The 56930-nt window shown below is 68.8% G+C and carries 58 protein-coding genes, 2 pseudogenes and 1 riboswitch (2 of these 61 cut by a window edge); of the genes and pseudogenes, 46 read left to right on the forward strand and 14 right to left on the reverse strand.

Annotated features, from left to right (window positions below):
• The 3 genes and pseudogenes from DMB80_RS11725 to ramB all read right to left on the reverse strand — a co-directional run.
• Positions 1–708: pseudogene (locus DMB80_RS11725) on the reverse strand (PEP/pyruvate-binding domain-containing protein); its annotated part reaches 357 nt to the left of the window's first position; the annotation flags it as partial.
• An 89-nt stretch (positions 709–797) separates the two neighbouring features.
• Positions 798–1340: a carboxymuconolactone decarboxylase family protein gene (locus DMB80_RS11730; protein WP_111510005.1), complete on the reverse strand. Its 543-nt coding sequence runs from the start codon at positions 1338–1340 to the stop codon at positions 798–800.
• Positions 1337–2779, reverse strand: a complete 1443-nt coding sequence (gene ramB / locus DMB80_RS11735) for an acetate metabolism transcriptional regulator RamB (RefSeq protein WP_046365108.1) — start codon at positions 2777–2779, stop codon at positions 1337–1339. Before ramB ends, DMB80_RS11730 begins: the two co-directional genes overlap by 4 nt.
• Before the next feature lie 78 nt (positions 2780–2857).
• Here ramB and DMB80_RS11740 point away from each other — a divergent pair, with 78 nt between their 5' ends.
• The 4 genes from DMB80_RS11740 (at position 2858) to DMB80_RS11760 (ending at position 7068) form a co-directional block, all read left to right on the forward strand.
• Entirely contained in the window at positions 2858–3652 is a 795-nt protein-coding gene (locus DMB80_RS11740) for an acyl-[acyl-carrier-protein] thioesterase (RefSeq protein WP_240431136.1), read from the forward strand.
• Between the two features lie 238 nt (positions 3653–3890).
• On the forward strand, positions 3891–5183 hold the full coding sequence (gene aceA, locus DMB80_RS11750) for an isocitrate lyase (RefSeq protein ID WP_046365109.1): 1293 nt from the start codon (positions 3891–3893) through the stop codon (positions 5181–5183).
• Between the two features lie 74 nt (positions 5184–5257).
• Positions 5258–6112 (forward strand): 3-hydroxybutyryl-CoA dehydrogenase, encoded by an 855-nt coding sequence (locus DMB80_RS11755; RefSeq protein ID WP_111510007.1) that lies wholly within the window; start codon positions 5258–5260, stop codon positions 6110–6112.
• Positions 6113–6213: 101 nt separating this feature from the next.
• Entirely contained in the window at positions 6214–7068 is an 855-nt protein-coding gene (locus tag DMB80_RS11760; RefSeq protein WP_111510008.1) for an endonuclease domain-containing protein, read from the forward strand.
• A gap of 49 nt (positions 7069–7117) precedes the next feature.
• Here the strand turns inward: DMB80_RS11760 and DMB80_RS11765 are convergent, their stop codons facing one another.
• Complete coding sequence (locus DMB80_RS11765; RefSeq protein WP_420812176.1) at positions 7118–7927, reverse strand: polyphosphate kinase 2 family protein; 810 nt, start codon at positions 7925–7927, stop codon at positions 7118–7120.
• 61 nt (positions 7928–7988) lie between these two features.
• Positions 7989–8693, reverse strand: a complete 705-nt coding sequence (locus tag DMB80_RS11770) for a TetR/AcrR family transcriptional regulator (protein ID WP_111510010.1) — start codon at positions 8691–8693, stop codon at positions 7989–7991.
• Positions 8694–8776: 83 nt separating this feature from the next.
• Here DMB80_RS11770 and DMB80_RS11775 point away from each other — a divergent pair, with 83 nt between their 5' ends.
• From DMB80_RS11775 to deoC, 6 genes are all read left to right on the forward strand, one after another.
• The gene (locus tag DMB80_RS11775) at positions 8777–10102 is read left to right on the forward strand and encodes a DUF445 domain-containing protein (protein WP_111510011.1); all 1326 of its coding nucleotides are present in this window, start codon (positions 8777–8779) and stop codon (positions 10100–10102) included.
• Positions 10103–10197: 95 nt separating this feature from the next.
• Entirely contained in the window at positions 10198–10677 is a 480-nt protein-coding gene (locus tag DMB80_RS11780) for a helix-turn-helix domain-containing protein (protein WP_111510012.1), read from the forward strand.
• Between the two features lie 11 nt (positions 10678–10688).
• The gene (locus DMB80_RS11785) at positions 10689–11321 is read left to right on the forward strand and encodes a heparin-binding hemagglutinin (protein WP_111510013.1); all 633 of its coding nucleotides are present in this window, start codon (positions 10689–10691) and stop codon (positions 11319–11321) included.
• A gap of 69 nt (positions 11322–11390) precedes the next feature.
• Positions 11391–11672 (forward strand): DUF2516 family protein, encoded by a 282-nt coding sequence (locus tag DMB80_RS11790; protein ID WP_046365116.1) that lies wholly within the window; start codon positions 11391–11393, stop codon positions 11670–11672.
• A gap of 44 nt (positions 11673–11716) precedes the next feature.
• Entirely contained in the window at positions 11717–12094 is a 378-nt protein-coding gene (locus DMB80_RS11795) for a DUF2599 domain-containing protein (RefSeq protein ID WP_073685011.1), read from the forward strand.
• Positions 12094–12765, forward strand: coding sequence for a deoxyribose-phosphate aldolase (deoC, locus tag DMB80_RS11800; RefSeq protein ID WP_111510014.1), 672 nt, complete (start codon positions 12094–12096; stop codon positions 12763–12765). The genes DMB80_RS11795 and deoC overlap by 1 nt, the downstream gene beginning before the upstream one ends.
• 12 nt (positions 12766–12777) lie before the next feature.
• On the opposite strand, the gene DMB80_RS11805 is transcribed toward deoC, so the two are convergent.
• The 4 genes from DMB80_RS11805 to DMB80_RS11820 all read right to left on the reverse strand — a co-directional run bounded on the left by DMB80_RS11805 (position 12778) and on the right by DMB80_RS11820 (position 16238).
• Positions 12778–13599: an LmeA family phospholipid-binding protein gene (locus tag DMB80_RS11805; protein ID WP_111510015.1), complete on the reverse strand. Its 822-nt coding sequence runs from the start codon at positions 13597–13599 to the stop codon at positions 12778–12780.
• A gap of 50 nt (positions 13600–13649) precedes the next feature.
• The gene (locus DMB80_RS11810) at positions 13650–14804 is read right to left on the reverse strand and encodes an agmatinase family protein (protein WP_111510016.1); all 1155 of its coding nucleotides are present in this window, start codon (positions 14802–14804) and stop codon (positions 13650–13652) included.
• 10 nt (positions 14805–14814) lie between these two features.
• Positions 14815–14881, reverse strand: a riboswitch (guanidine-III (ykkC-III) riboswitch).
• Between the two features lie 54 nt (positions 14882–14935).
• Positions 14936–15724 carry a class I SAM-dependent methyltransferase gene (locus DMB80_RS11815; RefSeq protein WP_111510017.1) on the reverse strand — a complete coding sequence of 263 codons (789 nt, stop codon included), beginning with the start codon at positions 15722–15724 and terminating at the stop codon, positions 14936–14938.
• Positions 15725–15731: 7 nt separating this feature from the next.
• The gene (locus DMB80_RS11820) at positions 15732–16238 is read right to left on the reverse strand and encodes a DUF2505 domain-containing protein (protein ID WP_046365121.1); all 507 of its coding nucleotides are present in this window, start codon (positions 16236–16238) and stop codon (positions 15732–15734) included.
• Between DMB80_RS11820 and DMB80_RS11825 the strand changes: the two genes are divergently transcribed.
• Both DMB80_RS11825 and DMB80_RS11830 read left to right on the forward strand, forming a co-directional pair.
• On the forward strand, positions 16226–17314 hold the full coding sequence (locus tag DMB80_RS11825; protein ID WP_420812174.1) for a UDP-N-acetylmuramate dehydrogenase: 1089 nt from the start codon (positions 16226–16228) through the stop codon (positions 17312–17314). The two genes, DMB80_RS11820 and DMB80_RS11825, sit on opposite strands and share 13 nt — an antisense overlap.
• Before the next feature lie 15 nt (positions 17315–17329).
• Positions 17330–18622, forward strand: coding sequence for a L,D-transpeptidase (locus tag DMB80_RS11830; RefSeq protein ID WP_111510018.1), 1293 nt, complete (start codon positions 17330–17332; stop codon positions 18620–18622).
• A 3-nt stretch (positions 18623–18625) separates the two neighbouring features.
• On the opposite strand, the gene DMB80_RS11835 is transcribed toward DMB80_RS11830, so the two are convergent.
• Positions 18626–19381, reverse strand: coding sequence for an SDR family oxidoreductase (locus DMB80_RS11835; protein ID WP_111510019.1), 756 nt, complete (start codon positions 19379–19381; stop codon positions 18626–18628).
• A 190-nt stretch (positions 19382–19571) separates the two neighbouring features.
• Here DMB80_RS11835 and DMB80_RS11840 point away from each other — a divergent pair, with 190 nt between their 5' ends.
• The 16 genes from DMB80_RS11840 (at position 19572) to DMB80_RS11915 (ending at position 38109) form a co-directional block, all read left to right on the forward strand.
• On the forward strand, positions 19572–20876 hold the full coding sequence (locus DMB80_RS11840) for an ROK family transcriptional regulator (RefSeq protein WP_111510020.1): 1305 nt from the start codon (positions 19572–19574) through the stop codon (positions 20874–20876).
• 51 nt (positions 20877–20927) lie between these two features.
• Entirely contained in the window at positions 20928–22238 is a 1311-nt protein-coding gene (gene mshA, locus DMB80_RS11845) for a D-inositol-3-phosphate glycosyltransferase (protein ID WP_111510021.1), read from the forward strand.
• Positions 22235–22750 carry a type III secretion system chaperone family protein gene (locus DMB80_RS11850; protein WP_046364967.1) on the forward strand — a complete coding sequence of 172 codons (516 nt, stop codon included), beginning with the start codon at positions 22235–22237 and terminating at the stop codon, positions 22748–22750. Before mshA ends, DMB80_RS11850 begins: the two co-directional genes overlap by 4 nt.
• Positions 22751–22769: 19 nt before the next feature.
• Positions 22770–23522, forward strand: a complete 753-nt coding sequence (locus tag DMB80_RS11855) for a phosphoglyceromutase (protein WP_046364966.1) — start codon at positions 22770–22772, stop codon at positions 23520–23522.
• A gap of 137 nt (positions 23523–23659) precedes the next feature.
• On the forward strand, positions 23660–24835 hold the full coding sequence (locus DMB80_RS11860; protein WP_111510022.1) for a sensor histidine kinase: 1176 nt from the start codon (positions 23660–23662) through the stop codon (positions 24833–24835).
• 26 nt (positions 24836–24861) lie between these two features.
• Positions 24862–25548, forward strand: a complete 687-nt coding sequence (regX, locus tag DMB80_RS11865; RefSeq protein ID WP_111510023.1) for a two-component sensory transduction protein RegX — start codon at positions 24862–24864, stop codon at positions 25546–25548.
• 548 nt (positions 25549–26096) lie between these two features.
• Positions 26097–26936: a glycosyltransferase family 2 protein gene (locus tag DMB80_RS11870; RefSeq protein ID WP_420812175.1), complete on the forward strand. Its 840-nt coding sequence runs from the start codon at positions 26097–26099 to the stop codon at positions 26934–26936.
• 23 nt (positions 26937–26959) lie between these two features.
• Positions 26960–27937: a glycosyltransferase family 2 protein gene (locus DMB80_RS11875; RefSeq protein WP_111510024.1), complete on the forward strand. Its 978-nt coding sequence runs from the start codon at positions 26960–26962 to the stop codon at positions 27935–27937.
• The gene (locus DMB80_RS11880; protein ID WP_240431137.1) at positions 27894–28889 is read left to right on the forward strand and encodes a glycosyltransferase; all 996 of its coding nucleotides are present in this window, start codon (positions 27894–27896) and stop codon (positions 28887–28889) included. The genes DMB80_RS11875 and DMB80_RS11880 overlap by 44 nt, the downstream gene beginning before the upstream one ends.
• A complete protein-coding gene (locus tag DMB80_RS11885) occupies positions 28886–30184 on the forward strand; it encodes a glycosyltransferase family 2 protein (RefSeq protein WP_111510026.1) in 1299 nt (432 codons plus the stop codon). Before DMB80_RS11880 ends, DMB80_RS11885 begins: the two co-directional genes overlap by 4 nt.
• The gene (locus DMB80_RS28560; protein WP_240431138.1) at positions 30181–32301 is read left to right on the forward strand and encodes a family 16 glycosylhydrolase; all 2121 of its coding nucleotides are present in this window, start codon (positions 30181–30183) and stop codon (positions 32299–32301) included. The genes DMB80_RS11885 and DMB80_RS28560 overlap by 4 nt, the downstream gene beginning before the upstream one ends.
• Positions 32294–34396 (forward strand): hypothetical protein, encoded by a 2103-nt coding sequence (locus DMB80_RS11895; RefSeq protein WP_162938503.1) that lies wholly within the window; start codon positions 32294–32296, stop codon positions 34394–34396. Before DMB80_RS28560 ends, DMB80_RS11895 begins: the two co-directional genes overlap by 8 nt.
• Complete coding sequence (locus tag DMB80_RS11900) at positions 34393–35637, forward strand: class I SAM-dependent methyltransferase (RefSeq protein ID WP_111510028.1); 1245 nt, start codon at positions 34393–34395, stop codon at positions 35635–35637. The genes DMB80_RS11895 and DMB80_RS11900 overlap by 4 nt, the downstream gene beginning before the upstream one ends.
• A complete protein-coding gene (locus DMB80_RS11905) occupies positions 35634–36434 on the forward strand; it encodes a glycosyltransferase family protein (protein ID WP_111510029.1) in 801 nt (266 codons plus the stop codon). The genes DMB80_RS11900 and DMB80_RS11905 overlap by 4 nt, the downstream gene beginning before the upstream one ends.
• Positions 36431–37084: a PIG-L deacetylase family protein gene (locus tag DMB80_RS11910; protein WP_073685044.1), complete on the forward strand. Its 654-nt coding sequence runs from the start codon at positions 36431–36433 to the stop codon at positions 37082–37084. The genes DMB80_RS11905 and DMB80_RS11910 overlap by 4 nt, the downstream gene beginning before the upstream one ends.
• On the forward strand, positions 37081–38109 hold the full coding sequence (locus DMB80_RS11915) for an NAD-dependent epimerase/dehydratase family protein (RefSeq protein ID WP_111510030.1): 1029 nt from the start codon (positions 37081–37083) through the stop codon (positions 38107–38109). The genes DMB80_RS11910 and DMB80_RS11915 overlap by 4 nt, the downstream gene beginning before the upstream one ends.
• On the opposite strand, the gene DMB80_RS11920 is transcribed toward DMB80_RS11915, so the two are convergent.
• A complete protein-coding gene (locus tag DMB80_RS11920; protein ID WP_111510031.1) occupies positions 38093–38647 on the reverse strand; it encodes a dTDP-4-dehydrorhamnose 3,5-epimerase family protein in 555 nt (184 codons plus the stop codon). The two genes, DMB80_RS11915 and DMB80_RS11920, sit on opposite strands and share 17 nt — an antisense overlap.
• 26 nt (positions 38648–38673) lie before the next feature.
• On the opposite strand from DMB80_RS11920, the pseudogene DMB80_RS28565 reads away from it, so the two are divergent.
• Together DMB80_RS28565 and DMB80_RS28570 are read left to right on the forward strand one after the other, a co-directional pair.
• Positions 38674–39720, forward strand: a pseudogene (locus DMB80_RS28565) (class I SAM-dependent methyltransferase); the annotation flags it as partial.
• Between the two features lie 9 nt (positions 39721–39729).
• Positions 39730–41148: a glutamate-1-semialdehyde 2,1-aminomutase gene (locus DMB80_RS28570; RefSeq protein WP_240431143.1), complete on the forward strand. Its 1419-nt coding sequence runs from the start codon at positions 39730–39732 to the stop codon at positions 41146–41148.
• Here the strand turns inward: DMB80_RS28570 and DMB80_RS11930 are convergent.
• Positions 41104–41901 (reverse strand): DUF3109 family protein, encoded by a 798-nt coding sequence (locus DMB80_RS11930; RefSeq protein ID WP_111510033.1) that lies wholly within the window; start codon positions 41899–41901, stop codon positions 41104–41106. The genes DMB80_RS28570 and DMB80_RS11930 overlap by 45 nt on opposite strands.
• A gap of 12 nt (positions 41902–41913) precedes the next feature.
• Between DMB80_RS11930 and DMB80_RS11935 the strand changes: the two genes are divergently transcribed.
• From DMB80_RS11935 to DMB80_RS11975, 9 genes are all read left to right on the forward strand, one after another.
• Complete coding sequence (locus tag DMB80_RS11935; protein WP_046363138.1) at positions 41914–42906, forward strand: Ppx/GppA family phosphatase; 993 nt, start codon at positions 41914–41916, stop codon at positions 42904–42906.
• A gap of 27 nt (positions 42907–42933) precedes the next feature.
• Positions 42934–44133, forward strand: a complete 1200-nt coding sequence (locus DMB80_RS11940; protein WP_111510034.1) for a hypothetical protein — start codon at positions 42934–42936, stop codon at positions 44131–44133.
• 5 nt (positions 44134–44138) lie between these two features.
• Positions 44139–44984 (forward strand): sugar phosphate isomerase/epimerase family protein, encoded by an 846-nt coding sequence (locus DMB80_RS11945; protein WP_111510035.1) that lies wholly within the window; start codon positions 44139–44141, stop codon positions 44982–44984.
• A gap of 15 nt (positions 44985–44999) precedes the next feature.
• Positions 45000–45818, forward strand: a complete 819-nt coding sequence (locus DMB80_RS11950) for a thioesterase family protein (RefSeq protein WP_111510036.1) — start codon at positions 45000–45002, stop codon at positions 45816–45818.
• A 44-nt stretch (positions 45819–45862) separates the two neighbouring features.
• Complete coding sequence (proC, locus tag DMB80_RS11955) at positions 45863–46753, forward strand: pyrroline-5-carboxylate reductase (RefSeq protein WP_111510062.1); 891 nt, start codon at positions 45863–45865, stop codon at positions 46751–46753.
• A 139-nt stretch (positions 46754–46892) separates the two neighbouring features.
• Positions 46893–47156 (forward strand): helix-turn-helix domain-containing protein, encoded by a 264-nt coding sequence (locus DMB80_RS11960; RefSeq protein ID WP_046363143.1) that lies wholly within the window; start codon positions 46893–46895, stop codon positions 47154–47156.
• 93 nt (positions 47157–47249) lie between these two features.
• Positions 47250–47351 carry a 30S ribosomal protein bS22 gene (locus DMB80_RS11965; protein ID WP_003402602.1) on the forward strand — a complete coding sequence of 34 codons (102 nt, stop codon included), beginning with the start codon at positions 47250–47252 and terminating at the stop codon, positions 47349–47351.
• Between the two features lie 30 nt (positions 47352–47381).
• Positions 47382–48470, forward strand: a complete 1089-nt coding sequence (locus tag DMB80_RS11970) for an SDR family oxidoreductase (RefSeq protein WP_111510037.1) — start codon at positions 47382–47384, stop codon at positions 48468–48470.
• 66 nt (positions 48471–48536) lie between these two features.
• Positions 48537–49610 (forward strand): lysophospholipid acyltransferase family protein, encoded by a 1074-nt coding sequence (locus DMB80_RS11975; RefSeq protein WP_111510038.1) that lies wholly within the window; start codon positions 48537–48539, stop codon positions 49608–49610.
• A 12-nt stretch (positions 49611–49622) separates the two neighbouring features.
• Here the strand turns inward: DMB80_RS11975 and DMB80_RS11980 are convergent, their stop codons facing one another.
• Together DMB80_RS11980 and DMB80_RS11985 are read right to left on the reverse strand one after the other, a co-directional pair.
• Positions 49623–50156, reverse strand: a complete 534-nt coding sequence (locus tag DMB80_RS11980; protein WP_111510039.1) for an FAS1-like dehydratase domain-containing protein — start codon at positions 50154–50156, stop codon at positions 49623–49625.
• Positions 50157–50191: 35 nt separating this feature from the next.
• Positions 50192–51103, reverse strand: coding sequence for an HAD family hydrolase (locus DMB80_RS11985; protein ID WP_111510040.1), 912 nt, complete (start codon positions 51101–51103; stop codon positions 50192–50194).
• Between the two features lie 39 nt (positions 51104–51142).
• Between DMB80_RS11985 and DMB80_RS11990 the strand changes: the two genes are divergently transcribed.
• The 7 genes in view from DMB80_RS11990 to DMB80_RS12020 are tightly spaced (at most 56 nt apart) and all read left to right on the forward strand, a layout consistent with a single transcriptional unit that may run on beyond the window.
• Positions 51143–51397 (forward strand): glutaredoxin family protein, encoded by a 255-nt coding sequence (locus DMB80_RS11990; protein WP_111510041.1) that lies wholly within the window; start codon positions 51143–51145, stop codon positions 51395–51397.
• 56 nt (positions 51398–51453) lie between these two features.
• Entirely contained in the window at positions 51454–52824 is a 1371-nt protein-coding gene (locus tag DMB80_RS11995; protein ID WP_111510042.1) for a glutamyl-tRNA reductase, read from the forward strand.
• A 7-nt stretch (positions 52825–52831) separates the two neighbouring features.
• Positions 52832–53767 carry a hydroxymethylbilane synthase gene (gene hemC / locus DMB80_RS12000; protein WP_111510043.1) on the forward strand — a complete coding sequence of 312 codons (936 nt, stop codon included), beginning with the start codon at positions 52832–52834 and terminating at the stop codon, positions 53765–53767.
• A gap of 8 nt (positions 53768–53775) precedes the next feature.
• Complete coding sequence (locus DMB80_RS12005; RefSeq protein WP_111510044.1) at positions 53776–55449, forward strand: bifunctional uroporphyrinogen-III C-methyltransferase/uroporphyrinogen-III synthase; 1674 nt, start codon at positions 53776–53778, stop codon at positions 55447–55449.
• Positions 55450–55463: 14 nt separating this feature from the next.
• On the forward strand, positions 55464–56444 hold the full coding sequence (gene hemB, locus DMB80_RS12010; RefSeq protein WP_111510045.1) for a porphobilinogen synthase: 981 nt from the start codon (positions 55464–55466) through the stop codon (positions 56442–56444).
• Complete coding sequence (locus tag DMB80_RS12015) at positions 56441–56848, forward strand: hypothetical protein (RefSeq protein ID WP_046363153.1); 408 nt, start codon at positions 56441–56443, stop codon at positions 56846–56848. Before hemB ends, DMB80_RS12015 begins: the two co-directional genes overlap by 4 nt.
• 18 nt (positions 56849–56866) lie before the next feature.
• A protein-coding gene (locus DMB80_RS12020) for a hypothetical protein (RefSeq protein ID WP_240431139.1) crosses the window boundary here: on the forward strand, positions 56867–56930 show its start. The gene runs 389 nt beyond the window's last position; only the first 64 of its 453 coding nucleotides appear in the window; it begins with the start codon at positions 56867–56869; its stop codon lies off the right edge, out of view.

The following is a 56930-nucleotide window of genomic DNA, read 5'->3' on the forward strand; positions in this document are numbered from 1 at the left end:
GTTCAGCAGCTCGGTCTCGTCGAGCACACCGGCCGCGTGCAGAGACAGCGCCACGCGCAGCGCGGCGCGCGGGGAGCGGGTCGCGGTGCGCGTCTGCAGCAACCACAGCTGCCCGGACTCGACCGTGAACTCGATGTCCTGCATGTCTGCGTAGTGGTGTTCCAGCAGCCGTGCCGCCGCGGCCAGCGCGGCGTGGACGGTCGGCAGCTCACCGGCCAGCACGTGCAGCGGGGCGCTCCCGACGGTGCCGGACACCACCGCGTCACCTCGGCTTCCGCGACGCCACTCCCCGAACAGCTCGTCGGCTCCGGTGAGTGGATTGCGGCTGAACGCGACACCCGCGCCGGAGGTGTCGTCGCACACGCCCGACACCATCGCCTGCACGATGACCGCCGTTGCGGCCGCGTCGCCGAGCTGTCGGTGGCGACGGTAGGCGACCGAGCGCGGCGCGTCCCACGACGCGAGCACCGCCTCCACGGCAGGCAGGACATCGTCTGCATCGGGGTCGGGATCCACGTCGAGAACCGTGTCGAGCATCCCGGGCATGGACACAGTGGGACTGCTGCGCACGCTGACCCTGACAGGTCCGGACTGCTGCCGAAGCCACGCCAATCCGGCAGTGACGGCGTCGGCCAACGGCCCGCGCGCCGTGCAGACGGGTGCCGGCACGCAGAACGCCGGGGGGACGGGTAGACCGAGCCGGCGCATCGTGTCCAGCGACGCCGCCTTCGCACCGATGAGCTCGGTGGGTGGCTGTGCCCGGCCGTCGAGCAGGACGACCGTCGCGGGATCAGCCGTCAATTCGGAAAGTCCAGCGGCACCTGCAACGTCGTGATCGTCGCCGCCAAGCCGTCGTATTGCGCGGCGAGCATGCAGAACTCGATCAGCTGGGGTTTGGTCAGATGTGTCGCCAGCTGCGCCCAGGTCTGCCGCGAGACACTGCGGGTGATCACGAACTCGTCGGTGGCGGTGATGAGGATGCGCTGACGGTCGGTCAGCCCGTCGGCGTCCGGCCCCTCGAAGATCTTGGCCTGCGTCTGCTGGTCGACCCCCCGGGTACGGGCCAGCCTGCGATGCTGCTGCAGTTCGTATTCACAGTCCCGGAGATGACCCACGCGCAGGATGACCAGCTCGGCGTCACGTCCCGGGAGTTTGCTCAGCGCGCCGAGCAGGGCTGCGCTGTAGGGCAGCCACAACAGGAACAGGATGCGGTGCTGTCCCAGCACGTTGAACAGCGTGAACCGCGGCGCCCTGATGACGCGGGCGCCCACCTTGGCGATCACCCAGTTGAGCGGCCCGAGCTCTTTGAAGCCGCCGGGGGCGATGTGTCCAGCACTCATTGCTGCCTCACCAGATAGGGGGACACCGTCGAGCGGTGTTCGTCGATGTCGAGCGCGCGGCCCAGCGCGGGGAACGCTCGCTGCGGACAGTTGTCCCGTTCGCAGACACGGCAGCCCGCGCCGATGGGCGTCGCGGACACCTTGGGGTCACCACTGAGGTCGAGGCCTTCCGAGTAGACCAGCCGGTGTGCGTGCCGTAGTTCGCAGCCCAGGCCGATCGCGAACGTCTTACCTGGCTGACCATAGCGCGAGGCGCGGCGCTCCACCGTGCGCGCCACCCACATGTAGGCCCGGCCGTCGGGCATCTCGGCGATCTGCACGCTGATCTTCCCGGGGTAGGCGAACGTTTCGTAGACGTTCCACAGCGGGCAGGTGCCACCGCTGGACGAGAAGTGAAAACCCGTGGCGGACTGGCGTTTCGACATGTTGCCCGCCCGGTCGACGCGGACGAAGGAGAACGGGACGCCGCGCATCGACGGCCGCTGCAGCGTCGAGAGCCGATGGCAGATCGTCTCGTAGCTGGTCGAGTAGTAGGCGGAGAGCCGCTCGATGTCGTACCGGAAGTTCTCGGCGACCTCGTGGAACTGGGCGTAGGGGAGCACCGTCGCCGCAGCGAAGTAGTTGGCCAGTCCGAGCCGGGCGAGTGCCCGGGATTCGTCGCTGGTGAAGTGGCCGTCGTCGGTCAGCTTGTCGATCAGGTCGCCGTACTCGAGGTAGGCGAGTTCGGCGGCCATCCGGAACACCCGCTGTCCCACCGACAGGTGCGCGGTGATCTCCAACGTCTTGGTGGCGGGATCGAAGCGGTGCAGCACGCCTTCGCCGAGGTCCTGGCGGCGGATGATGCGCACGCCGTGCACGAACCGCAGCCGGTCGGACAGGTCGCCGGCGAGCTCACCGCGCTGCACCCGCATCCCGGCCGTCAGCTCCTCGGCGGCGGTGTCGAGCTCGTGGAGATAGTTCTGCCGCTGATAGAAGTAGTCGCGCACCTCTTCGTGCGGCATGGAGATCGACCCCGTCCCGCTGGCGCCCGGGTTGGCGCCGCCGACGTTGAATCGTCCCTCGGTGGCGGCGGCCAGCTGGGTCGTGGTCAGTTGGAACCGGCGGTGCAGGTTGACCATCGCGCGGGCGAGCTCGGGGTGCGCGCCGACCATCTCGGCGACCTCGGATGCGCCCACGTCGACGTCGAGGTCGCGGTCCATCAGGACTTCACGCAGCTCGGCGATCAGACGGGTGTCGTCCTGGGAGGCGAAGAAGGTGGCGTCGACGCCGAACACCTCGGTGATCCGCAGCAGCACCGCGACCGTCAGCGGCCGAACGTCGTGCTCGATCTGGTTCAGGTAGCTGGGGGAGATGTCGAGCATCTGGGCCAGCGCTGCCTGACTGAATCCGCGCTCGCTGCGGAGCTGCCGTACCCGCGCTCCGACGTATGTCTTGGCCACGTCGAACCAGCGTAGCCGCCTGCTAAGCCGATATTCGCAGAATTTGCACGCTGGGCCTGTGTGGCATCATCAGCTTTCGTGAGCTTGGCCAAGACGTTGATGCCCGTGCCCGACGGGCATCCGGACGTGTTCGACATCGAGTGGCCGCTGCGGGTGGCCGACGTCGATCGTGAAGGCCGGTTGAAGTTCGACGCGGCGACGAGGCACATCCAGGACATCGGTACCGATCAGCTGCGCGAGATGGGCTACGAGGACACCCACCCGCTGTGGATCGTGCGCCGCACGATGATCGACATGATCGAGCCGATCGTCTTCAAGGACATCCTGCGGCTGCGTCGCTGGTGCTCGGGCACCTCGAACCGATGGTGCGAGATGCGAGTGCGCATCGAAGGACGCAAGGGCGGACTGGTCGAGTCCGAGGCGTTCTGGATCAACATCAACCGGGAGACCCAGGGGCCGGCGCGGATCGCCGACGACTTCATCGAGGGTCTGCGCCGCACCACCAGCGAGGGCCGGTTGCGGTGGAAGGCCTATCTGACCGCAGGGTCGCGGCACGATGCCGAATCCATCCGCGACTACCCGGTGCGGGTCAGCGACATCGACATCTTCGATCACATGAACAACTCGGTGTACTGGTCGGTGGTCGAGGACTACCTGAACTCCCATCCCGAGCTGATACGGGTGCCTCTGCGGGTGACCATCGAGCACGACCTGCCGGTCGCCCTCGGCGACAAGCTGGAGATCCTGCAGCACACCTATCCCGCCGGATCGACCGAGAAGTTTGGCGCTGAGCTCAGTGACCGGAGTGTTACAACGCTCACATATGCGGTCGGCGACGAGGTCAAAGCGGTCGCGGCGATCTTCCCGCTCTGAATCGCTCCACCAAACAGTACGGGCGTACTGACCTGCGATGATCGTTTACCGGCCGGTAACTTCTGAACCGGTTCAGCCGGGTGCTGTCTTCGCAATCTTCACAAGTTCGGCTGGCGCGTTGGCGAAAGTTTACAAGCGAAACGGGTGGACCTGCGGTTATGCCGTGATGCATCCTCGTCTCAGCAGTCCGGTGAAGACGCTGGAACGTTAACAACAGTTTGAAGGAGCTGGTCCTCTCATGACCAAGTCGACCGTGGGCACGCCGAAGTCCCCCGAACAGATCCAGCACGACTGGGACCACAACCCCCGCTGGAAGGGCATCACCCGCACCTACACCCCTAAGGACGTCGTCGCCCTCCAGGGCACCGTCGTCGAAGAGGCGACGCTGGCCCGCCGCGGCGCCGAGGTGCTGTGGGAGCAGCTGCACGAGATGGACTTCGTCAACTCGCTGGGCGCGCTGACCGGCAACATGGCCGTGCAGCAGGTGCGTGCCGGCCTCAAGGCCATCTATCTGTCGGGCTGGCAGGTCGCCGGTGACGCCAACCTCTCCGGCCACACCTACCCGGACCAGAGCCTGTACCCGGCCAACTCGGTGCCGCAGGTCATCCGTCGCATCAACAATGCCCTGCTGCGCGCCGACGAGATCGCCAAGGTCGAGGGCGACACCTCGGTCGAGAACTGGCTGGCTCCGATCGTCGCCGACGGTGAGGCCGGCTTCGGTGGCGCGCTGAACGTCTACGAGCTGCAGAAGGCGATGATCGCCGCCGGTGTTGCGGGCTCGCACTGGGAGGACCAGCTGGCCTCGGAGAAGAAGTGCGGCCACCTCGGTGGCAAGGTGCTGATCCCGACCCAGCAGCACATCCGCACCCTGACCTCGGCCCGCCTCGCGGCCGACGTCGCCGACGTGCCGACCGTCGTCATCGCCCGTACCGATGCCGAGGCCGCCACGCTGATCACCTCCGACGTCGACGAGCGCGATCAGCCGTTCATCACCGGTGACCGCACCGCCGAGGGCTTCTACCGGGTCAAGAACGGCCTCGAGCCCTGCATCGCCCGCGCCAAGGCCTACGCGCCGTACTCCGATCTGATCTGGATGGAGACCGGCACCCCGGACCTCGAGCTGGCCAAGAAGTTCGCCGAGGGCGTCAAGAGCGAGTTCCCGGACCAGATGCTGGCCTACAACTGCTCGCCGTCGTTCAACTGGAAGCAGCACCTCGACGACGACACGATCGCCAAGTTCCAGCGCGAGCTGGGCGCGATGGGCTTCAAGTTCCAGTTCATCACCCTCGCCGGCTTCCACGCCCTCAACTACTCGATGTTCGATCTGGCCTACGGCTACGCCCGCAACCAGATGAGCGCCTACGTCGAGCTGCAGGAGCGCGAGTTCGCCGCCGAAGAGCGTGGCTACACCGCGACCAAGCACCAGCGCGAGGTCGGCGCCGGCTACTTCGACCGGATCGCCACCACGGTGGACCCGACCTCGTCGACGACCGCGCTCGCGGGCTCGACCGAAGAGGGCCAGTTCCACTGAGTCGTTGACGCATGACAGCATGAGCCCCGCCTGGCTTCCCGGGCGGGGCTCATCGCTGCGACGGTAGGAGAGATGTGAGCATCGAACGAGTCGGCGTCGTCGGCGCCGGACAGATGGGCGGCGGTATCGCCGAGGTGTGCGCCGAAGCCGGTGCGCACGTCGTCGTCTACGAACCGTCCGCGGAGCTGGTGGAAGCGGGCCGGGCGCGTATCACCGCGTCGCTGGAACGGGCCAAGGCCAAGGGCAAGCTGGCCGCCGACGACTTCGAGATCACCCAGGCGCGGCTCGTCTACACCAGCGACCTCGCCGACCTGGCCGACCGCCAGCTGGTGATCGAGGCCATCGTCGAGAACGAGGCCGTCAAGGCCAAGGTCTTCGCCCAGCTCGACGAGATCGTCACCGACCCCGACGCAGTCCTCGCGTCGAACACCTCGAGCATCCCGATCATGAAAATCGCTGCGGCGACCAAGAATCCGAGCCGCGTGCTGGGGCTGCACTTCTTCAACCCGGTGCCGGTGCTGCCGTTGGTCGAGGTGATCAACACACTGGTGACCTCCGACGAGGCGATCGCGCGGGTCGAGAAGTTCGCGGGGGAGACGCTGGGCAAGAAGGTGGTTCGCTGCGGCGACCGCTCGGGCTTCATCGTCAACGCGCTGCTGGTGCCGTACCTGCTGTCGGCGATCCGGATGGCCGAGGCCGGGGTGGCCAGCGTCGAGGACATCGACACGGCCGTCGTCGCGGGGCTCTCACACCCGATGGGGCCGCTGCGGCTCTCGGACCTGATCGGGCTCGACACCATGAAGCTGATCGCGGACTCGATGTACGACGAGTACAAGGACGCCCACTATGCGCCGCCGCCGCTGCTGCAGCGGATGGTGGAGGCGGGCCAGCTGGGCAAGAAGACGGGCCAGGGCTTCTACACCTACTGAGCCGGGCGCCCAGTGCACGCTTTATGACGGGTTCTCCCACTCTTCTCATCAGAATGCGTGCGCTCGGGAACCAAACGGGGTCTCCACGCGCCTAACACGGTGTGCACGACATCATCGTGGGCTCGGAAGCACTCGCCGCCGGCACCGTGACACGCCATGACCTGCGCCGCAGATACGTCCAGCTCCACCACAACGTCTATGCGCCGACACGGATGACGCTGACGGCACACGACCGCGCGTATGCGGCCTGGCTCTGGTCGCGGCGCAGCGCCACCCTGGCGGGCCTGTCGGCCGCCGCGATGCATGGCTCCCGCTGGCTACCCACGGAAGGCCCGGCCGAGCTCACCCGCGTGCGATGCGGAAGCCCACCGGGCATAGCGATCTACCGTGACGCCCTGCTCGACGACGAAGTATGTCTCGTACAGAGCATCGACTGCACGACCGTGGCGCGCACGGTCTTCGACATCGGTCGTCGAATCGACGGCGATGAGGCGGTGATTCGCATCGACGCGCTTCTCAACGCCACCCGAGTTCCGGTCGACGACGTGGCCGTCGTCGCGTCCCGTCATCCCGGCGCCCGCGGAATCCGCCGCCTCCGGCAGGTCATGACACTGGTCGACGGCGGCGCCGAATCACCCCAGGAGACCAGGCTCCGCCTGATCCTCGTCCGGGCCGGCTTTCCTCGGCCGCGAACTCAGGTGCCGATCGTCGATGAGGCCGGAAGGGTGATCCGCCGTATCGACATCGGCTGGCCCGAGTACGGCGTCGGGGTGGAATACGACGGCCAGCAGCACTGGACGGACCCTCGAACGCACGCCGAGGACATCAACCGCTTGGAATTCCTTGCCGCGCACGGCTGGGCGATCGTTCGGGTCAGCGCGCGGCACATGGGCGATCCTGCCGCTGTAGTCGCACGGGTGAGGGCAGCGCTTCTCCCACGAATGCACGCACTATGACGCAACCGGCGAGAGACTTCGTCACAACCCGTGCACTCGGCGCCAAAAGCTACGCTTTCGCCAGCCGCTTCTTCTCCGCCGCCACGTCGAAGTCCGGCGGCGGCCACGACATGTTCAGCCGCTTGAGCGCCTCGATCATCAACTCGGTGATCGCCAGCCGGCTGTACCACTTCTTGTTGCACGGAACCACATGCCAGGGCGCGTAGTCGGTCGACGTCCGCTCCAACATCGCCTGGTAGGCCTCCTCGTAGGCCGGCCACTTCAATCGCTCGTCGATGTCGGCGGGGTTGTACTTCCAGTATTTGTCCGGCCGCTCCAGGCGTTCGGCCAGCCGCTTCTTCTGCTCGGTGAGCGAGACGAACATCGCGACCTTCACCAACGCTGTCCCGCTGTCCACGAGTTCCCGCTCGAATGCGTTGATCTCGTCGTAGCGGGGCTCCCACACCTCGGGCGGCACCAGGTTGTGCACACGCACGATCAGTACGTCCTCGTAGTGGGACCGGTCGAAGACGCCGATGTGGCCGGCCGTCGGCAGCGCGTTGCGGATGCGCCACAGGTAGTGGTGCGACAGCTCCTCGGCGGTCGGCTTGCCGAAGCTGCGGTACTGCACGCCTTGCGGATTGCAGCCGCCCACAACATGTTTGACGATCCCGCCCTTGCCTGCGGTGTCCATGCCCTGCAGCACCAGCAGCACCGACCTGGTGTCACCCGAGCGGCTGTTGGCGTACAGCATCTCCTGCAGCTCGGCGAACCGGACGTTGCGCTCTTCCTGCAGGGTCGGCGCATCGGCTTTGGTGCCGCTGAACCCGGGCGTTGCGTTGGCGTCGATGTCGGCGACCCGGTCACCGGGTCCGAACATCAGCAGGGAGTGCGGTTCGTGCGACCACAGCGACGGGAATTCCAGGGGCTCGCTCACCGGTCTAGTCAAGCAGGCGGGTCGGTAGTTCCGGGGAAGGATGATCGTCGGAGCGGAATCTCTCCAACGACCCTCCGACCTCGACGATGCCGCACAGCGCGCTCCAGGACAGCATCGTCAGGTAGTCGATCAGCTCGTCGGCGCTCATCCGCGGATGCGACATCCAGGAGTGCGTGGCCAGCTGCACCCCGCCGACGATGTGATACGCCCACGGCTCGACGCCGCCGGTGTCCATGCCGACCGACACCATGCGCCGGCGCAGCATCACCGCGAGCATGCGGGCGATGATCGCCTCGGAGTTCGCGACGGCCTTGCTCTTGCTCGCCGAGTTGTTGGCCATGACGAACCGGTAGGGCTCCGGCTCGGCCGCGACGGTTGCGACGTAGACGCGGATCACCTCGCGGGTCAGGGCGTACCCGTCCAGGTTCGAGGACAGCGCGGCGGCCATGTTGGGGATCAGTGTGGTCTGCGCGAAGCGCATCATCACCGCGGTGGTCAGGTCGTTCTTGTCGACGAAGTAGCGGTACAACACCGTCTTGGACACCCCGATGTCCGCGGCGATCTCGTCCATGCTGACGTTGCTGCCGAGGCGGCGAATGGCCTCCAGCGTGCCGTCGACGAGTTCGTTGCGGCGCTCGACCTTGTGCCGATGCCAGCGTCGTTTGCGCCCATCGGTCTTGGCCGCCACCGGCGGGAGTTGTTGTGCCACGTTCGCGGTGATCCGTTCCCTCGTCCTCGTCGATAATACGGTGGTCGACGGTTCGCAGTTGCCCGCGCAGGGAAGATGAAGGCGTGGCTCATCGAGTGAACGTCCCCGACGCCGGGCAGCGCCCCCGTGCGAGCTTCGCCGAGAAACTCGCCGGAGTGGATTCGCCCGCCGACGAAGAACGCCGGCGCGCGCTGCGGCGTATGAAAGCCGTCGCCCTCAGTTTCCTGATCGGCGCTTCGGTGGTCTTCCTGGTGTGCACGTGGGCGCAGTCCCACGGCGCGGCGCCGTGGGTGGGCTACGTCCGGGCAGCCGCAGAGGCCGGCATGGTCGGCGCGCTGGCCGACTGGTTCGCCGTGACCGCGCTGTTCAAGCACCCGCTGGGCCTGCCGATCCCGCACACCGCGATCATCAAGCGCAAGAAAGACCAGCTCGGCGAGGGTCTGTCGACGTTCGTCCGAGAGAACTTCCTGTCCCCGGAGAACGTCGAGACCAAGCTGCGCGACGCGGATGTGGCCAGCCGGACCGGCAAGTGGCTGGCGGAGCCGGTGAATGCCGAGCGGGTCGCCGCCGAAGCGTCGACGGCGCTTCGGGTGCTGGTGGAGATGCTGCGCGACGAGGATGTCCAGCAGGTGCTGGACCGGATGATCGTCAAGCGCATCGCCGAGCCGCAGTGGGGGCCGCCGATCGGCCGGGTGCTGTCGTCGCTGCTGGAGGAGGGGCGACAGGAGGCGCTGCTGCAGCTGCTCGCCGACCGGGCGTTCCAGTGGTCGCTGGGGGCCGGCGAGGTCATCGAGCGCGTCATCGAACGTGATTCGCCGACGTGGTCGCCGCGCTGGGTGGATCACGTGGTCGGAGACCGCATCCACCGCGAGCTGATGGACTTCACCGACAAGGTGCGCCGCAACCCCGATCACGAGCTGCGCAGGTCGGCGACGAAGTTCCTGTTCGAGTTCGCCGAGGATCTGCAGAAGGACGAGGCGACCATCCAGAAGGCCGAGAACGTCAAAGAGCAGATCATGGCCCGTGACGAGGTGGCGCGGGCGGCCGAGACCGCCTGGACGACGGCCAAGCGCATCATTCTGGAGTCGGTCGAAGACCCCTCCTCGACGCTGCGAGCCCGTATCGCCGACACCGTCGTCCGGATCGGGGAGTCCTTGCGGGACAACACCGATCTGCGGGTGAAAGCGGACAACTGGATCGTGCGCGGGGCCCAGCACCTGGTGAGCCAGTACGGGGCGGAGATCACAACGATCATCACGGACACGATCGAGCGCTGGGACGCCGACGAGGCCAGCCGACGCATCGAATTGCACGTCGGTCGTGACCTGCAGTTCATTCGGATCAACGGCACCGTCGTGGGCTCGCTGGCCGGTCTCGTCATCTACACGATCGCGCAGCTACTGTTCTGACCTGCGCTAACTGAGTGCTTGCAAAAGTTAGCACTCCGTCGTACCGTGGAATCGTCGGTCATTTCGGATACCCACGGCAGCGAAGGAGGCGAGCCATGGCACAGGACGAGAACCTCGCCGCGGTCGTCACCAACGCCGCTTCGGACATCGGCAGCTTCATCCGATCTCAGCGGGAGGCCGCGCACGTCTCGGTGCGCCAGCTCGCCGAGAAGGCCGGTGTCAGCAACCCCTACCTCAGCCAGATCGAGCGGGGATTGCGCAAACCCTCAGCGGACGTTCTGAACCAGATCGCCAAAGCGCTGAGGGTGTCGGCGGAGGTGCTCTACATCCGGGCCGGAATCCTCGAGCCCAGTGAGACGAACCAGGTGCGCGACGCCATCATCACCGACACGGCGATCAACGAGCGGCAGAAGCAGGTGCTGCTCGACATCTACACCTCGTTCTGTCAGCAGAACGAGGCGGCACTGCTCGAGGCGGCCGCCCAGGCGGAGCACGCCCCATCCGAAGACGAGCAGAACCGCCTGCAGATCACTGAATCACCTCACGAATCACCTCAGACCTCTGTCACTCACTGAAAGGAACCATCATGGCTGAGAAGAACCAGCTCGACGTCGAAGACTTGAAGGCCCCGCTGCTCGCCGCGGTCGGCGCTGCGGACCTCGCGCTCGAGCGCGTCAACGAGATCGTCGCGACGCTGCGCGAGCGCGCCGGCGACGCCCGCTCCGACGCCGAGACCCGCGTCGAAGAGAGCCGTGCCCGCATCACCAAGCTGCAGGAAGACCTGCCGGCGCAGCTCGGTGACATCCGCGAGAAGCTGAACTCCGACGAACTGCGCAAGTTCGCCGAGAGCTACGCCGACAACGCGCAGTCCGCCTACACCAAGCTGATCGAGCGCGGCGAGGCCGCCCTGGAGCGCCTGCGCAGCCAGCCGGCCCTCGAGAGCGCCGCCAGCCGGGTCGAGGAGTACACCGACCAGGCTGTGGAGCTGACCCAGGAAGCGCTGGGCAATGTCGCCACGCAGACCCGCGCGGTCGGCGAGCGGGCCGCCAAGCTGGTCGGCGTCGAGCTGCCCAAGCGTGCCGAATCGGCCGCCGAGCCGGTGAAGGAAGCCGCGAAGAAGGCCCCGGCCAAGGCTACGGCCAAGAAGGCCCCGGCCAAGGCTCCCGCCAAGAAGGCCCCGGCCAAGAAGGCTCCGGCCAAGAAGGTCACCCAGAAGTAAGCCCAGAAGTACGGCCGACTCCCGACAGGGAAGTCGAAAAGGGGACGTAACCCGCCTAGGCTGTCGAGCGTGGAGCTCCAAGGCCTTGTGGGTTACGTCCTCTTCGCGTTGCAGATCGCCGTGTTGGCGACGACGGCCTATGCGTTCGTCCACGCGGCGATCCAGCGCACCGACGCCTACCCGGCGGCCGACAAGCTGACCAAGCCGGTCTGGCTCGTGATCCTGGGCGTGGCCGGTCTGCTGGCTCTGGTGCTCGGCATCACCGGCGTCGCGATCGCCGCTGTCGCCGCCGGCGTGTATCTGGTCGACGTCCGACCGAAAATCCTCGAGGTGCAAGGGAAGTCGCGCTAGTGCGACGCGTCCTCCTCACCGCGGGCTGCCTCGCCGTCTCGGCCCTGGCATTCGCCCCGGATGCGCCGCATGCTTCAGCGGCGCCCGTGCTGCAGCCGCCGCCCTACGTCGACCACGTCACCTGGGCCAAATGGGGTGATCTGTCGAGCCTGCGGGTGTATCCGACACCGGCCGGGCGCGACACCTCGGGCCGGCCCGGCACCGCGGCGCAGGGTGACGAAGCATGGAATGAGGTGCTCGCGCTGTCGCCGGACGCCGCGATCGCGGGGATGAAGGAGCAGTTCATCTGCCACTGGCGGTTCGCCGAGATCGCCGAGCCCGGCAAGGTGAGCTGGAATCTGGAGCCGTGGCGGCCGGAGGTCAGCCCGGACGAGATGATCGCCGCCCGGTGCAATCCCGGCGGCACCGAGGAACCGTTCTGATGGGCTACACGCGCGCTGACGTCGCGGCTGTCGTCGACCACACGCTGCTCAAACCCGAAGCGACAGAAGCCGACATCGTCGCGCTGCTCGCCGAGGCCGTCGAACTCGGCGTGTACGCGGTGTGCGTCTCGCCACCGTTCGTGCCGACGGCACTCACGCTGGCCGCGGGCCAGGCGGTGGCTGCTGTGGTGGGTTTCCCGTCAGGCAAACACCTTTCGGTGATCAAGGCGCATGAGGCCGCGGTCGCGGTCGAGAGCGGCGCAGCCGAGATCGACATGGTCATCGACGTCGGCGCCGCGATCGGCGGCGAGCTCGACGTGGTGCGGGCCGATATCGCCGCGGTACGGGATGCAGCGCCCGGCGCGGTGCTGAAGGTGATCGTCGAATCGTCGGCGCTGGTGGAGTTCGGCGGGTGGCCTCTGCTCACCGATGTGTGCCGGGTGGCAGAGGACGCCGGGGCCGACTTCGTCAAGACCTCCACCGGGTTTCACCCCTCGGGCGGCGCCTCCGTGCGGGCCGTCGAGGTGATGGCCGCCGCCGTCGGTGGCCGGCTCGGCGTCAAGGCGAGCGGCGGCATCCGGTCGGCCACCGATGCCGCGGCGATGCTGAACGCCGGTGCGACGCGGCTCGGGCTGTCCGGGACTCGCGCGGTTCTCGACGGCCTGGGGTGAGAACGGCCCGGCTCAGAACTTCCCGAAGCAGGGGTCGTCGGTCTGCTTGGGCATCGTCGCGTTCTGCGTCGAAAGTCGGCTCTGCACACCGCTGTCGGTGACCGACACCGAGTCGGCCTTGATGTTCAGCGGGTAGTTCTTGGTCAGCGTCGCCGTGAACGCGTCCAGCGCCGGCTGCACCGATTCGCGGGGCAACGTGAAGCCCAGGCCCGTCACCTGCTGCACGGCCAGCGAGATGGAGCCGTCGACGACCTGCGGCTTGGCGGTGATGCTGCCCAACGCGCCCTCGAGCTCGATCGTGCCGTCGTTGGCGTTGGTGGTGACGCCGGAGACGAAGCTGCCGATCAGCGGAATGGCGCCCTGGATCGTCTGCTTGATGCCGTCCGACGACCAGTCGATGGTGGCCACCAGCGAGCCGATCGTTCCGCTCGAGTTCGCGCTGTCCTGGAGGCGCACGTCATCGATGTCGAGGTTGAGCTTCATGCCCTTGGCATCGCGCACCTGGTTGCCCGCGGTCTCGATGTGGATGTTCGTGTAGTGCCCGGACATGTGCTGCATCAGGAACGGCGGCAGCACCCCGAACGACGCCGTGGCCTTGTCCTGCACCACGCACTCCACGGTGGAGGCGACCACGGTGTCGGCACGGTTGCGCGCATACAGCTCGCCGCCGAGCAGGCAGGCCAGCACCAGTGCGACGACGATGACCGCGGTCAGGATGATGGACAGCGGATCGCTGAAGAACTTCGTGAGCTTCGCCGGCAACGCCGAACCTTTCTGCGGGGGTGGCGACGGTGGGCCGGGCTGCGGTTGCGGACGGGCCCAGGGATCGGTCATCCCGCAGATTCTGCCCTACCGACGTGAGCACAACCTGAGCAGCCGTGCGGCTACGGCCCCCAGGCGGGGCGGTTCGCCTTGGCGGCTTTCTTGCCGAGTTTCCCGGAGTTGATCTGGGCGGCCAGGCTGTCCAGGATCACGCGGGAGCTGAGCAGCGCGGTCTGCTCGGCCCAGTCATACGGCGGTGAGCACTCGACCACCTCGATGCCTGCCAGGCCAGGTTCGGAGATCATCTTGACCAGGTTGAGCGCCTCGCGGGGCAGCAGGCCGCCCGGCTCCGGCCAGCCGGTCCCCGGCACGAAACCGGCGTCGATCACGTCGATGTCGAACGACAGGTAGACCGCTTTGGCGCCCTTCCACGCGATCTCGAGCGCCATCTCCGCGATCTTCTCGATGCCCACCCGCTCCACGTCGCCGACGGTCATCACGGTCGACTTGCGTTGACGGCCCACCTGCACACCCTCGCGTGGGCTCTGCCACCCGCCGATCCCGATCTGCACCAGGTTGGTCGCGGGGGCGTTCTTGATGTTGGTGGCGTGGAACCACGGGGTGGTGTGCATCCGCTCGTCGAGGTCGGTCTCCTGGGTGTCGACGTGACGGTCGAAGTGGATGATCCCGATGTTGCCGTCCATGTAGGGCGCAAGACCGCGGATGGTCGGGAAGCCGATGGAGTGGTCTCCGCCGAGCACGATCGGCATGACGCCCTTGCTCGCGACGTGGGCCATCGCCTGGCTGATCTGGTCGAACGACTTCTCCAGGTTGCCCGGGATCGTGAAGACGTCGCCGATGTCGACGATGTTGAGCTGTTCCCGCAGATCGACGCCGGTCTCGTAGTTGTAGGTGCCGAACAGGTTGGTCGAGCGGCGGATGCCCTGCGGGCCGAAGCGGGTGCCGGGACGGTAGGTGGCGCCGGCGTCGAGCGGGACGCCGAAGATGGCGACCTCGGCGTCGTCGACCTCGTTCACGTCTTCGATGAACGGGCACTTGAGGAAGGTGCCGCGCTCGCCCGCGAAGTGTGGCTTCTCGCCGCGCACGAACGTGGAGATGCTCCGGTCGTTGATCGTCGGGGCGGCCTCCAGGCCGAAGCTGAGTCCCCGGTCGATCTCCTCGCGCAGCCGCCGGTCGCCCAGTCGGGCCTCGGCCTGCTGTGCCCAGGCGCCTTCGGCGTTGGTCAGACTCGGATCGGGGGCGGGCATGTCGGACATGAGTGCTCCTCCTGCGCCGTCTTGTCGCTGACCGGGTACGACGCACCTCGTCCGGGGAGCGGGGTCACCGACTCCTGTGAGCCATTGTCAGCACGCGCGCGAGAACCTGTCCACCGGAGACGGGCACTTTCTCAGACGGGCGCAACCGCCGACCACGGCACCGTCAGCACCCCGTCGCGCAGCGGCCGCCGCGGGGTGGTCACCGGAAGTCCCTGCGCGGCAAGCATTTCCATCATCGCCCGCCATCGCACCCTGGGTCCGAAGACCCCGTGGGCGGCGCTGCTGGCCCAGGCCCGGTCGGCGGCGGTGAGCAGCGTGTGGATGGGCTGGCCGGGCACGTTGTGGTGGATCAGGACTTTGGGCAGCCGCTCGGCCAGGTCGGAGGGCCGCTCGATCGCGAACGGGTCGCAGGCCAGCGTCAGGCTCACCGCGGCGCTTGCGTCGAGCAGGACCCAGCAGCAGCGGCGGCCCAGCTCGTCGCAGGTGCCGTCGACGATCAGCCCGCCCGGCGCCAACCCGTCCCGCATCGCCGCCCACGCGTCGGGGACCGCGTCGAGCGGATACTGCCGCAACACGTTGAACGCGCGTACAAGCACCGGCCGGTGCCCCGCCAGTTCGAAGCCTCCGAGCGCGAAGTCGACCCCTGGTCCGGCCGCGGCCCGAGCCACGTCGACCCGGTGCGGGTCGATCTCCAGGCCCAGCACGCGCACATCGGAGCGCACCTGCCGCAGCCGCATCGCGAGCTCCAAGGTGGTCACCGGTAGGGCGCCGTAACCCAGATCGACGACGAGCGGGTCGGCGGCGCTCTGCAGTGCGGTGCGCACCCGGGCCGAGTGCACGAGCCACCGATCGCTGCGCCGCAGCCGGTTGTGTCCTGTGGTGCCCCGTGTGACCGCGCCGAGTGGACGGGAGCCGGTCACCGCCGTCTCAGCTGTTCTCGGCGATCCACACCGTGGTGAACCGCTGTTCGGCGATCAGCAGGTCGACCAGCTGGTGGCCGATGAAGTTCTCGATCTTGCCGCCCAGTAGCGGGACCCGGACCTCGACGGTCGCCGTGAACGCCAACCGTGACCCGGGCCCGGCGGGTGCCAGCGCCGCGGACCCGCGCAACCCGGCGGGCGCGCCGGGGATCGACCCGGTCACCGTGGCCGAGGTGTGGCCGTCGACGACGGGTGCCCAGAGCTCTTCCCGGACGAAACTGAGGTCACCCCGGTGGAACTGCGTGACGACGGCAGGGAGCCGGTCCGCGCGCAGCGTCTGCGTGGTCTTGATCCGCAGTCCGCCGTCGGCGTCGACCGTCATCTCGTCGAGGGTGGCGTGGTCGGCACCGGAGCCATCGAGCCGCACCAGCCAGTACTGCTCGTCGCTGAATGCGCGGTGCACCTGTTCGACGGTGCCCCCGTACTCGGCGGCCATGTCGAATGAACGCGGCATGGCAAACCACGCTACCGTTACCGCCCGTGGTCACTTCGTCTATCGCGGGCGTGGCGGTCGCCGAGAATGTGCCGCTGGCGCCGCTGACCACGCTGCGCGTCGGGCCTGTCGCGCCGCGCCTGATCACCTGCGCCACGACCGAGGAGCTGGTCGAGGTGCTGCGCGCCGTCGGGCCCGAGGCGTTGATCCTGGGCGGCGGTTCCAACGTGGTGCTCGCCGACGACCTGCGCCCGCCGACGGTGGTGCGCATCGCGACGCGGGGCGTCACGGTCGACGGGCCGCTGCTGCGCGCCGAGGCGGGCGCCGTGTGGGACGAGGTCGTCGCGGCGTCGCTGGCCCACGGGTTGGGCGGGCTGGAGTGCCTCTCCGGTATCCCGGGGTCGACGGGTGCCACGCCGGTGCAGAACGTCGGCGCGTACGGCGCCGAGGTCGCCGACACGATCAGCAGGGTGCGCCTGCTGGAGTGGGCGACCGGCGAGGATCGCTGGGTGTCGCCGGACTACCTCCGATTCGGTTATCGCACAAGCATTCTCAAGGGCGCGCCGGTGGCGGTGGTGCTCGAGGTGGAGTTCCGGCTCGACGCCGCGGGCCGCAGCGCGCCGCTGCGGTACGGCGAGCTGGCCTCGGCCCTGGGCGTGGCGGCGGGGGAGCGCGCCGACCCGGAGCGGGTGCGCGAGACGGTGCTCGGACTGCGGGCCGGCAAAGGGATGGTGCTCGACGCGGGAGACCACGACACCTGGAGCGTCGGTTCGTTCTTCACCAACCCTGTCGTCACCGAGGAGCAGTATCGGCGCATCGCCGACGAGGTGGGCGGAAAAGTCCCGCGCTACCCGGCCCCGGGCGGGGTGAAGATGGCGGCGGGATGGCTCGTCGAGCGGGCCGGCTTCAGCAAGGGCTACCCCGGGCCGGACGCGCCGGCACGGCTGTCGACCAAGCACGCGCTGGCGCTCACCAACCGCGGCACGGCCACGAGCGCCGATGTGATCGCACTGGCCAGGACCATTCGCGACGGTGTCGCTGCGCAGTTCGGGATCGATCTCACACCCGAACCGATTCTGCTCGGGTGCACTCTCTAGGTACGCTGGCAACACGTGAGCCCTGCCAAACCGATCAACAGGCGGCGAGCGCTTGCCGCTCTGGCGGTCGGCGTCGCGGCGCCAGCTGTTCTGGCCGCCTGCCGGTCCGAGAACGGTACCGCCGCCTCCGGTCAGTCCGCCGACGACGCGCCGGCAGCGCCGGTCCTGAGCTACCAGCCCAAGAACGCTGCCGACGACGTCGCCCCCACCGCACGCGTCGCGGCCCGGGTCGAGAACGGCTGGTTCCAGAAGATCAGCCTCACCAACACCGACGGCAAGGTCGTCGCGGGCGCGCTCAATCGTGATCGCACCGAGTTCACCGCATCCGAACCGCTGGGCTACGGCGTCGAGTACCGCTGGGCGGGCACGGTGGTCGGGCAGGACGGCAAATCGGTCCCGGTCAAGGCGTCGTTCACCACGGTGAACCCCAGCACGCAGGTCAACGGGCAGTTCCAGCTCTCGGACGGTCAGACGGTCGGGGTGGCCGCGCCGATCATCCTGCAGTTCGACGCCGCCATCGCCGACGAGGACCGGGCCGCGGTCGAGAAGGCCGTCAAGGTCACCACGACGCCCGAGGTCGAAGGCAGCTGGGCGTGGCTGCCCGACGAGGTCGGCGGCTCCCGCATGCACTGGCGGACCAAGGAGTACTACCCGTCGGGCACCGCCGTGCACGTCGACGCGAAGCTCTACGGCGTGCCGTTCGGGCAGGACGCTTACGGCGCGAGCGACTCGACGCTGGACTTCACGATCGGCCGGCGGCAGGTGGTGAAGGCCGAGGCGTCGACGCACCGCATCCAGGTGCTCGACGAGTCGGGCGCGGTGATCATGGACTTCCCCTGCAGCTACGGCGAGGGCGATCTGGACCGCAACGTCACCCGCAGCGGCATTCACGTGGTCACCGAGAAGTACGAAGACTTCTACATGACCAACCCGGCCGCGGGCTACGCCAACGTGCACGAGCGTTTCGCGGTGCGCATCTCCAACAACGGCGAGTTCATCCACTGCAACCCGAACAGCATCGGCGCGCAGGGCAACACCAACGTCACCAACGGCTGCATCAACCTGAACCTGGAGAACTCGCAGGAGTACTTCAACTCCGCGCTCTACGGCGATCCGGTCGAGGTGACGGGAACCCGCATCGATCTGTCCTACGCCGACGGCGACATCTGGGACTGGGTGGTGCCGTGGGACGAGTGGACGTCGATGTCGGCGCTGTCGAAGGAGAAGAAGACCGGCAGCATCCCGAGCACCGCACCGGCGACGCCGTCGGATGCGCCGCAGCCGGTCAGCGGCCGCCCCGGCGGCTAGGCCTCAGCGGCGGTTGAACCGGGAGCCCGCCGAGCCGCTGACCTGGTCCCGCGGTCGCATCACGATCAGATCCAGGTCGACGTGTGACGGGCGGCTGGCCACGAAGCCGATGACCTCGGCGACGTCCTCGGCCACCAGCGGTGTGACGCCCTGGTACACCTTCGCGGCGCGCTCGTCGTCGCCCTCGAAGCGGTTGAGGGAGAACTCCGTCCTCACCATCCCCGGCGCGACCTCGGTCAGCCGCACCGGCTGCCCCAGCAGTTCACTGCGCAGTGTGCGGTGCAGCACGCCCTGGGCGTGCTTGGCCGAGGTGTAGCCGGCGCCGTTGTCGTAGATCTCGACCGCGGCGATGGAGGTGACGGTGACGATCAGGCCGTCGCCCGAGGCGATCAGTTTGGGCAGCAGCGCCCGCGTGACGTGCAGGGTACCCATCACGTTGGCCTCCCACATCCACCGCCAGTGCTCGATGTCGGCGTCGGCCACCGACTCGAGCCCACGTGCTCCGCCGGCGTTGTTGACGAGCACGTCGACCCGGTCGAGCCGGCCCGCCATCGCCGCCACCGCTTCGGGGTCAGTGACGTCGGCCACAATGGCAGTACCGTCCAGCTCGGCGGCCAGGGCCGTGATCGGGGCTTCACGACGGGCCACGCAGATCACGTGAAAGCCTTGTGCGGCAAGGGTTCTGGCGGTTGCTTCCCCGATTCCCGCGCTCGCGCCGGTGACCACGGCGACCGGTCGGGCATCTGATGGCGTCGTCATGATCCCAACCCTAGGCCCCGTGCTACATTGACCCGGTGTTCGGTACCAGTCCGGCAGTGAATGCTGCCCCGCGGCGTGCGTGTTGTTGTTGCGCACCTCGCCGCGCCTGACTGCAGCCGGACTTTCCCGTCCCATCGCGTCGCCAGGTGTGGCCCCCGGCCCCCTGACAGACCGATCCGGAGACGATTCCATGACCAGCTCGATCCCCGCCCGCTCGCACCGCACTCAGGCCACCAAAGGCACCCGGCCCACGCGGATCGGCGACGCTGCCCGCTACCCGCAGGCCCTGGTGCACCAGATCGTGCCCCCGGCGCTGCGGGTGCCCGAGGCGGCGGCCGCATTGGTGTTCGCCGCGGCACGACACCGCGGACCGATCGCCCGCGACGCGATCGCAGGGGTCACCGATCTCTCGATCGCCACCGTCAACCGGCAGGTCACCGCGCTGCTCGAGGTGGGCCTGCTGCGCGAGCGCGCTGACCTGGCTGTCTCGGGCGCCATCGGCAGGCCCCGGGTGCCTGTCGAGGTCAACCACGAACCGTTCCTGGCGCTCGGCGTGCACATCGGTGCGCGCACCACCAGCATCGTCGCGACCGATCTGCTCGGTCGCACGCTCGATGTCGTGGAGACGCCGACCCCGCGCGGGCCACAGGCCGCGGCGCTCACCGCGATCGCCGGCAGCGCCCAGCGCTACCTGAGCCGGTGGCATCGCAGGCGCCCGCTGTGGGTGGGAGTCGCCGCCGGTGGCGTGGTCGACAGCACCACCGGCTACCTCGATCATCCGCGGCTGGGCTGGTCGGATGCGCCGGTCGGGCCGGTGCTGGCCGAGGCGCTCGGCCTGCCGGTGTCGCTGGCCGCGCACGTCGACGCGATGGCCGGCGCCGAGTTGCTGCTGGGGCAGCGCCGGGCGCCCGGCCGCGCCGCGACCAGCCTCTACGTGTACGCCCGCGAGACCGTCGGCTACGCGCTGGTCATCGGCGGACAGGTGCACTCGCCGGCCAGCGGCCCCGGCACGATCGCTGCGCTGCCCGCGCACTCCGAACTGCTCGGCGGCAGTGGCGAATTGGAGTCGACGGTCAGCGACGAGGCCGTCCTCGTGGCGGCCCGGAAGGCGCGCATCGTGCCTGCCGACGGCCCCGGGTCGACCGTGACGGCCGTGCTGCGCGCGGCGCGGCAGGGGGACGAGGCGGCCGTCGCGCTGGTCACCGAACGCGCCCGCGTCCTCGGCGAGGCGGTGGCCCTGCTGCGCGACATGCTCAACCCCGACGACCTGGTGGTCGGGGGACAGGCGTTCACCGAATACGCCGACGCGATGGATGCCGTCGAAGACGCTTTCGCCAGGCGCTCCGTGCTCGGCCACCGTGACATCCGGATGACGGCCTTCGGCAACAGGGTCCAAGAGGCGGGGGCCGGCATCGTCTCCCTCGGTGGCATATTCGCCGACCCGGTGGGTGCCATGCGGCGTGCCCAGGCCCGCCGCCCCGAGGTGAGTGCCTGAGCGGGCGGTGCGACGGGGTGGTGTCGCCACGCCGCGGTGTAGACATGACATGTGCGTCTGACGACCGACCCCCTGCCCGTGCCGCGCCGGGTGGCGGTGTTGTCCGTGCACACCTCACCGCTCGCGCAGCCCGGTACCGGTGACGCGGGCGGCATGAACGTCTACGTGCTGCAGACCGCCCTCGAGATGGCGCAGCGCGGTGTCGACGTGGAGATCTTCACCAGGGCGACGTCGTCGACGGACGCGCCGGTGGTCAAAGTGGCGCCGGGCGTGCTGGTCCGCAACGTGGCCGCCGGCCCGTTCGAAGGACTGGAGAAGAACGATCTGCCCACGCAGCTGTGTGCGTTCACCGCAGGTGTGCTGCGGGCCGAGGCCACGCACGAGCCGGGCTACTACGACATCGTGCACTCGCACTACTGGCTCTCCGGACAGGTCGGCTGGTTGGCCGCCGACAGGTGGGCGGTCCCCCTCGTGCACACCGCGCACACGTTGGCCGCAGTCAAGAACGCCGCGCTCGCCGAGGGCGACACCCCCGAACCACCCCTGCGTTCGATCGGTGAGCAGCAGGTCGTCGACGCCGCCGACCGTCTCATCGTCAACACCGAACACGAAGCGACACAACTGGTTTCGCTCCATCATGCCGATCCCGATCACATCGACGTGGTGTATCCGGGTGTCGACCTGACCACGTTCACCCCCGGTGACGCGTCCGCCGCGCGGGCCGCGCTGGGCCTCCCGGCCGGAGTGCCGATCGTGGCATTCGTCGGCCGCATCCAGCCGTTGAAGGCACCCGACGTGCTGCTGCGCGCGGCAGCACTGCTGCCGGGTGCGCACGTGGTGATCGCGGGCGGACCGTCCGGATCCGGCCTGGCGCAGCCCGACGGACTGGTTCGGCTGGCCGCCGAACTGGGTATCGCCGAGCGCGTGACGTTCCTGCCGCCCCAATCACAGGCCGGTCTGGTCGCGGTCTATCGCGCGGCCGACGTCGTCGCGGTGCCCAGCTACTCGGAGTCCTTCGGGCTGGTCGCCGTGGAGGCGCAGGCATGCGGCACACCTGTGGTCGCCGCGTCGGTGGGCGGCCTCCCGGTCGCGGTGCGGGACGGGGTCAGCGGCGCGCTGGTCGAGGGGCACGATCCCGCCGACTGGGCCGTAACGCTCTCCCGCGTGCTGGCCGCCGATGCCTCGACGCTGCGCCGCGCCGCCGGCGAGCACGCCGCCGGCTTCTCCTGGGGCCACACCGTCGACGGCCTGCTCGGCAGCTATGGCCGCGCGATCGACGAGCACCGAGGACGTCACCTTCCGACCGTCGCGGCCCGCAGAGGCGGGCGCCGATTCTCGATGCGCAGGGGAGTTCGGGCATGACCACACAGGACGTGCAAGCCGTCATCGAGCGCACGCTCGCCGAACACGATCTGCCCTACACCGTCCACAACGGCGCGGCAGGCGGTCTGCCCGGGCTGGTCGTCGCGCTGCCGGGCGAGCGCCGACTCACCACCAACACGATCCTCACCGTCGGTGAACACTCGGTCCGCGTCGAGGCGTTCGTGTGCCGCAAGCCCGACGAGAACTTCGAGGGCGTGTACAAGTTCCTGCTCAAGCGCAACCGCCGGCTCTACGGCGTCGCCTACACGCTCGACAACGTCGGTGACATCTACCTCGTCGGCCGGATTTCCGTCGCATCGGTGACCGCAGAGGAGATCGACCGGGTGCTGGGTCAGGTCCTCGAAGCCGTCGACAACGACTTCAACACGCTGCTGGAGTTGGGTTTCCGCACCTCGATCCAGAAGGAGTGGGAGTGGCGGCGCTCGCGCGGGGAATCCTTGAAAAATCTCAAGGCGTTCGAGCATCTCATCGAGGACCACGACAAGAACTGACCCGTGAGAAGATCGGCGCATGGCAGATACCGCGACGCTGATCCTCGTTCGCCACGGCGAGAGTGAATGGAATGCGCTGAACCTGTTCACCGGATGGGTCGACGTCGATCTGACCGACAAGGGTCGCGCCGAGGCCGCCCGGGCGGGTGAGCTGATCGCCGGGCAGGACCGGCTGCCCGATGTTCTCTACACCTCGCTGCTGCGCCGCGCGATCACGACGGCGAACATCGCCCTGGACAAGGCCGACCGGCACTGGATTCCGGTGCACCGGGACTGGCGGCTCAACGAGCGGCACTACGGCGCGCTGCAGGGACTGGACAAGGCCGAGACCAAGGCGAAGTACGGCGACGAGCAGTTCATGGCGTGGCGGCGCAGCTACGACACCCCGCCGCCGCCGATCGAGCCGGGCAGCACGTACAGCCAGGACGCCGATCCCCGCTATGCCGATGTGCCCGGCGGGGCGCCGTTGACCGAGTGCCTCAAGGACGTGGTCGAGCGCTTCGTGCCGTACTTCAGCGAGGTCATCGTGCCCGATCTTCGCAGCGGTAAGACCGTCATGATCGCCGCGCACGGCAACTCGTTGCGCGCGCTGGTCAAGCACCTCGACGGGATGTCCGACGACGACGTGGTGGGACTGAACATCCCGACCGGTATCCCGCTGCGCTACGACCTGGACGGCGACCTGAAGCCGACCGTCGCCGGGGGCACCTATCTGGATCCCGACGCTGCGGCTGCGGGCGCCGCGGCGGTCGCGGCCCAAGGCGCCAAGTAGTCGGCCGTCGGCGCCCGGCGAACAGAAGGTGAACGGCGGTGGGCGCCGGGCCGAACATCGGTCTGGAAGTGTGTGACTTGTCCGGTTTTGGCCGCACGCTGCTGGGATGACGTTCACCGAGTGCGTACGATTTTCGCGTGAGTGTCTCCTCGGCACTGCTGCTTGCGGCGGTCGTGGCACTGCTCGCCGTGTCGATCGGTGTCGTGTTCGGCGTGGCGGCGGCCCCGCGTCTGCGCCAGCGGCGTGAGCGCCGCGCGGTCGAACAGACCGGCATCACCGTGTCCCAGATGCTGCGTCACGCGGTGGCCCAATCCCCGGTGGGGATCGTCGTCGTCGACACCTACCGCGACGTGGTCTACACCAACGACCGCGCGACCGAACTCGGGGTGGTCCGCGACCGACTGCTCGACGACAGAGCGTGGCAGGCGGCCCAGCGGACACTGGCCACCGGCGAGGACATCGAGTTCGACCTGTCGCCCCGCAAGCGGGAGCGGCCGGGCCGGTCGGGGCTCTCGGTCCGCGGGCACGTGCGGCTGCTGACCGAGGACGACCGCCGGTTCGCGGTGCTCTACGTCGACGATCAGTCCGAGCACGCGCGCATGGAAGCGACCCGCCGGGACTTCGTGGCCAACGTCAGCCACGAACTCAAGACGCCCGTCGGCGCGATGGGGGTATTGGCCGAGGCCGTGCTCGCCTCGTCCGATGACCCGGAGACGGTGCGGCACTTCGCCGAGAAGATGGTCACCGAGTCCCACCGCCTGGCCAACATGGTCGGCGAGCTGATCGAGCTCTCGCGACTCCAGGGCGGCGAGCGGCTGCCCGATCTCGAGGCTGTCGACGTCGACACCGTGGTCGCCGAGGCGCTGTCGCGGCACAAGGTCGCCGCCGACAACGCCGACATCGCGATCACGACCGATGCGCCGACCGGCTTTCAGGTGCTCGGCGACGAGACGCTGCTCGTGACGGCGATCGCCAACCTGGTCTCGAATGCGATCGCCTACTCGCCCAACGGCTCCTCGGTGTCCGTCAGCCGCCGCCGGCGCGGCGACCTCATCGAGATCGCGGTGACCGACCGCGGAATCGGCATCGCGCCCGCCGATCAGGAGCGCGTGTTCGAACGGTTCTTCCGGGTGGACAAGGCGCGCTCCCGGGCCACCGGGGGTACCGGTCTCGGGCTGGCGATCGTCAAACACGTCGCCGCCAATCACAATGGCTCGATCCGGCTGTGGAGTCAGCCGGGGACGGGCTCCACGTTCACCCTGTCGATTCCCGCCTATCTGCGCGACGGCGATTCCGAAGACCCCGATGAGTGATGACGACCGAGAGGACTAGGACTGCGATGACCAGTGTGCTGATCGTGGAGGACGAGGAGTCCTTGGCTGATCCCCTGGCCTTCCTGCTGCGTAAGGAGGGCTTCGAGGCCACCGTGGTGGCCGACGGGCCGTCCGCCCTGGCCGAATTCGAACGGTCCGGTGCCGACATCGTGCTGCTGGACCTGATGCTGCCCGGGATGAGCGGCACCGACGTGTGCAAGCAGCTGCGCTCGCGGTCGAGCGTGCCGGTGATCATGGTGACCGCCCGGGACAGTGAGATCGACAAGGTCGTGGGTCTGGAACTGGGCGCTGACGACTACGTGACGAAGCCGTACTCGGCGCGGGAGCTGATCGCCCGCATCCGGGCGGTGCTGCGCCGCGGCGCCGACACCGACGATGCGGGCATCGATGACGGTGTGCTGGAGGCAGGCCCGGTGCGGATGGACGTCGAGCGCCACGTGGTCAGTGTCAACGGCTCTCCGATCACGCTTCCGCTCAAGGAGTTCGACCTGCTGGAGTACCTGATGCGCAACAGCGGGCGCGTGCTGACCCGTGGGCAGCTGATCGACCGCGTGTGGGGTGCCGACTATGTCGGCGACACCAAGACCCTCGATGTCCACGTCAAGCGGTTGCGCAGCAAGATCGAGGCCGATCCGGCCAACCCGGTGCACCTGGTCACCGTGCGCGGGCTCGGGTACAAGCTCGAGGGCTGACCCCAGCCGGAAGTAACGACCACTAAGCCTCCACTACCGGTGGAGGCTTAGTCGTGCATGGGCTGCGAAACCGAACGTTACCGACGCAAGAATTTTGCTTGACGTTAACAGGCGACGCCGTACACCAAATTTTACGATTCAGATTTCTGTGAAGTGTGTCACCTGATGCGCGGCGGCTTGAGTGCTAAATACTTTGCTAAGTCTGCATAACTATGACAAGTTCGTGACCGACCGAGTGCGCTTGAAATCAGCTAAGGCGCTATACAGACCACGTTTCTGCAGTTGAAAGCAATGGCCGACCGTTTGTGTCGAACTTGGAAAAGAAGTCGTCAAACCGTTAGCTGACGCGTGTAAATCTTTGCCTGGACGTCTGACGCGTCCGATGCTAGCGTTCCACTCGGACGTCTCCTGATCCGATTGATCGCAGCGCAGCGAACGCACATTTGTTTGCGCTGATCGCAAGTTATTCATGCCGTGGGCGACTGAGAAGGAACCACGGGGAGCGTCGCCAACGTCGTACAGAACGGTCGAACAGAACGGGAGTCAGGGTGACTGAAGTGGTAGCCCAGAACGGACACGACGCGACTGCGCCGCGCACGGCCAGCCTGCGGGGTGCCAACCACAGCACCGGCCTGAGCGCCGGAGCTGGCATGGGCCGGCGGGCCGTGAGCCGACCGACGATGACGGTCAGCCTCGTCATCCCTGTCCGGAACGAAGCGCGCAACGTCGCGTGGGTGCTCGAGCAGATCACCGACGACGTGGACGAGATCGTGCTGGTGGACGGCAACTCGACCGATGCCACCGTGATCACCGCGCAGAGCTGCCGGCCGGACATTCGCGTGGTCACCCAGGAGGGTTCCGGCAAGGGCGACGCTCTGCGGACCGGTTTCCGCGCAGCCACCGGCGACGTGATCGTGATGATCGACGCGGACGGCAGCATGGCGCCGCAGGAGATCAAGCACTTCCTCCACTTCCTGTCCAGCGGCTATGACTTCGTCAAGGGCTCGCGCTTCATCGCGGGCGGCGGCTCCTCCGACATCACCCCGCTTCGCCGGCTGGGCAACAAGTTCCTGCTGCGGGTGTTCAATTCGGCCTTCAAAGCCGAGCTGACCGATCTCTGCTACGGCTACTGCGCCTTCCATCGGCGCTACCTCGACGTGATGTCCCTGCAGGCAACAGGTTTCGAGATCGAGGCGGAGATGACCGTGCGTGCCATGCAGGCTGGGCTGCGCGTCACCGAGGTCCCGAGCATGGAGATGCCGCGCCGCCACGGTGCGTCGAACCTGCGGGCCTTCCGAGACGGAATACGGGTGCTGCGCACCGTCTTACGCGATCACGACCGTGGCGTCTCGGGCCGGGTGGTACAGGCCCTGGCAGCCGAGAAGTAGAAGTCGACCGGGGGGAAGACGACATGACCGGGATCATCTCAACGAGTGCGCCTACGTCGCTGCCGGCGCCCACGCGCCAGAAGCAGAGTCGCACTCCGCGTCCGCGGGTGTCGATCTGCATCCCCGCCTACCAGGCCGGCCGGCATCTGACGGCCACGCTCGAGAGCGCGTTGGGCCAGGACTACGAGGACTTCGAGATCGTGGTCATCGACAACAACAGCACGGACGACACCGCGGAGATCCTCGACGGGATCGCCGATCCGCGAGTTCGCGTGCTGCGCAACGACGCCACCGTCTCGATGATGGACAACTTCAACATCGCGGTGCGGGAAAGCCGAGGGAGTTACGTGAAGGTGGTGTGTGCCGACGACATCGTCGCGCCGGACTGCCTGCGCCTGCAGGCTGAGGTCCTCGACGCGATGCCGGCGGTCGCGCTGGTGTCGGCGCGCACGGACTTCGTCGACGACTTCGGCGACATGATGCGCCCCGCCCGCGGACTCCCGGGGATCGTGGGTCATCAGCCGGCCGGCCGCGTGGTGCGGCGGATCGTGCGCAGCGGCACCAACCCCATCGGGCCACCCGTGGCGGCGATGTTCCGGCGCGAGGAGTTCGACCGCTGCGGCGGCTTCCGGCACGTCACGTCGTTCCTGAGCGAGCTGGACCTCTGGGTCCGGCTACTCGACCGCGGTGACTTCTTCGGCATTCCCAAGACGCTGGCGGCGTTCCGGATCGCCAGCGGCTCCACCACGGCGATGACCTCGGCACGTTCGCAGCTGCGACAGCAGCTGGGTTTCAGTGATGGCCTGGCCGCCGACACGCGCTGGCCTGTCACCACCGGTGACGTGCTGTACGGCCGGATGCGGTCCTACGACATGCAGCTGCGGCGCACCGGCTTGTACGCACTGAGCAACCTGCGCAACCGGCGCCAGGACGTGGCCGCCAGACGAACCAGACGACGTGGAAAGGGCCCCTACGGCAATGCTGTTGCAGAACATCGATGAGCTGCAGGCGCGCCGTCCGACCCTGAGTCTGTCGGTCGTCGTCTGCGCATACACCCCGGCGCGCTGGGACGATCTGCGCCGCGCCGTGGATTCCGTTCTGTCTGAATGGGATACGGTCACCGAGCTCGTGGTCGTCATCGACCACAACGAGGAACTCCTCGAGCGCGCGGCCGACCTCTTCGGCGCAGATCCGCGCATCGTGCTGTGCCGTAACACCGGACAGCGTGGACTGTCCGATGCACGCAACACCGGGGTGGCGGCCAGCCGAGGTGAGATCATCGCGTTCCTCGACGATGACGCGGCGGCCCAGCCGGGGTGGAGCGCCGCACTGCTCGCCCATTACGACGACCCCGGCGTGGCAGGTGTCGGCGGCCACGCCGCGCCCGTGTGGCCGTCCGGCAGGCCGCGATGGATGCCGGCGGAGTTCGACTGGGTGGTGGGCTGCAGCTACGTCGGACAACCCCAGCACGTGACCACAGTGCGAAACCCTCTGGGCTGCAACATGAGTCTGCGTCGATCCGTTTTCGCCGACATCGGGGGCTTCCGCTCCGAGGTGGGCCGGGTGGGATCGGTGCCGGTCGGCGGTGAGGAGACCGAACTGTTCCTGAGGTTGCGCGCGCAGCGCCCCGAGCAGCGGGTGCTGCTCGATCCGTCCGCAGCGGTGTCGCACCACGTCAGTGCCGATCGCGCCACGCCTCGGTATTTCCTGCGCCGCTGCTATCACGAGGGGCTGTCCAAGGCTGTGGTGACTCGACTGGCCGCTGCGCCGAAATCGCTGGACAGCGAACAGAGCTACGCCACCCGCGTGCTGCCGCGCGCGGTGGTCCGTGAGGTGGCGTCGCGGCAGCCCGGCGGTCGGGCGCGTGCGGCCATGATCGTCGCCGGTCTCGCCGTCACCACCGCGGGTTACCTGCGGGGCACCCTGGCTCGTCGGGGCGGTGCATCCGCATGAATGATCTGACCCTGCCCGAGGCGACCATCGCCCCGGTGTTCCCGGCCGCGGAACGTCCCACCTGGGACGGCGCGACCTGGATCGGCGAAGTGTGGACCGACACGCTCGATCTCGACACCGCCGCACCGCGGTACCGACTGCGGGACGCCGACGGGTTCGGCCAGGCGCGTCTACTGGTGCGCGCCGACGGCGGTCCGCTGGGGTTCGTCACGCTCGACGTCACCGACGGAACCGTCGACGCCGATCGACTGCGCGCGGCGGCGGCCGCTCTGCCGCAACCGGCGCCGCCCCCGGCTCTGCCGAGCCCGGCCCCGGCCATCACCGTCGTGATCTGCACCCGCGACCGGGTGTCGATGCTGCAGGCCGCGCTCGACTCGGTCCGCGCGGTGGATTACCCCGACGTCGAGATCATCGTGGTGGACAACGCCGCAGCAACCGACGCCACCCACCGCTACGTCGCCGCCCTCGGCGATCCGCGCGTGCGGGTGATCGACGAGCCGCGCCCCGGCCTGTCGCGGGCCCGCAACACCGGCCTGCTGGCAGCGGCGGGGGATGTGGTGGCGTTCACCGACGACGACGTGGTCGTCGACCGGCACTGGCTCACCGCCGTCGCGCGCGGGTTCACCCGCGGTGACAACGTGTCCTGTGTCTCCGGTCTGGTGCCCGCCGCGGAACTGCGGACCCCGGCCCAGGCCTACTTCGACGCCCGGGTCGGGTGGTCGGCGTGCCTGTATACGCGTGTGTTCGACTGGGCGGCACCGCCGCTCGACATCCCGCTGTTCCCGTTCGCGGTCGGCCACTACGGCACCGGTGCGAACTTCGCCGTCGATCGCGCCGCTGTGGTGCGGGTCGGCGGGTTCGACGAGGCGCTGGGCGCCGGTTCCCCCACCGGCGGCGGTGAAGACCTCGACATGTTCTTCCGACTGCTGCGCGCCGGCGGCACACTGGTGTACGACCCGGCGTCGATCGTGTGGCACCGACACCGCGCCAGCAGCGAGGGACTGGCGGCGCAGAGCCGGACCTACGGAATCGGTCTCGGCGCCTGGATCGCCAAGATCGCGCTGGATCCCGCGATCGCCCCACGGGCCTTCGCCACCGCCGCGCTCAAGGCGCCCCAGTTCGCGACCTACCTCGCGGATTCGGCAGCCACCTCGAAGCCGTCCGACGAACTCGTCGCTCTGCTCCCCGAGGGGCTCACCACACCGGCGTGGCGATCAGTGGTGGCAGGCTTCCGCGCCTACCGGGCCGCGCGCCGGGAAGGGCGGTCGGTGGCCCCATTGGCGGTGCCCCGATGAGTCCCGCACACTCGGTGCTCCGACGCGACGACGCCGGTGCCGACCCCACCGCCGCGCAGAACCTGCGGCTCAACACGGTCGCGCTGATATTGTCGACAGCGTCGACAGGCGTTCTCGGCCTTGCCTTCTGGGCGGTGGCCGCCCGTCTGTTCCCGCCCGACCAGGTCGGTGTGGCGTCGGCGCTGATCACGTCCGCGGTGTTGCTGTCGACGATGTCCACGCTGGGTATCGACGTTCTCTACGAGCGGTTCCTGCCCGTGGCCGGGTGGCGCGCACCGCGACTGCTGCGGCGCGGCTTCGTCCTCGTCGCCGCGATGGGCGTGCTGACCGGCGCCGCGCTGGTGGCGTTCGGCCCACGCGACCCCCTCTTCCAGACTCCGTCGGCGATGGTCGGTTTCCCGCTGATGGTGCTCGTGCTCGCGATGTTCGCCTTGCTCGACAAGGCGTCGGCCGGCCTCGGTGTGGCCCGCTGGGCCGCGGTGAAGAACCTCGTCCACGCGATCGCGAAGCTGGCCGCGGTGGCTGCGCTGGCGATCTGGGACCACGCCGCGACCATCGTGCTGAGCTGGACCCTGACCGCAGGTGTGGCGGCGCTGTGCACGTACGTCGTGCTGGATCGGCGCAGCCGCACCCAGCCGCGGTGGCATCGGGAACCGGATCTGCCGCCGCGCCGGCAGATGTGGTCGTACTTCGGATCGTCCTTCGGCATCGCGTCGCTGTGGTCGATCGGCCCGCTGGTGGTTCCGCTGATCGTCGTGACCCAGGTCGGAGAGGCCGCCAACGCGTACTTCGCCGTTGCGTGGGCGATGATCAGCGCGCTGTACCTGATGCTGCACCTGGTCGTCAGCCCGTACGTCGCCGAGGTGGCGGCACACCCCGAGCAGATCGCCGCGCTGTCCTGGCGGATGGTGCGCACGCTGGCGGCCGTCGCGATCGCCGCATCGGCAGGCCTGGTGCTGGTCGGCCCGCTGATGTTGAGCATCGCCGGACCGGAGTACCGCGCCGAGGCGCACGGTCTGCTGTGGCTGGCTGCAGCGTTCCTGCCGCTGTCCGGGGTCGCCGCCGTCTACGAGGGCTTCTCCCGCGTACGCCGCAAGCTCGGGCTGTATCTGAGTGTGCAGGCGTTGATGACCGTGGTGATCATCGCCGGCTCGTGGTTCGCCACCCGGTCGATGGGCATCGTCGGTGTCGGGTGGGCGTACCTCGCCGCCGAGACCCTTGCCGCGGTGATCCTGATCGGACCGTGCATCACATGGCTGCGCCGCGCCGGCTCCGACGACGGCCATGACGGGGACGACCGGCCCGGCGGTCGCAACGGGCGGGCCTGGCTGCGGGCCGGCACGCTGCTCGTGGTCACCATCGTGCCGATCACGCTGCTGGGCACGATCGACCGACCCACCGCGTCGGCGGCCGTGGTGATGTTCGACGACTTCAACGGCCCGGCGGGTAGCCGGCCCGATCCGGCGCGCTGGGGCTACGACCTGGGCGGCGGCGGCTGGGGCAACGGCGAAGCACAGACCTACACCGACTCACCGGAGAACGCGGCCCTGGACGGGGACGGCCACCTGGTGATCACCGCCCGCCGCGACGGAGACGGGTTCACCTCCGCCAGGTTGACCACCCAGGGCAAGCTGTCGTTCGTGCACGGGCGCGCCGAAGCGCGGCTGCGTCTACCCCGAGGCGCGGGCCTGCACCCGGCGTTCTGGCTGCTCGGCGACGACGTCGACCACGTCGGCTGGCCCCGCAGCGGCGAACTCGACGTCGTCGAGACCATCTCCGGTGCTGAGTTCATCCACAACGGGGCGATCGGCCCCGACTCCGACGGCAAGGAGTACAAGCTCGCGAGCACCGATCCGATCCAGCCGTCCTTCGTCGACGACTTCCACACCTACTGGGTGCAGCGGGATCCCGGCGTGATCACGATGGGTGTCGACGACCGCACCACCGCGGTGTTCCGCGAGGCGGATCTGCCCCCCGACGAGAAGTGGGTCTTCGACAGGCCGTTCTACCTCTTGCTGAATGTCGCCGTGGGCGGGTCCTGGCCCGGACCTGCCGACGCCTCCACACCGTCTCCGGCTGCGATGACGGTCGACTGGGTGCGGGTGACCAGTGACTGACCTCCTCGAACGTCCCACTCCGTCGCGCCCACAGGCGCGTGGCCGGCATCGCGCCGTGCCGCCGCCGCGGCGCCGCATCGGCGTGTTGCGGCCAGAGTGGCTGACGTTGCTCTCCGCCGCGGCAGGTCTGCTCGCGCTGGCGCCCATCGGTGCCCCGGTGCGGGCGGTCCTGCTGACCGTCTTCGTGCTCACCGGTCCGGGCATGGCGGCAGTGCTGTGGCTGCGAGTGCCCGTCGCGGCGGCCGCAGCGATCGTCCCGACGACCGGTATGGCCGCGGCCGCCGCCGCCACCGTGGCGGTGACGTGGCTGCGGGGGTGGCAACCGGTTCCCGTGCTCCTCGCGCTGGTCGCCGTCGTGGCCGCCTCCGCCCTCGTGTGCGCGCTGCGCCGTCCACACCCGCCGCTGCGCGTGCCCGCCGTGCTGCACCCGCAGAACTGGCAGGTGCGCGCGCCGTACCTCGTCATCGTCGCTGTGCTGTCCGTGTGGGCGGCAGTGCTGCCTGGCATGGCCGACGCCGAACCGTCCCCCTTCGGCCTGCTGGCCACCGGCACCGGACCGGTACTGGTGGTGCTGGCCGCCGTGCTCGTCGCGGCGTTCGTCGTGGCGCTGCGCAGAGACGCGCTGCTCACCGCGGCCGCCGCGATCGCCGCCACCATCATGGTGCTGCGGCTGACCGCCACGCTGGTCACGGACTTGCCGATGTACGCGTGGACGTACAAGCACCTCGGCATCGTCGACTTCCTCCTGACCCATCGGGTGCTGCCGCCCACGGGCGTCGACGTCTACCGCGAGTGGCCGGCCTTCTTCACCACGTTCGCCTGGTTCAGCGAGGTCACCACGCTGAACCCGACATCGGTCGCGCACTGGTTCGCGCCGGCCATCCACGTCGTGTTGGCCGTGGTGGTCGGCTCGCTGGCTGCCACTCTGGGCCTGGACCGACGTGCGGTGCTCGTCGCGGTGATGATCGCCGAGATGGCCAACTGGGTGGCCCAGGACTACTTCGCCCCCCAGGCGTACGGCTTCGTGCTCGGCCTGGGCATCGTCGTCGCGCTGCTGGCATCGCGTGTCGACCGGCGCGTGGGATGGCTGGCGTTCGCGCTGTTCGTGGCCCTGGTGCCGACCCACCAGCTGACGCCGTACTGGATCTTCGGGGTGCTGGTGGCGTTCGCCGTCACCGGCCACCTGCGCCCCCGGTGGTCCCTGATCGGTTACGCGGCAGTGCTTTTCGGCTACCTGTATCCGCGGCGCTACATCGTCTTCGAACACGGCGGGCTGTCGAGCCTGAACCCGCTGGCCAACGGTTCGGGCAACGCGGAGTACGCCGGCTCGGCGGCCAAGGTGGCCACGTCGCTGGTGTGCCGGGGTCTGTCGGCGACCATCATGCTGCTGGCCGTGGTGGCCGCGGTGGTGTGGTGGCGGCGCAAGCGTCCGGTCGCGGTGCCCGTGATCCTGGCGTTCAGCCCGTTCGTGCTGCTGATGTTCAGCAGCTACGGCGGTGAGGCGATCTTCCGGGTGTACCTCTATGCGGTGCCGGGCGCGGCCGTGCTGATCGCACCGCTCGCGGTGGCGGCCGTCGCCCGACCCGTCACGCACTACCTCGCGACCGTGGCGCTCGCGCTGATCGCCGCCGCGGGTTTGCAGGGCTACTACGGCAACTGGTACCTGAACATGGCCCGGCCGTCCGAGTTGGCCCTGCTCGACAGCCTCGTCGACGGCGCCCATGCGCCGGCAACCCTGTGGAGCCTGCATTCGGCGGGGATGCCCACCCGTGCGACGGCCCGCTGGGTCGACTTCGCCGCGCGCAACGATTCATTCGACACCCCGATCGTCGAGAAGTGGCCCGGATTCCTGGACGGTTTCCCGGACGGCCGGCAGTTCGACGACGTGACGGCGCAGGCCGCTGCGGGCCCGGGGGAGACGTACTTCATCTTCACCGACGACGCCAAGGCGGCCTTCGAGTACTTCGGCTACGCCACGGCTGACGCCGTCGGCCGGTTCGAAGCGATGTTCGCCGGCAGTCCGCAGTGGTGCGTGCGCCTGCAGGACGAGACCACCACCGTGTACCGCTACCAGGCGAAGGGATGTTCGCAATGATGTGCCGACTGTGCGGCTCGGCCAGGATGCACAGCGTGCTGGACCTCGGCGCCACCCCGCCGTGCGAGAAATTCCTCACCGCAGACGAATTGGATGCACCGGAGGCGACGTTCCCGCTGCATCTGCGGCTGTGTCAGGACTGCCTGCTGCTGCAGATCCCAGCGCTGATCACGCCGGAGGACACCTTCACCGAGTACGCCTATTTCTCGTCGTATTCCGACAGCTGGGTGGACCACGCCCGCCGATTCGTCGGCGATGCGGCGAAAAAGGTCGGTCTGCAGTCTGATTCGTTCGTCGTCGAGGTGGCCAGCAACGACGGGTATCTGCTCAGCCACGTCGTCGACGCCGGCATCCGCTGCCTGGGCATCGAACCGTCGATCAACGTGGGCGACGCCGCGCGGCAGCGTGGTGTGCCCACGGTCTCGGCGTTCCTCGACGAGCAGACGGCGGCTGACACCCGTGCTGAGCACGGTCCGGCCGATCTCGTCGTCGCCAACAACGTCTACGCCCACATCCCCGACCTGAACGGATTCACGCGCTCGCTGCGGACCCTGGTCGCCGACGACGGCTGGTGCAGCATCGAGGTGCATCATGCGCTGAACCTCGTGGCGCTCGGCCAGTTCGACACGATCTACCACGAGCACTTCCAGTACTACACCGTGCTGTCGGCGATGCGGGCGCTGGCCGCCGGCGGTCTGTCGGTCGTCGATGTCGAGATGCTGCCGACCCACGGCGGATCCATCCGGCTGTGGGCCCGCCCCACCGAACTCGGCGCGGCGCCGACGGCCCGGGTGGCCGACGCGCTGGCCGAAGAAGAGCGCGCCGGCCTGCACGACGTCGGCGGCTATCTCACGCTGCGACCGCGCACCGAAACCATCCGGCACGAACTGCTCCGGTACCTGCTGGACTGCCGGGCCCGCGGCGAACGCGTCGTGGGTTACGGCGCGCCCGGCAAGGGCAACACCTTGCTCAACTACTGCGGCATCCGGCCCGACCTGCTCGAGTACACCGTCGACCGGAACCCGTACAAGCACGGGCGATTCACCCCGGGAACGCGTATCCCGATCCACGACCCGGCACAGCTGGCCAAGGACCAGCCCGACGTGATCGTCGTGCTGCCGTGGAACCTCGAGCGCGAGATCACCGAACAGCTGCGCTACGCCGGGGCGTGGGGTGCCCGTCTGGTGTACCCGCTACCCACTTTGCACGTCGTCGAACTGACGGAAGGAAAACAACTATGAAGGTCGTCCTGTTCTGCGGCGGTTACGGCATGCGGATGCGCAACGGTAGCGACGACGAGATCCCCAAGCCGATGCAGATGATCGGCCCGCGACCGTTGATCTGGCATGTGATGCGGTACTACGCCCACTTCGGCCACACCGAGTTCGTGCTGTGCCTGGGCTACGGCGCCGAGCACATCAAGAACTACTTCCTGTCCTACCGGGAGTCGGTGTCCAACGACTTCGTCATCCGCGGCGGCAAGGTGGAGCTGCTGCAGACCGACATCAGCGACTGGACCATCACGTTTGTCGACACCGGCGCGGAATCGCCCATCGGGGAACGACTTCGGCGGGTCCGCCCCCACCTGGAGGGCGAGGAGTACTTCCTGGCCAACTACGCCGACGTGCTCACCGATGCGCCGATGAACGACATCATCGGCGAGGTCAAGGAGTCCGGCGCCACCGCATCCATGCTGATCGTCCCCCCGCAGTCCTCGTTCCACTGCGTCGACGTCGTCGAATCCGGTCCCCACGCCGGCGCCGTCACGGGCATCACCCCGGTGTCGCGACTGCCCATCTGGGAGAACGGCGGCTACTTCGTACTCTCCGGTGACGTGCTCGAGATGCTCACCGAGAACTGCGATCTGGTCGAGGACGTGTGCGGGCGGCTCGCCACCCGCGGAAAGCTGTACGGCTACAAGCACCTCGGCTTCTGGAAGCCGGCCGACACGTTCAAGGAACGCGCCGAGCTCGATGCTGCCTACCGCAGCGGGGAACGGCCGTGGGCGCTGTGGGAGCACGAGAAGGCGGCATCGTGATCGGGCTGCAGACCGGTGCGCTGCGTGAGATCGCGGTACTCGGTGCGCACTGTGACGACATCGCGATCGGCATGGGCGCAACGCTTCTGACGCTGAGCCGCGACAATCCTGGTCTCCGGGTGCACGCGCTGGTGCTGTGCGGCGCCGGCACGGAGCGGGAGGCCGAGGAGCGGGGTGCGCTGGCAGCGTTCTGCCCGGATGCCGAGGTGACAGTGACCCTGCTCGGAATCCCGGACGGCGCCACCCCCGCCCACTGGAACGATGTCAAGGACGGGTTGCGCACCTTCCGCAGAAGCTGTGAACCCGACGTCGTGTTCAGCACCCAGCGTGCCGACGCCCACCAGGATCATCGTCTGCTCGCTGAATTGACCCCGACCGAGTTCCGGGACCACCTGATCCTGGGATACGAGATCCTCAAGTGGGAGTCGGACACGCCCTCGCCCAGTGTGTTCCATCCGATCGCGACTGAGATCGCGCTCGAGAAGGCGCGCCTGCTGCACAAGCACTACCCGTCGCAGACCGATCGCGACTGGTTCGACGAGGACGCGTTCCTCGGCCTGTCCCGCCTGCGCGGGATCCAATGCCGCAGTACGCACGCCGAGGCGTTTCTGATGGAGAAGACGATCGTGAGATTCGGGGAGACAGCATGAAGGTGTTGGTGACGGGGCATCAGGGTTACCTGGGCACGGTGATGGTGCCGGTGCTGCAGGCGGCCGGCCACGACGTCGTCGGGCTCGACACCGGATACTTCGCCGACTGCGTGCTGGGCCCGCAGCCGGTGGACCCACCGGCGCGCGGCGGCGACCTGCGCGATGTCAGCGTCGAGCAGTTGCGTGGCATCGACGCCGTGGTGCACCTGGCCGCGCTGTCGAACGATCCGCTCGGGGCGCTCAACCCCGACATCACCCACGACATCAACCATCACGCCTCGGTGCGACTGGCGCGGCTGGCGAAAGAGGCCGGGGTGCAGCGCTTCTGCTACGCCTCGACGTGTTCGGTGTACGGCGCCGCGGGTGACGGTCTGGTCGCCGAAGGTGCGCCGCTGCGTCCGCTGACCCCATACGCGGTGAGCAAGGTCCGTGTCGAAGACGATCTGACCGCACTGGCCGACTCGGATTTCACCCCCGTCTTCCTGCGCAACGCGACTGCCTTCGGATTCTCCCCGCGCCTGCGCGCCGACATCGTGCTCAACAACCTGGTCGGCTCCGCGGTGCTGACCGGGGTGGTGCGCGTGCTGTCCGACGGGACGCCGTGGCGTCCGCTCGTGCATGCCCGCGACATTGCGGAGGCGTTCGCGCTCTGCCTGACCGCGCCGGCCGGCGTGGTGTCGTGCCGGGCCTACAACATCGGCAGTGAGGCCAACAACGTCACCGTTGAGGAGATCGCCCGCCGCGTCGCCGAATCCGTTCCCGGCTCGCGCGTCGACATCACCGGAGAAACCGGTGCCGACCCGCGCTCCTACCGTGTCGACTTCGCCCGGGCGCGTACCGAACTCGGCTTCGAGGCGGCCGTGTCCGTCGCCGACGGCGCGGTGGAACTGGCCGACGCGTACACGCGGCACGGCCTGACCGCGGCCGACTTCGAGCACACCTTCACCCGGCTGGCCCGGCTCGCTCACCTGCAGGGTGCCGGGAAGCTCGACGAGACGATGCGTCGTGTCAGCGAATTCGTGTGAGCAATTCCGCCCAGCTGCCCGCCGACGCGTCCCGTGCGGACACGGTGGGCGGGTGCAGCGGCCACTCGATCGCCAACGCCGGGTCCTGCCACGACACGGCCAGGTCGTCGGCCGGATCGTGGGCACGGTCGATGCGGTAACACACGTCCGCCCAGTCGGTGAGCGCCTGGAACCCGTGCAGCATCCCCGGCGGCACGTACAGGTGCCGGAACGTGCTGTCGTCGAGCAGGAACGCCTCGTGCTGCCCGAACGTCGGCGACTCCGGCCGGGCGTCGACGAGCACATCGTGTACCGCGCCGCGGGCGCACCGCACCAACTTGGCCTCCCCGGGCGCGCGGCGTCCGTGCATACCGCGCAGGACACCTCGGGCCGAGCGGGACTGGGAGTCCTGGATGAAACCGGCCGCTGCTCCCGCGACACCGCGCCACTGATCGAAGATCTCGGCGTCGAACGTGCGGGTGAACCACCCGCGCTCGTCGGGGTGCGGCTGCGGGACGAAGGTGACGACGCCGTCGAGACGGCTCGGTTCTATTCGCACGAGGACATCGTGACATGAGCAGGGACATGACCAGGGCCCACATCGACGGCACGTGCCGGAGCTGTCGGCACCCCCGACTGCATCGGGTGCTCGACCTCGGGGCGGTGCCCGCGGCCGATCACTTCCCGCCCGCAGACGCGCCGCCGGCCGCCGACGAGGCGGTGCATCCGCTCGCCATGGTCGTCTGCGATGCCTGCGGCCTGGCGCAACTCGCCGACGACGACACCGAGACCGCCGAACCGCGCGGCGTGGAACCACAGGCACTGAAAGATCAAGCAGCCGATGCCATCTCCCGGGTCTCAGCGGCCGGTTGGCTGCCGGGCGGCACAGTCCGCGAGTTCGGTAGCCCGCACGGCGGCAGCTGGCTGCCGCTGCTGACCGAGCGCGGCTACCAGGGCTCGGAAGGTCCCGCCGACGTGGTACTCGACTGCTTCGGGATCATGCACGACCCCGACCAGGAGGCGGCGTTCGCTCGCCGCGCCGCCACCACCGCGCCCGGCGGGGTACTGCTCCTGCAGTTCCACACACTGGCCGCCATCGTCCGCGGGGGTCAGTGGAATGCGCTGCGCCACGGCCATTTCGCGTACTACTCGACACCGGCTGTCGTCGCGCAACTCGCCCGCGTCGGCATGCGGGCCGTCGACGCGTGGACGTTCGAGCTGTACGGCGGCACGGTCTTGGTGGCCGCCGTCCACGGCAGCGGCGAGCCCGGTCCCGCGGTCGCCGAGCTGCTGCGCGCCGAGGCCGAGATGTCCGATCCCGCGACGGTCGCGGCCCTGCAAGATGCCGCCGACACACAGACCGTGGCGTTGCGGTCCTGGCTGGAAACCGAACGCCGGGCCGGCCGGCGGGTGTACGCCTACGGTGCCGCGTCGCGGGCAGTCGCGTTGTTCTGCCGGGCCGGTGTCGACGCCTCGCTGGTCGCGGCGGTCGCCGACGCGTCGACCGCCAAGCAGGGTCGCCGCATGCCCGGCACCGACATCCCGATCGTCTCCCCGGAGGATCTCGTCGCAGCCGGGCCCGACACGGTGCTGCTCACCCTCCCCGACCTGCTGGACGAGGTGTCGCAGCGGTGGCCCGAACTGCAGGGCCGCTGGGTCGTCGACGACTTCGCCGGTGAGACAAAGACCTTCGCGCGATCGCGGCTGCTGCAGGACAGACTGCACGACCTGATCCCCGGTGGGGCCCACACCTATGCGCGTGGCGCCGACCAATACCCGGAGACGATGCCGCCAGTGCTGACGCACGGCGCGGGGTGTCGCGTATGGGACGTCGACGGCAACGACTACGTCGAATACGGCATGGGTCTGCGGTCGGTGACACTCGGGCACGGGTACCCGCCCGTCGTCGACGCCGTCACCCGCGCGATCGCCGGCGGAGTCAACTTCAGCAGGCCCACCGCCGCCGAAGTCGTTGCCGCAGAGCAGTTCCTGGCCCTGGTGCCCGGAGCCGACATGGTCAAGTTCGCCAAGAACGGTTCCGATGCGACGACCGCCGCGGTCCGGCTGGCGCGCGCGGTCACCGGTCGCATCGCGGTCGCGATCTGCGAGCAACCGTTCTTCTCCACCGACGACTGGTTCATCGGCACCACCCCGATGGCCGGTGGCATCCCCGCCGACCACGCCGCCGCCACGAAGCGTTTCCCCTACAACGATCTCGACGCGCTGACCGCGCTGCTCTCAGGTGACGACATCGCCTGCGTGGTGATGGAAGCCGCGACCGCCACCGCAGAACCCGCACCCGGCTACCTGCAGGCCGTGCGTGAGCTCTGCGACCGGCACGGGACACTGCTGGTGTTCGACGAGATGATCACCGGCTTCCGCTGGGCCGCCGGTGGCGCGCAGTCGATCTACGGGGTGACGCCCGACCTGTCCTGCTGGGGCAAGGCGATGGCCAACGGTTTTCCGCTGTCGGCGCTGGCCGGCCGCCGTGAGTTCATGGAACGCGCGGGACTGCGCACCGACAGCGAGCGGGTGTTCCTGCTCTCGACCACCCACGGCCCCGAAACGGCGTCGCTGGCGGCGTTCGGTGCCGTCGTCGCGGCCTACCGCACCGAGGATCCGGTGGCGCGCATGGAACGGGCCGGCAGGCGCCTGGCCGAGGGAGCGAATGCAGCGATCGCCGAGGCGGGGCTGTCCGACCACCTCACGGTGACCGGCCGACCGTCGTGTCTGGTGTTCGTCACCCGAGATGCCCAGGGTGCGCCCTCGCAGGCATATCGCACGCTGTTCATGCAGGAACTGCTGCGCCGCGGGGTACTCGGACAATCATTCGTCACGTCGGCCGCACACGACGACGAGGCCATCGACCACACCATCGCGGCCGTCAGGGACGCGCTGCCGGTCTACCGCTTCGCGATCGAGGCGGGCACCGTGGCGGGCCTGCTGCAGGGCCGGCCGGTGGCGCCGGCGCTGCGGAGCACCGCCGCGCCGCGTCGGCTCACCACCCCGTCCGGCTCACTCGGCGGCCCGCGTGGCGGGGTGCACGGCGATCAGCCCTAAAGCGCTGCGCCGCTGGCATATTGCCGCCAACTCGGCGTAGGCCTTCTCGCCGAGCAGCTCGGTCAGCTCGGGGGCGTAGGACTGCCACACCGGCTTCTCCCCGACGTGGGCGTTGGGGTCGCCGGTGCAGTACCACGTCAGATCGAGTCCGCCCTCGCCCCACCCGCGCCGGTCGTACTCGGTGATCGTCGACTTCAGGATCTCCGAGCCGTCGGGTCGCGTGACCCATTCCTGGGTGCGCCGGATCGGGAGCTGCCAACACACCTCCGGTTTGAGGGTCAGCGGCTCGACGCCCAGCTGCAACGCCTTGGTGTGCAGCGAGCATCCGATACCGCCCGGCCACCCGGGACGATTCAGAAAGATGCACGCGCCTTTGTACTTTCGCGTCCGCCAGGTGGGCTCGTCGTCGTATTCGTCGAGCTCCAGATAGCCCTTCTTGCCGAGGCCCTTGTCGCGGAACTGCCAGTCCTCGTCGGTGAGCAGTTTCACCGCATCGTCGAGCTTGGCGCGGTCGTCGTCGTCGGAGAGAAACGCGCCATGGGAACAACATCCGTCGTCGGGGCGATCCGCGACGGTGCCCTTGCAGGCCGGTGTGCCGAAGACGCACGTCCAGCGTGACAGCAGCCAGGTCATGTCCGCGGCGATCAGATGTTTGGGGTTTTCGGGGTCGTAGAACTCCACCCACTCACGGGCGAAATCGAGTTCCACCTCACCCGGATACGGACCAGTCACGGTTTTCCACGGTAGACCCATTAGGTTGGACGGGTGCGATTAGGCGTGCTCGATGTGGGCAGCAATACCGTCCACCTGTTGGTGGTGGATGCGCGCCGCGGTGGGCACCCCACGCCGATGAGTTCGACGAAGGCCTCACTGCGGCTCGCCGAGGCCATCGACACCTCCGGCAAGCTGACGCGCCGCGGTGCCGACAGACTGATCGGCACGATCGACGAGTTCGCGAAGATCGCCACCAGTTCGGGATGTTCGGAGCTGATGGCGTTCGCGACGTCGGCGGTGCGCGATGCGAAGAACTCCGAAGACGTGCTGTCGCGGGTGAAATCCGACACCGGCGTGGATCTGCGCGTGCTCAGCGGGGTCGACGAGTCGCGGCTGACATTCCTGGCGGTGCGGCGCTGGTACGGCTGGAGTGCCGGACGCATCATCAACATCGACATCGGCGGCGGCTCGCTCGAGCTGTCCAGCGGGGTCGACGAGGAACCAGATGTGGCGATGTCGCTGCCGTTGGGCGCGGGCCGGCTGACCCGCGAATGGCTGCCCGACGATCCGCCCGGCCGCCGGCGCGTTGCGATGCTGCGGGATTGGCTGGCCAACGAACTCTCCGAAGCCGGCACCGCCATCGCTGAGGCCGGCAGCCCCGATCTGGCGGTGGCCACCTCCAAGACGTTCCGTTCTCTGGCCCGGCTCACCGGTGCCGCGCCTTCCGGTGCGGGTCCACGGGTCAAGCGCACGCTGACTGCCACGGGTCTTCGTCAGCTCATATCTTTCATCTCTAGGATGACCGCGTCCGACCGTGCCGAGCTGGAAGGAGTGAGCGCCGACCGTGCCCCGCAGATCGTGGCGGGCGCCCTGGTGGCCGAGGCGAGCATGAAAGCGCTAGGTATCGAAAGCGTAGACATTTGCCCGTGGGCGTTGCGGGAGGGCTTGATCCTGCGGAAACTCGACAGCGAAGCCGACGGTACGGCGCTCGTGGGCGGGCATTCGCCCTCCGGGCGGGTGTCGGTGCGCAATGCTGGACGGTAAGCAGGCAACCGCGAGGGCGAGCAGGCGATGACTGGACCAGACGACTACACCAACACCCGGCCGATCTCGGTCGCCGAGCTGCTGGCCAAGAACGGCACGATCGGCGCACCCCCGGTCGGTGGCCGCCGTCGCCGTCGCCGCGGTAACGCCGACGCCGTCACCGTCGCCGAGCTCACCGGCGAGATCCCGATCGTCCGCCCCGACGAACCCGCGACTTCCGAACCCGAGCCGGAACCGGTGTCCGAGCCGGAGCAGTCCGCCGCCCCCGAGACCGAGGTCGCTGACGAGCTCGAGGTCGATGACGAGGTCGATGACGAGGTCGATGACGTCGATGAGGCAGACGACGTGGCCGATGCGGCCGAGGTGACCGAAGGCGACGACGAACTCGTCGAGGTCGACGAGACAGCCCTCGAGACGGACGAGACGGACGAGACGAACGAGACCGACCTGGCCGCCGAACCCGAGACCGGGGCGGGGGACGACGTCGACGAGACGCCCGCCGACGATGTCGTCGAGGAGCCCGAGCCCGAGCCCGAGCCAGAAGCCGCCGCGCCGCGGCGGTCGCCGTTCGGCCGGTTCGGCCGCAAGAGCGCCCCGGCCGTCGACGCGGAGCTGATGAGCCCCGATCCGGTCGACGCCGACGTCCCCGCCGACCTCCAGGACGCGCAGACCGAGGAGAGCGAAGACCGGGACGCACCGAGCGACACCGAGGTCGTCGAGGCCGATGAGCTCGTCGAGGACGACGAGACCAACCCGGTCGCCGACACCGAAGATGCCGACACCGGCGAGGACTCCGCGGACGAGGACGAACTGCCGTCGTATCTGCGCTCCACGCAGGACCCGCTGTTCGGCGGGGAGACCGTCGCCGACGATGTGGCCCGCCGCGGTGCTCGGCTGCCGTCCGAGGACGTGGTGGAGGACGGGGACCTCGACGAGGACCAGGACGAGGACGAGCCGCGGCCGATGTCACCTGTGGTGCACGGACTGTGGGTGGTGGGGCAGAGCGTCGTCGCGGTCGTGTTCGGCGCGGGCCTGTTCGTCGCGTTCGACCAATTGTGGAAGTGGAACAACATCGTCGCGTTGGTGCTGTCGGTGTTGGTGATCCTGGGCCTGGTCGTCGGCGTCCGGGTGGTGCGCAAGACCGAGGACATCGGCAGCACGCTGATCGCGGTGGCGGTCGGCGCGTTGGTCACCCTCGGGCCGCTGGCGTTGCTGCAATCGGGCTGACCGGGGTGCGCCCTGCCATCAAGGTCGGCCTGTCGACGGCCTCTGTCTATCCGCTCAAGACCGAGGCCGCCTTCGAGATGGCCGCCACACTCGGCTACGACGGCGTCGAGCTGATGGTGTGGGCGGAATCGGTCAGCCAGGACATCGATGCCGTCGAGGAGCTGTCGAGGCGCTACGACGTCCCGGTGCTCTCGGTGCATGCGCCCTGCCTCCTGATCTCGCAGCGGGTCTGGGGCGCGAACCCGATCGCGAAGCTGGACCGCAGCGTGCGTGCCGCCGAGCAGCTCGGCGCTCAGACCGTCGTGGTCCATCCGCCGTTCCGCTGGCAGCGCCGCTATGCCGAGGGGTTCGCCGACCAGGTGGCCGAGCTCGAGGCCCGCAGCGACGTCATGGTCGCGGTGGAGAACATGTTCCCGTTCCGTGCCGACAGGTTCTTCGGCGCGGGGCAGACGTCGATCGAACGGATGCGCAAGCGCGGCGGCGCTCCGGGCCCGGGCATCTCGGCGTTCGCGCCGTCCTACGACCCGCTCGATGGCGGTCACGCGCACTACACACTCGACCTCTCGCACACTGCGACGGCCGGCTCCGACGCCGTCGACATGGCCCGGCGCATGGGGGATGGGTTGGTGCACCTGCATCTGTGCGACGGCAGCGGCGCGTCCACCGACGAGCACCTGGTGCCCGGCCGCGGCACACAACCGACCGTCGAGATCTGCGAGACGTTGGCCGCCAGTGACTTCGCAGGCCATGTCATCCTCGAGGTGACCACCTCGGCCGCACGGTCGGTCGCCGAGCGCGAAGAGTTGCTGACCGAGTCGCTGCAGTTCGCCCGCACCCACCTGTTGCGCTGATCGAGCAAGGACCCGATGACTCTCTCCACCTCGTTCACCGATGCCATGGCACTGACTCCCGACGGCGCCGGTGTCTACCACGGGCTGCTCAACGAGCACTGGACCATCGGCCCCAAGGTGCACGGCGGCGCGATGCTCGCGCTGTGCGCCAACGCCGCGCGCAGCGAGCTCGGTGAGTCCGGCGTGGAACCCATTGCGGTGTCGGGCAATTTCCTCTGGGCGCCCGACCCCGGGCCGATGCAGGTCGTGACGACCGTGCGCAAGCGTGGGCGGCGGATCAGTCTGATCGATGTCGAGCTCAACCAGGGGTCGCGGACGGCGCTGCGGGCCGCGATCACACTGGGGCGCCCTGAACACCATGTGCCGCCGCTGTTGTCGGTCAACCCCGTGCTGCCGCTGATGACCCCCGATCCGCCGCCCGGACTGGAACCGATCGGTCCCGGACATCCGATGGCCGACGTCGTCCACCTCGCGCACGGCTGCGACATCCGTCCCTCGCTGACGTCGTTCGCCCCGCGCGGCGACGGCGGCCCACCGATGATCGAGTACTGGGTGCGTCCAAAGGGCGCCGCCCCCGACGTGCTGTTCGCGCTGCTGTGCGGGGACGTGTCGGCTCCGGTCACGATGGGGCTCAACAGGTTCGGCTGGGCGCCCACGGTGCAGCTGACGGCCTTCGTGCGGGCCGTGCCTGCCGACGGGTGGCTGAGGGTGATGTGCACGACGACGCAGATCGGTCAGGAATTCTTCGACGAGGACCACATCGTCGTGGACCGCGAGGGCCGCATCGTCGTGCAGTCCCGGCAACTGGCGTTGGTGCCCGCCGCTCCCGACTGAGCCGATCTCGGTCCGATCGGTGCGGCCGTGTCATGCTGTCCCGCATGGCCAGAATCGCGATCATCGGCGGCGGAAGTATCGGAGAGGCACTGCTGGCGGGACTGCTGCGGGCCGGCCGCCAGACCAAGGACCTCGTGGTGGCCGAGAAGAGCCCGAACCGCGCCACGTATCTGGCCGAGAAGTACTCCGTGCGCATCGCGTCGGTGGCCGAGGCGGTCGACACCGCGACGTACGTCATCGTCGCGGTCAAGCCCTCCGACGTCGGCAGCGTGATCGGTGACATCGCCGATACGGCCGCACGCGCCGAAAGTGACGCCGCAGAGCAGATCTTCGTGACGGTCGCGGCCGGGGTCAGCGCGGCCTATTTCGAGAACAAGCTGCCCGCCGGTTCGCCCGTGGTGCGGGTGATGCCCAACGCGCCGATGCTCGTCGGTGGCGGGGTCAGTGCGGTGGCCCCGGGGCGGTTCGCCACCGCGGAGCACGTCCGCGGGGTGTCCGCACTGTTCGACGCCGTCGGCGGGGTGCTGACGGTGGCGGAGAGCCAGATCGACAGTGTCACCGCGGTCTCCGGCTCCGGTCCCGCATATTTCTTCCTGATGGTCGAGGCGCTCGTCGACGCCGGGGTGGATGCGGGGCTGAGCCGATCGGTGGCCACCGATCTGGTGGTGCAGACGATGGCCGGCTCGGCGGCGATGCTGCTGGAGCGGTTGGATGCCGAAGGCGCGGGCGGTGACGCCGCGTCTGGCCCATCCGGAGCGATGGCGTCGCCGACCGACACCTCGGCTGCCCAGCTGCGCGCCATGGTGACCTCGCCCGGCGGCACCACCGCCGCTGGGCTGCGGGAACTCGAACGCGGAGGCCTGCGTGCAGCCGTCGCCAACGCCGTCGAGGCCGCGAAAACCCGCTCTGAGCAGCTAGGAATTACACCCGAGTAGTTCGGGAATTTCTGATTGATTAGCCCACACCCGTCGCAGTAACCCCACCCGCCACGCTATTCTCCCAGTGGTAAGCGTGGGTCGGTGCCAGCGGTGGGGAAGCCGCTGGAACTGCCCGCGCCTGATGGATTGGGTTGCGATGACGTCTATGAACGGGCCGTCGGCGCGGGATTCAGCCAGCGGAAAGTCGGCGCGTGACGCCGGTCAATCCGATGGTCAACCGCCTCGAGCTCAATTTCTCACCGTGGCAGAGGTGGCCAGCCTGATGCGGGTCAGCAAGATGACCGTGTACCGGCTGGTGCACAACGGTGAGCTGCCGGCGGTGCGGGTCGGCCGGTCGTTCCGCGTCCACGCCAAGGCCGTCCACGACATGCTGGAGAGCTCCTACTTCGACGCGGGCTAAATCCAGGCCGCAGACGGCGGATTTCGGAGCCGAGACTGTCGCCAGGTAAGGTGACCGGTCGAGATCGTCGAAAAAACCGAGGTAGCGGAGTTCATGGGTTCTGTCATCAAGAAGCGACGTAAGCGCATGTCGAAGAAGAAGCACCGCAAGCTGCTTCGTCGCACCCGGGTCCAGCGCAGAAAACTCGGCAAGTAGTCCGGCTGCGCCAGCCGCTAGGCTGCGGAGATGGATGCTGGGGGTAACTCGGGCGGCTCCGATGCCAGGGACGGTCTGAACTACCCCAAGGTCGTCCTGGTCACCGGCGCATGCCGGTTCCTCGGCGGCTATCTGACCGCCCGGCTGGCGCAGAACCCGCTGATCAACCATGTCATCGCGGTCGACGCGATCGCGCCGAGCAAAGATCTGCTGCGCCGCATGGGCCGCGCCGAGTTCGTCCGGGCCGACATCCGAAATCCGTTCATCGCCAAGGTGATTCGCAACGGGGACGTCGACACCGTGGTGCACGCCGCCGCGGCGTCCTACGCGCCCCGCTCCGGCGGTCGCGCCACGCTCAAAGAGCTGAACGTGATGGGCGCCATCCAGTTGTTCGCGGCATGCCAGAAGGCGCCGTCGGTGCGCCGGGTGATCCTGAAGTCGACCTCGGAGATCTACGGGTCGAGTTCGCGCGATCCCGTGCTGTTCGCGGAGAGCAGCAGCCGTCGCAGGCCGGCCCGGGAAGGGTTCGCCCGCGACAGCATCGACATCGAGGGCTACGCCCGCGGTCTCGGCCGGCGCCGTCCCGACATCGCGGTCACCATCTTGCGGCTGGCCAACATGATCGGTCCCGCGATGGACACCGCGCTGTCGCGGTACCTGGCCGGGCCAGTAGTGCCGACCATCATCGGCCACGACGCCCGCATGCAGCTGCTGCACGAGCAGGATGCGCTGGGGGCGCTCGAGCGTGCGACGATCGCGGGCAAGGCGGGCACCTTCAACATCGGGGCGTCCGGGGTCATCATGATGAGCCAGGCGATCCGTCGGTCGGGGCGTCTCGCGCTCCCGATGCCGCGCGCCGCGCTGTCGGCCGTCGACTCGTTGTGGCGGGCCGGCCGGACCACCGAGATCGACCCGGAGCGTCTGGACTACCTCAGCTACGGGCGCGTCATGGACACCACCCGGATGCGCACCGAACTCGGCTACACCCCGAAGTGGACCACGACAGAGGCCTTCGACGACTACGTGCGTGGCCGGGGTCTGAAACCCATCGTGGACCCCGACTGGGTTTCTGCTGTGGAGCGCCGCGCTGTGACAGCGGCGGCGAGGTTCGGGCGCTAGACTCAGGGATCAGCGCGGGGGCGGGGACACTCGAGCTCGAGGTTGCGGAAGGTGAGAAGCGAGACAGTGGCGGGCGAGTCGAAAGCGAAAGTCATTCCCCTGCACTCGAATTCAAGCCGGAGTGCAGCGGCCCGCCGGGCGGCGGCCCAGCGTGGAGACCGATCTCGACGGCATCCGTCTCTCTACGGCGACGGCGAAGGCCGGGCCACCGCCGAGGAACTGTCCGCCGTCGTCCGTGACATCGACGCCCACCGTGGTGACGGTTTCGGTTCCGCCGCGGGACCCGACGCCGAGCCCAGTGAACTCGCCAACCGGATCTCCGCGGTGGCCGACTTCCTCCGCAAGAGAATGGTCGGGGACTACACCGTCGACGAGTTCGGCTTCGATCCCCATCTCAACAACGCGATCTTCCTGCCCGTGCTGCGCGTGCTGTTCAACTCGTGGTTCCGGGTCGAGGTCAGCGGTGTGGAGAACCTGCCCGAGACCGGCGCCGGCCTCGTGGTGGCCAACCACGCCGGGGTCCTGCCCTTCGACGGATTGATGACGTCGGTGGCAGTCCGCGACAACCATCCCGCGCACCGCGATCTGCGTCTGCTGGCGGCGGACATGGTGTTCGACATGCCGCTCGTCGGCCAGGCCGCGCGCAAGGCCGGCCACACCATGGCGTGCACGGACGACGCCCACCGGCTGCTGGCCGCGGGCGAGCTGACCGCCGTGTTCCCCGAGGGTTACAAGGGTCTGGGTAAGCACTTCAAGGACCGCTACAAGCTGCAACGGTTCGGCCGCGGCGGCTTCGTGTCCGCGGCGCTGCGCACCAAGGCGCCGATCGTGCCGTGCTCGATCGTCGGGTCCGAGGAGATCTACCCGATGGTCGCCGACGTGAAGCTGCTGGCCCGCCTGCTGGGTCTGCCGTACTTCCCGGTCACCCCGCTGTTCCCGCTGGCGGGCCCGCTCGGCGTGGTGCCTCTCCCGTCGAAGTGGTACATCCAGTTCGGTGAGCCCATCGACACCGCTGACTACGACGATTCGGCCGCCGACGATCCGATGATCACCTTCGAGATCACCGACCAGGTCCGCGAAACCATCCAGCAGACCCTCTACCAGCTGCTGGCCAACCGAAGGAACACGTTCTTCGGCTGATCCCGGGCGGTCCTACTGGGCGGTCTGCTTCGCCACCATCGCGCGCAGCGCTTCGTCCCGTCGTGCGGCGATGCGGTCGCTGATCTCGTCGGCCTCGGTGTCTGACTGCGCTTCACCCATCACCGTGACCACGCTGGTCAATACTGGTTCGCCCCGCTCGTCGGTCACCTCGCCACGGACCTCGGTGACCACCGCGCCGTGCGACTCGGTCACCGCATCCAGGTAGGAGTCGAAGAACAGCTTGTCCCCGGCCAGGATCGGCCGGTGGAAGGTGATCTTCTGGTCGCGGTGCAGCACCCGTTCCATGTTGATCGGGACGTCGAACTGGTTGAAGATCTCCAGCTGCACCTGCCGACCCGCGACGGCGAGGAAGGTCAGTGACGCGATCAGGGCGCCGTGGCCGCACTCCTCGGCGGCCTCCTCGCTGTAGTGAGCGGGATGATCGTCTTTGACGGCGCGGGCGAACTCCCGGATCTTCTCGCGGTCGACCTCGAAGTAGTCGGGGTACCGGTAGTGGGTCCCGATGATGTTCTCGGCGATGGCCATGCGTGATCCGCTTTCGTCGTTCGGGCGGTGCGAGCCTACTTGGCGTCGCGACGGGACACCACCGCGGCCAGCGCACCGCCGACCGCGCCCAGCGCCAGCGCCGACGGCACCCCGATACGGGCGGCTTTGCGGGCGGTGCGGAAGTCGCGGATCTCCCAGCCGCGCTCCCGGGCGAGGTCGCGCAGGTCGGCGTCGGGGTTGATCGCGACGGCCGTCCCGACCAGCGACAGCATCGGCACGTCGTTGAAGCTGTCGGAGTAGGCGGTGCAGCGGCGCAGGTTCAGGCCCTCGCGGATGGCCAGCGAGCGCACGGCATGCGCCTTGCCGGTGCCGTGCAGGATGTCGCCGACCAGGCGCCCGGTGAACACGCCGTCGATCGACTCGGCGACTGTGCCCAGCGCACCGGTGAGCCCGAGCCTGCGGGCGATCGTGTCGGCCAGCTCGTACGGTGTCGCGGTGACCAGCCACACCTGTTGACCGGCATCGAGGTGCATCTGGGCCAGCGCCCGGGTGCCCGGCCAGATCTTGTCGGCGATGATCTCGTCGTAGATCTCTTCACCCAGATCCACCAGCTCAGCGGTCGAGCGGCCCTCGATGAATGCCAGCGCCTTGCGCCGCCCCGCCGCCACGTCGTCGCTGTTCTCGCGGCCGGTGAGCTGGAACTTGGCCTGCGCCATGGCAAAGCGGGCCAGGTCCTTGTAGGTGAAGTACTCGCGGGCCGCCAGCCCCCGCGCGAAGTGCACCAGAGAAGAACCGTGCACCAGCGTGTTGTCCACGTCGAAGAACGCCGCCGCGGTCAGATCCGGTGGCGGCGGGGGCGGGCCGGACAGCTCGCCGCCGGTCTCGATGGCGGGTTCGGTCAGACCCGCGGCCGCAACCTCGGCGCTGCTCTCCCCGGCGATCTGCTGCGCCCGGGACTCGATGCCGATCTCAGTACCGTCGGACACGGCTACAACATTAGGTCACCCGGCCGCGATACTGGCGGGGTGGATCGTGCCGTGCATCTGCTCACCCGCCAGGGCTGCTCTTTGTGTCAGAAGGCGGCCGACCGACTGGCCGCGCTGCGCGACGAGCTCGGGTTCGGCCTGAGTGTGACCGACGTCGACGAAGCAGCCGCCGCCGGAGACAAGGCCCTGCGCGCCGAATACGGAGACCGGTTGCCCGTCGTGCTGCTCGACGGCGTCGAACACAGCTACTGGGAGCTCGACGAGGACAGGCTGCGCGCAGATCTGACCGACTGAGGGAATTTGGCTGCCCAGCTGGTCAGCGATTACCTTGGTGGGGTGGTGAGGAAGCCGTGAGCGTACTGCTTTTCGGGGTTTCGCACCGGAGCGCGCCCGTGTCGGTACTCGAGCAACTCAGTACCGACGAGGCCGATCAGGCCAAGATCATCGAGCAGATCCTGCAATCCTCGCTGGTCACCGAGGCCATGGTGCTGTCGACCTGCAACCGCGTCGAGGTGTACGCGGTCGTCGAGGCGTTCCACGGCGGACTCTCGGTGATCGGACAGGTGCTCAGTGAGCACTCCGGGATGTCGCTGCAGGATCTGACGCGGTACGCCTACGTCCGCTACGCCGAAGCCGCGGTCGAGCATCTGTTCTCGGTCGCCAGCGGTCTCGACTCCGCCGTGGTCGGTGAGGCGCAGGTTCTCGGCCAGGTGCGCCGGGCCTATGCCACCGCCGAAGCGAACCACACCGTGGGTCGCACGCTGCACGAACTGTCCCAGCGCGCGCTGTCGGTGGGCAAGCGGGTGCATTCCGAGACCGGCATCGATTCCGCCGGTGCCTCGGTGGTGTCCGTCGCGCTGGACATGGCGCAAGCCCGCATCGGATCTCTCGCCGGGCGCTCCGCCGTCGTGGTGGGCGCCGGCTCGATGGGCGCCCTGGCCGCCAAACAGCTGATGCGCGCCGGTATCGAGCGCGTCCATGTGGTCAATCGCTCACTCCCGCGCGCCAAGCACCTCGCCGAGAACGTGCGCAGCCACGGCGTGGCGGCCGAAGCCTTCCCGTTCGACCACCTGCCGCCCCTTCTCACCGACGCCGACGTCGTGGTCAGCTGCACCGGCGCGGTCCGGCCGGTCGTCACGCTGGCCGACGTCCACCGCGGGCTGGCGCAGCGGCTGGGCGGCACCAGACAACTGGTGATGTGCGATCTGGGCATGCCGCGCGACATCGACCCCGCGGTCGCCGGGCTGCCCGGCGTCGACGTCATCGACATGGAGCGCATCCTGCGGGAGCCCACCGCGCGCACCGCGACCTCCGACGCCGAGGCGGCCCGCACCATCGTCGCCGCCGAGGTCGCCGAGTACCTGACCGGCCAGCGGATGGCCGAGGTCACCCCGACCGTCACCGCGCTGCGCCAGCGCGCCGCCGACGTCGTCGAAGCGGAACTGCTGCGGCTGGACAACCGGTTGCCGGGGCTGGATTCGGCCCACCGTGACGAGGTTGCCAAGACGGTGCGCCGGGTCGTCGACAAGCTCCTGCACGCACCCACGGTGCGCGTCAAGCAGTTGGCCGGAGCCCCCGGCGGGGACAGCTACGCCGAAGCGCTGCGCGAACTGTTCGAGCTCGACCAGCACGCCGTGGACGCCGTCGCCGGCGGTGAGCTCGGGACCGTCGCGGTCGACGAGTTGATCGTTCCCGCAACCGATCTCGATAGCGCAGAGTGATCGCAGAGTGATCCGTATCGGCACGCGGGGCAGCCTGCTGGCCACCACTCAGGCAGGTGCCGTCCGCGACGCCCTCATCGCCCGCGGGCACGCCGCCGAGTTGGTGATTGTCTCCACCGAGGGAGACCGTTCCTCCGCACCGATCGCCGAGATCGGGGTCGGCGTGTTCACCGCCGCGCTGCGTGAGGCGATTGCCGACAACACGGTCGACATGGCGGTGCACTCCTACAAAGATCTGCCGACCGCAGCCGACCCCCGCTTCGTGATCGCCGCGATCCCGGTGCGCGAGGACGCCCGGGATGCGCTGGTGGCGCGGGACGGACTGGTGCTCGGCGAGTTGCCGGCCGGCTCGGTGATCGGGACGTCGTCCCCGCGACGGACCGCGCAGCTTAGAGCACTGGGTCTCGGTTTGGAAATCCGCCCCCTACGAGGCAACCTAGATACCAGGTTGAACAGGGTAAGCAGCGGTGTTCTCGACGCCGTCGTCGTGGCCCGGGCGGGATTGGCCCGCATCGGTCGCCTCGATGCCGTCACCGAGACGCTGGAGCCGGTACAGATGTTGCCGGCGCCGGCTCAAGGTGCATTGGCGCTCGAGTGCCGTGCCGGTGATTCCGGCCTGGTCTCGGTGTTGGCAGAGCTCGACGATGCCGACACCCGGGCCTCGGTCACCGCAGAGCGGACCCTGCTCGCCGAACTGGAGGCGGGGTGCTCCGCACCGGTTGGCGCGATTGCCGAGGTGGTCGAGTCGATCGATGAGGACGGTCGCGTCTTCGAAGAGGTGTCGCTGCGCGGCTGCGTGGCGACGCTGGACGGATCCGACGTGATCCGTGCGTCCGGTATCGGCACAACCGAGCGGGCACGGGAGCTAGGGCTCTCGGTGGCCGCGGAGCTGTTCGAGCTGGGAGCACGGGACCTGTTGGACGAACGCGGGAGAGGGACATGACTCGCCAGATGACCTTGCGAGGACGCAAGGGCAAGCCCGGCCGCATCAGCTTCGTCGGCTCCGGGCCCGGTGATCCGGGCCTGCTGACGACGCGCGCCCGCGCGGTACTGGCCAATGCGGCCCTGGTCTTCGTCGACCCCGATGTGCCCGAAGCGGTGCTCGCGTTGGTCGGCTCCGAACTGCCCCCGCCGTCGGGACCGTTGCCGGCCGAGGCGACAGAGCCCCGTGATCCCGCGTCGCCGGATGCGCCCGCCGAGGCGGCGGAGCCCGCCATCCCCGGCGGCCCGGACATCCGGCCCGCGCTCGGCGATCCGGCCGAGGTCGCCAAGACGCTGGCCACCGAGGCGCGCACCGGGGTGGACGTCGTCCGCCTGGTCGCTGGTGACCCGCTGTCGATCGACGCCGTCATCACCGAGGTCAACGCGCTGGCACGCACCCAGCTCACCTTCGAGATCGTGCCGGGGCTGCCGGACACCTCGGCCGTGCCGACCTACGCGGGCCTGCCGCTGGGCTCGTCGCACACCGTCGCCGATGTCCGCGATCCGCAGGTGGATTGGGCCGCACTCGCCGCCGCCCCCGGGCCGCTGATCCTGCACGCGACCGCGTCGCACCTGCCCGAGGCCGCGCGCACACTGATCGAATTCGGTCTGGCCGAGGGCACGCCCGCCGTGGTGACCGCCAACGGGACCACGTGCGCGCAGCGCTCCGTCGAGACCACGCTGGCCGGCCTCCTGGACAAGGCCGTGCTGGACAAGCCTGCCGGCGTCGAGCCGTCCGGCCCGCTGACCGGAACGCTCGTCGTCACGATCGGCCGGACCGTCGCCAACCGCGCCAAGCTGAACTGGTGGGAGAGCCGCGCCCTGTACGGCTGGACCGTGCTGGTGCCGCGCACCAAGGACCAGGCGGGCGAGATGAGCGATCGGCTCGTCGGCCACGGCGCGCTGCCGATCGAGGTGCCGACCATCGCGGTCGAGCCGCCGCGCAGCCCGGCCCAGATGGAAAGGGCCGTCAAGGGTCTGGTCGACGGCCGGTTCCAGTGGGTCGTGTTCACCTCCACCAACGCGGTGCGCGCGGTGTGGGAGAAGTTCAACGAGTTCGGCCTGGATGCTCGCGCGTTCTCCGGTGTGAAGATCGCCTGCGTCGGCCAGGCCACCGCCGACCGGGTCCGCGCGTTCGGGATCAACCCCGAGCTGGTGCCCACCGGCGAGCAGAGCTCGCTGGGCCTGCTCGACGAGTTCCCGCCGTACGACGACATTTTCGACCCGGTGAACCGCGTGCTGTTGCCGCGCGCGGACATCGCCACCGAGACGCTGGCCGAGGGGCTGCGCGAACGGGGCTGGGAGATCGAGGACGTCACCGCCTACCGGACGGTGCGTGCCGCGCCGCCGCCGGCGCACACCCGCGAGATGATCAAGGCCGGTGGCTTCGACGCGGTGTGCTTCACGTCGAGCTCCACGGTGCGCAACCTGGTCGGTATCGCCGGGAAGCCGCACGCACGCACCATCGTGGCGTGCATCGGACCGAAAACCGCTGAGACTGCAGCTGAATTCGGACTGCGCGTGGACGTGCAGCCGGAGGTGGCCGCGGTCGGGCCGCTCGTCGAGGCGCTGGCCGAGCACGCCGCCCGGTTGCGGGCCGAGGGCGCGCTGCCACCGCCGCGGAAGAAGAGTCGCCGCCGCTAACCGCAAGGACGGTCATGCCCTACCCGAGTCATCGTCCGCGGCGGCTACGGTCCACGCCGGCGCTGCGCCGGCTGGTGTCCGAAACGTCGTTGCAGGCGCGCCAACTCGTGTTGCCGATGTTCGTCGCGGACGGCATCGACGAACCACGGCCCATCGCTTCCATGCCCGGAGTGGTTCAGCACACCCGGGATTCGCTGCGCCGGGCGGCCGCTGACGCCGTCGACGCCGGTGTCGGCGGGCTGATGCTCTTCGGCGTGCCCCGCGATGAGGACAAGGACGCGCGCGGCTCGGCAGGTACCGACCACGACGGCATCCTCAACGTCGCGCTGCGCGATCTGTCCGCTGACCTCGGCGACGCCACGGTGTTGATGGCCGACACCTGCCTCGACGAGTTCACCGACCACGGGCACTGCGGCGTCGTCGACGACCGCGGCAGAGTGGACAACGACGCGACCAACCGCCGGTACGTCGAACTGGCTGTGGCGCAAGCCGATTCGGGTGCGCACCTGGTGGGGCCCAGCGGCATGATGGACGGGCAGGTGGCGGCCATCCGCGAGGGGCTCGACGCTGCCGGTCACATCGACACCGCGATCCTGGCCTACGCGGCGAAATTCGCCTCCGGCTTCTACGGCCCCTTCCGCGACGCGGTGTCCTCGAGCCTGCAGGGTGATCGCCGGACCTACCAGCAGGAGCCGGGCAACGCGCGCGAAGCGCTGCACGAGGTCGACCTGGACATCGACGAGGGCGCCGACATCATCATGGTCAAACCCGCCATGTCCTACCTCGACATCGTCCGGGCCGCTGCGGACCGCTCACCCGTTCCCGTTGCCGCATACCAGGTGTCGGGGGAGTACTCGATGATCTGCGCGGCCGCCGACAACGGATGGATCGACCGGGACACGGTCGTGCTCGAGTCGCTGACCGGCATCGTGCGGGCCGGCGCCGACATCGTGCTGACGTACTGGGCCGCCGACGTGGCCCGCCGCCTGTCATGACGGAACCCACCCCGACCCGGCCGCCTGATGTGGACACGGGCTTCTGGCTGTGGGTGCTGGCGCTGCCGCTGATGACGGCCGGGTTCGTCGTCGACCTGGTGTCCGGTGAACAGCGGGTGAGTGGGCTGATGCTGGCGATCGCCCTCGTGTTCCTCGCCGTGCTGGTGTCGGTGGTGGCGACGTTTCTCGTCCTGCTGCGCCACGGCTACCGGTGGACACGCACCTGCCTGACCGGCGGGGCGATCGCCACCGTGGTGTTCTCGGTCAGCGAGCTGTTCACCGTCGACCGTCCCGAGGTGGCGGCCCTGATCTACGCGGCCGTGGTGATCGTCGGCTCGGTACTCGTGTGCGGCGGCGTGTTCCTGCTCCACCGCAAGGACGCCCACGACTTCTTCACCCGGTGATTGGCTACCCTGACCTCGATGCCGACCCCCGTTTCCCGACCCCGCCTCGTCGACGCCGCGTTCTGGTGCTTCATGGGTGGCG

Origin of the sequence: Mycobacterium kyogaense (assembly GCF_003254575.1) — a bacterium.
Lineage (GTDB): Bacteria > Actinomycetota > Actinomycetes > Mycobacteriales > Mycobacteriaceae > Mycobacterium > Mycobacterium kyogaense.

Coding starts and splice junctions, on each gene's coding strand:
- DMB80_RS11730 (WP_111510005.1), bottom strand. CDS start 1,340: ATGAGTGCTGGACACATCGCCCCCGGCGGCTTCAAAGAGCTCGGGCCG.
- aceA (WP_046365109.1), top strand. CDS start 3,891: ATGACCAAGTCGACCGTGGGCACGCCGAAGTCCCCCGAACAGATCCAG.
- DMB80_RS11765 (WP_420812176.1), bottom strand. CDS start 7,927: ATGTTCGGACCCGGTGACCGGGTCGCCGACATCGACGCCAACGCAACG.
- DMB80_RS11780 (WP_111510012.1), top strand. CDS start 10,198: ATGGCACAGGACGAGAACCTCGCCGCGGTCGTCACCAACGCCGCTTCG.
- DMB80_RS11785 (WP_111510013.1), top strand. CDS start 10,689: ATGGCTGAGAAGAACCAGCTCGACGTCGAAGACTTGAAGGCCCCGCTG.
- deoC (WP_111510014.1), top strand. CDS start 12,094: ATGGGCTACACGCGCGCTGACGTCGCGGCTGTCGTCGACCACACGCTG.
- DMB80_RS11805 (WP_111510015.1), bottom strand. CDS start 13,599: ATGACCGATCCCTGGGCCCGTCCGCAACCGCAGCCCGGCCCACCGTCG.
- DMB80_RS11810 (WP_111510016.1), bottom strand. CDS start 14,804: ATGTCCGACATGCCCGCCCCCGATCCGAGTCTGACCAACGCCGAAGGC.
- DMB80_RS11825 (WP_420812174.1), top strand. CDS start 16,226: ATGAACGCGGCATGGCAAACCACGCTACCGTTACCGCCCGTGGTCACT.
- DMB80_RS11820 (WP_046365121.1), bottom strand. CDS start 16,238: ATGCCGCGTTCATTCGACATGGCCGCCGAGTACGGGGGCACCGTCGAA.
- DMB80_RS11835 (WP_111510019.1), bottom strand. CDS start 19,381: ATGACGACGCCATCAGATGCCCGACCGGTCGCCGTGGTCACCGGCGCG.
- DMB80_RS11840 (WP_111510020.1), top strand. CDS start 19,572: ATGACCAGCTCGATCCCCGCCCGCTCGCACCGCACTCAGGCCACCAAA.
- DMB80_RS11850 (WP_046364967.1), top strand. CDS start 22,235: ATGACCACACAGGACGTGCAAGCCGTCATCGAGCGCACGCTCGCCGAA.
- DMB80_RS11855 (WP_046364966.1), top strand. CDS start 22,770: ATGGCAGATACCGCGACGCTGATCCTCGTTCGCCACGGCGAGAGTGAA.
- regX (WP_111510023.1), top strand. CDS start 24,862: ATGACCAGTGTGCTGATCGTGGAGGACGAGGAGTCCTTGGCTGATCCC.
- DMB80_RS11875 (WP_111510024.1), top strand. CDS start 26,960: ATGACCGGGATCATCTCAACGAGTGCGCCTACGTCGCTGCCGGCGCCC.
- DMB80_RS11885 (WP_111510026.1), top strand. CDS start 28,886: ATGAATGATCTGACCCTGCCCGAGGCGACCATCGCCCCGGTGTTCCCG.
- DMB80_RS28560 (WP_240431138.1), top strand. CDS start 30,181: ATGAGTCCCGCACACTCGGTGCTCCGACGCGACGACGCCGGTGCCGAC.
- DMB80_RS11900 (WP_111510028.1), top strand. CDS start 34,393: ATGATGTGCCGACTGTGCGGCTCGGCCAGGATGCACAGCGTGCTGGAC.
- DMB80_RS11905 (WP_111510029.1), top strand. CDS start 35,634: ATGAAGGTCGTCCTGTTCTGCGGCGGTTACGGCATGCGGATGCGCAAC.
- DMB80_RS11915 (WP_111510030.1), top strand. CDS start 37,081: ATGAAGGTGTTGGTGACGGGGCATCAGGGTTACCTGGGCACGGTGATG.
- DMB80_RS11930 (WP_111510033.1), bottom strand. CDS start 41,901: ATGGGTCTACCGTGGAAAACCGTGACTGGTCCGTATCCGGGTGAGGTG.
- DMB80_RS11940 (WP_111510034.1), top strand. CDS start 42,934: ATGACTGGACCAGACGACTACACCAACACCCGGCCGATCTCGGTCGCC.
- DMB80_RS11950 (WP_111510036.1), top strand. CDS start 45,000: ATGACTCTCTCCACCTCGTTCACCGATGCCATGGCACTGACTCCCGAC.
- proC (WP_111510062.1), top strand. CDS start 45,863: ATGGCCAGAATCGCGATCATCGGCGGCGGAAGTATCGGAGAGGCACTG.
- DMB80_RS11960 (WP_046363143.1), top strand. CDS start 46,893: ATGACGTCTATGAACGGGCCGTCGGCGCGGGATTCAGCCAGCGGAAAG.
- DMB80_RS11965 (WP_003402602.1), top strand. CDS start 47,250: ATGGGTTCTGTCATCAAGAAGCGACGTAAGCGCATGTCGAAGAAGAAG.
- DMB80_RS11970 (WP_111510037.1), top strand. CDS start 47,382: ATGGATGCTGGGGGTAACTCGGGCGGCTCCGATGCCAGGGACGGTCTG.
- DMB80_RS11980 (WP_111510039.1), bottom strand. CDS start 50,156: ATGGCCATCGCCGAGAACATCATCGGGACCCACTACCGGTACCCCGAC.
- DMB80_RS12005 (WP_111510044.1), top strand. CDS start 53,776: ATGACCTTGCGAGGACGCAAGGGCAAGCCCGGCCGCATCAGCTTCGTC.
- hemB (WP_111510045.1), top strand. CDS start 55,464: ATGCCCTACCCGAGTCATCGTCCGCGGCGGCTACGGTCCACGCCGGCG.
- DMB80_RS12015 (WP_046363153.1), top strand. CDS start 56,441: ATGACGGAACCCACCCCGACCCGGCCGCCTGATGTGGACACGGGCTTC.